We start from the raw sequence: 57,671 nt of genomic DNA on the forward strand, positions 1-57,671 counted from the left end.
CAGAGGGGTACGGCTTGCGGGCACTCATGCCCCTCAGCCTGATCATTACCCGCCCAAAGGTCCATAACAGCCTCTAGTTGCCTCATAGACTCGCGAAAGAAGATGGGGGTCTGGGGGAATTCCTTCCCCCAGCCTCCGTTCTACACCGACCATTCCTAGGAATATATTGACATGATCTTCTCTGGGTCCTACTCAACAGGGGTCGACGCCATAGTCGCGCCCTCCGCCCAGCGACCCTGAAAGGCCGGCCAGATTATCGGAGGCGAAACCCCGAACCGCTGATGGCATGGCCGTCTGCCGCGCTGAAGGTAGCCGATCGACGGCTGCTTCAGCAGGCCGGATGGGTGCAAAGACAGGGGTAGAAGCGGGCAGCGAGGCCGTCTCGCGGCAAAATCGCACCTAAGCGCGGGGAAGTGCCGGTCCATTGAGAATCGGAGTCGATGCGACTCCGATTCCGGGGCTATTTTCGGAGCCGATACCCCGAATCGCGACACCTCTCCCGGCCCGCGCAGATGCGCTTCTAAACGCCAGCGGCGGTCGAATTCGCTGCTAATTGGGGTTTTCGGAGGCGAAACCCCGAATCTTTGTCCCGCTTTCGGAGGCGAAACCCCGAACCTACCCCCTCGCGATCCCGCTGGGGTTATGCATGCTGGCGACAGAACAGAGCAGAACACCCGTTTCCAGCGATGGCACGCCAACCCACCTCGCGGCAGGAGCCCCCGGCGGACTCCGAAAAGCCCCCCTCCCCGCCCGTGCGGGGCAAGGCGGCCGCGCCCGCGCGTGCCCGCAGAGTGCGGGAAGCCTTGCCGGACCTGTTCGACAGCCCACTGCGGGGCAAGGTGCGTGGCCAGCGCAGCGTCATGGCCTATCCGTTCTTCCACCTGGGCAAGACGGCGCCCACGCGCGACGTGCTGCGCTACGACGACGGCCAGGTGCGTATCGAGGTGGCGCCTGGCCCGTCCGGGATGGCCACCATCTACGACAAGGACCTGATCCTCTACATCGCCTCCCTGATGGCCGAGAAGCTGCGGCGGGGCGAGCTGCGGGTCGATGACCCGAAGCCGGACCGGGAATTCACCTTCACCGCGCATGATTTCTTCCGTGTCGCCGGGCGGGATACCGCCGGCAAGGCCTATGACCGCCTGCTGCAGATGCTGCAGCGGCTGCAGGGTACCCAGGTGCGGACGAATATCGAGATGGCGGGCGAAGGCGCCGATGGCGTGTTCTCCTGGATCGACGCGGTGAACACCCGCTACCGCCGCAACGCGCGGAAGGAGAAGGAGCTGGTCAGCGTCTCGGTGACGCTGTGCGCCTGGCTCTATCGCGGCATCCTGAGCGATGCGCGGCTGCTGACCTTCTCCGACGGGTATTTCGACCTCGCGCCGCTGGAGCGCCGTCTCTACGAGATCGCCAAAGCCGAGGATGTCGACGAAGCCGGCTGGACGATCGGGATCGAGGACCTGCACGCCCGCGTCGGCACCAAGGGCCTGCTGCGGCACTTTGGCCAGTTCCTGAACGAGCTGGAGCAGACGCAGCGGCTTATCGAGTTCGATATCGGCCTGCATCGCCCGGCGGCTGAGCCGCAGCGGCGTGGACGGCCCGGCTATGAAGGCACGATCGTGACCTTCACCGCCCGGGCCAAGGCCCCGCAACCGCGCCGCCTGGATGCGGCTGGCGGAGACACACCAGCAACCGAGATGGAAGGACCCGCACGGGACTGACCCAGACCAGGCAAGGCCTGGAAACGCAAAACCCCGCTTTGGCGAGCGGGGCTTGCTGAACATACCGAAGTTAGGCCGGTGGCCTAGGGGATGTCCTGAACACTCATCCATCTAGGTATCCGTGAGCTGATGGTCAAGCACGAAACCTGTTTTCGGCGCTGATGCATGCTCGTGCCCGCTTCGGTTTCTCTGATCCGAAGGAATGGGCAACGTGGAACCTCTGGTATCCGTGCGGGCATCCGTGCGCGGGCTGCGCAAGCTAACCCCCAATCATCTGCTGGCCGCAAGGCTGGTGGAACAGGCCACCGGCCTGCCGCCGGGCGTCAAGCACCCCAACCAATTGCTGGCGACGCTGCGGCGGGCCGCCCCGTATCTGGGCTGCCACAGCCTGTTGCCGCTGATGGAAGCACTGTTCCGATGGACCCAGCCGCAGGATTGGGAACCGGGCGAGGACCCCATCGTCTGGCCGGGGAATGAGGAGCTGGCTAGTGCGCTGGGGTGCAGCGAGCGGCATGTCAGCCGGTTGATCGCCGCCGCCATCGAGGCGCGGCTGCTGGCGCCGAAGGATGGCAGCGACCGCCGCCGGCGCGGGGTACGGCAGAATGGCCGGATCCTCTGGGCCTGGGGTTTCAATCTGCGCCCGATGGCGGCGCGCCATGCCGAATTCCAGGAAGTGATCGAGGCCGGGGAGCTGGCACGGCGGCAATGCCGCGCGCTGCGCAGGGAAGCCTCGGCATCCTGCCAGTCGCTGGAGCAGTTCCTGGCCCTGGCACAGCAGAACGGCCTTGAGGCCGAGATGCTGGGCGCGTGGCGGAACGAGGCGCAGCACCTGCGCGCCGGCCTGAGACGGATGGAAGAGCCGACGGCGCTGGAAGCGGTCGTCGCGCAGCTTCGCAACCTCGCGGCATCGGGCCTGGCCTGGCTGGAACAGGCCCTGGAAAACGCGGATATGTCAGGCTCGGCTGACGACGATGTCAGGCCTATTTTAACTACAATTCACTCCAGGGATCCTGAAAGGACTACGGTAGTGGCATTGAGGGAAGCCAGGACAGGTGGCGCCCTCCCCTCCCCGCTTCCAGCCATGGAGCTGGTGGCACAGCCGCCCTGCACGGTCTCGGCCGAGGAATTGGTCCGGCTGGCGCCAAAGCTCGGGCGGTGCCTGACCACAGATCGGCCTGATCGGCCTGATTGGGCGGATGTAGCGGATGCGGCAGCGGTGCTGGCGCAGGACATGACCATCCCCCGAGTGCTGTACGCGGAAGCCTGCCGGCTGCTGGGACGCCGAATGGCGGCGGTTGCCGTCGCGATCATCTCCACCAAGGCCGCGGGGCATTTCCGACAGGCGGGGCCAGGAGGCTACCTGCGCGGCATGCTGCGAAAGGCGCGGGAAGGATCCCTGCATCTCGACCGGAGTATTTTCGGGCTGCGGGAGGCCCAGGCCCCGGCTGTTCGTGGACATGCGCGACGGAGCGCGTGGATGGCGAGGCGCCCCGGCACTGAACAGGCGTTTGCATGACGCCGGGCGTGCGTTCAGCGCTGTGACAGGTCTCGGAGAGGAACCGGAGGCGAGGATGTCGTGCCGCAAGCTCGCCAATCGTCACGGTGGTGGGAGGAGAGGTCAAAGGAAAGAATTCCCTTAAAATCGCCGCTTTGTTTTATGGGCTGGCGTAGTGCGTCAGGACCGACAGTTGGCGCTGTGAGAAAGACTATGGCCTGACCTTTCGGTGTTACCCCTGCCTAGGCCGAGAGGCTGGACCTCTCCACCAGCCAGGCCCACAGAGCCGCACGTCAGGAAGCTCCGGATAGTTCTTTGCTCGACCTTCCCGCCTAGGTCCGGGTCTCGACCGGCCCTGGCGCTGCACTTTCCGCACCGGTTCCTTCAGGCAAAGGCAAAGCCAGGATGACGCGGTCAAGGCAGTGCTGCAGGACACCTGATGGTCGCTCTGAGCGTCTTCATGGGGAAATTGTGCAGTTGACGGCCGTCAACTCGCTACTGAACGCCGAGGCCTGGCTTTCAAGCCCTGGACTTAGATGCGATATTGCCCCCCATATGCTCCTGAAGCCGCATTTGCGAGTGAACGACATGAATGGCCCAGCTGGCAACCGCAAGGTCGCGGATATCGACACCATCATCAGCGCCCAGGCACAGGAATTGTCCGAGCGGCTGCAAGCACACCGGCTGGAACTGTTCCCGCCCGCGGCACAAAAGCCGCTGCGCTCATTCCAGGCTTCGGAAGTGGCCAAGCTGCTGGGAGTGAAGAGCGGCTATCTGCGCAACCTGTCCCTGGAAGGCAAAGGCCCCTCCCCCAGCGTTACCAGCTCCGGCCGGCGCTTCTATGCGGCGGAACAGGTACAGGAACTTCGCGCCTACCTGGACCAGACCGGCCGACCGAGCCGCCGCTACGTCCCGCATCGCCGGGGCAAGGAGCATATCCAGGTCATCGCCGTCGTCAATTTCAAGGGCGGCAGCGGCAAGACGACGACGACGGCGCATCTGGCCCAGCACCTGGCCCTGACCGGGCACCGCGTCCTGGCGGTGGATCTTGACCCGCAGGCCAGCCTGTCCGCCCTACATGGCTTCCAGCCGGAATTCGACCTGGGGCCGAACGAGACGCTCTACGCAGCACTCCGCTATGACGACGAGGCCCGCCCGCTCTCCGAATTGATCCGGCCGACCAATTTCCCCGGGCTGCATATCGTCCCGGCGAATATCGAGCTGATGGAATTCGAGTACGATACGCCGCGCGTGTTGGCGACGCATGAAGGCGGCGCCACGGGGCGGGATTTCTTCGCCCGGCTGGATAATGCCCTAGCCACCGTGGCTGATGACTACGACATCGTCGTCATCGACTGCCCGCCGCAGCTTGGCTACCTTACCATGGCGGCACTCTGTACGGCGACGGCAGTACTGATTCCGGTGCATCCGCAGATGCTGGACGTCATGTCCATGTGCCAGTTCCTGCTGATGCTGGGCGACGTGCTGAGCCATCTGAAATCCGCGGGCGGCAATCTGCGCTACGACTGGATGCGCTACCTCGTCACCCGCTACGAGCCGAGCGACGGGCCGCAGACCCAGATGGTCGGCTTCATGCGCTCCTTGTTCGGGGAACATGTGTTGACCCATCCGATGCTGAAGAGCGTCGCCATTTCCGATGCCGGCATCACCAAGCAAACCCTGTACGAGGTGGAGCGCCGGCAGTTCACACCCGCGACCTACGACCGGGCATTGGAATGCCTGGATGCAGTGAATGGCGAGGTCGAACAACTGGTCCACCAGGCCTGGGGGAGGGGATAAATGGCCCGCAAGAACCTGCTCACCGGCTTGACGGCCCCAAAGTTGACGGCCGTCAACTCCGATACGCCAACCACCAGCGCGCCCACCCGTGCGCCCGGCCTGGCCTTCGCCAGCCGCGGCGCGGTGGGTGCGGTGACACGGAGCATCGAGGATCTGGCCGCCAAGGCCAATGCGGCGAAGGAACTGGAAGCCAAGCTGATTTCCGGCCAGGTAATCGTCGATCTGGACCCGGCAACGGTGGATGCATCCTTCGTCGCTGACCGCATGGCGCAGGATGATGGCGAGTACCAAGCGCTGCGGGACAGCATCGCCGCCAGCGGGCAGGATTCGCCCATCCTGGTACGCCCGCATCCGGAAGGGCAGGGGCGCTACCAGGTTGCCTTCGGGCACCGGCGGTTGCGGGCGGCCAAGGAACTTGGCAAGCCGGTGCGTGCGGTGGTGCGGCCACTGTCCGACCGGGAATTGGTGCTGGCGCAGGGGCAGGAGAACAGCGCCCGGGCCAACCTGTCCTTTATCGAGCGCGCGCGCTTCGCGCACCGACTAGAGCAGGGAGGCTACGACCGGGAGACGATCATGCTGGCGCTGAGCGCCGACAAGACCACGGTCTCCCGCCTCATCACCGTTATCGAGCGTATTCCGCCTGCCGTGGTGGACGCGATCGGCGCCGCGCCGGCAACCGGCCGCGACCGGTGGGTCGAGCTGGCGAACCTGTTTCGGCAGGAGCAGGCCGAGGATCTGACGACGCTGGTTGAAAGCGCGCCGTTCCAGGGCCTGGATTCTGACGCCCGTTTCCAGCAGGTGCTGGGCCGGCTCAGCCAACCGGACCCTGTTGCGGCGCCTGTGGCCGAGCCTGAGCCGCAAAGGCCAGCCCGGGCAGGGGAGGGGGCTTCGTTCCGCCACTGGGCCCATTCCAGCGGCACCCGGGTGCTGAAGGTGGCAACTGGCGAGCGGGCGACGACTTTGACCATCGATAACCGCCGCGTGCCGGGCTTCGACGCCTTCCTGTTGGAGCGGATGGAGGAACTCTACTCCGCCTTCATCAAGACGGCGGGCACGGCTGCGCCCAGGAAGAAGGGTGGACGAGGGTAGGGGCGGTTCTGCCGGCTAGACCAGGGCAGCTATAGAGCTCCGCCCCCTCTCCAGCATCCCTGCTGTCCTCATGCGCCTGTGGTTGGGTAAGGCCCTCCTCAGGCAGCGCTACTGATCCGCGGCGCCGGTGTGCCCGGCCGCTGCGGCAAGCCCGCTGCTGGCAGGCCTATGAGGGCGGACCGCTCCCCACCAGCCTTCCTGTGTGAACGATCGATCCATCCGTCACAGCCGCCTGAACGGTGTGGCCACTTGTCCCTGCCGGTCATGGCCCGCTCCACGCTCGGGCGGCGCTGCGTGTGAGTTGATAGGGGAGGGGCCGACGGCACGGTTGGGCCGGTACCGTCAGCGTTCATGGCGGAGTCCCTTATAGCCCAAAGGCTGTCTGGAACTTCGGCGACTGATGGCGCGGCTGGGATTTTTCGTGCCAGCGCAGGGGTGGCACTGGCCAAATGCGGGGACACTTGGCCAAGCCGCCGACGGAGCGGGTGCTGCAAAGCCCGTCGTAACCGACCGGTCAGAGCTTCCAGACGGTCTCTAAGCCCACCCGACCTCAACGAAGCCTAAGCCCGGGATTTTGGCTCTCCATCGTATCCGCAGGCTTGGCGTCCCTATAACCAGTGCCACGTGACCCCTTTGGCGGCTTCCCGGAATACTTACTGAAGAACACCTGGCACGGGTTCCCAAAGGCCTCAGGCCTTTGGCGGAGAGAGTTCGAGAGGGGCGGCGCCCCTCTCAAGGCAGCGCAGCAAGCCAAGAAAGCCTGCAAAACAGGACTGCCCTAACTCGTGATAACGCCTATTATCGCGAGTAAGCCTGTTAACACCGCTTGCCCAGCCTCCAGACGACCGGCACATTGGCGCGTCGAGGCAGGGGAGCAGCATGGGCGGCGAGATCGCGATCGGCAGCGCGCAGGCGGCGCAATGGGTGGCGGAGCCGACGGAGCAGGGGCTCGCCGCGTTGCTGGCGGCCGAGGAATATCTGCAGCTCTCCTTCGCGCCGGCGACGCAGCGCGCCTACAGCGCCGACTGGAAGGATTTCCTGCGCTTCTGCGCCGAGATGGGCTTCGTCGCCATGCCCGCGACGCCGAAGACCGTGGCCGCCTACCTGGTCAGCATCGCCAAGCTGCGCTCGCCCGCCACGGTGCGGCGGCGGCTGGCGGCCATCCGGCTCGCGCACCGCCTGGCGCGGGAAGCAGCACCGGCCGAGGATGCGGAGGTGCAGATCGCGCTGAAGGGCACGCGGCGCCGGCATGGCCGCCCGGTGCAACAGGCCGCGGCCATCCGCCTGACGGAATTGCGCCGGCTGCTGTCGACCTGCACGGAGGATGCGACCGGACGGCGGGACCGGGCGCTGTTGCTGCTGGGCTTCGCCGGGGCGCTGCGACGTTCGGAGTTGGTGGCGCTGGACGTGACGGACCTGACGCACACGATGGAGGGGCTGCGGCTGCGCATCCGGCGCAGCAAAACCGACACGGCGGCGGAGGGGGTGGAGCTGGGCATCCCACGCGGGCGGAACCCGCTGACCTGCCCGGTGCGGGCGGTGGAAGCCTGGCTGGCCACGTTGAAGCACCGCACCGGGCCGCTGTTCCGTGCCGTGCACCAGACCGGCGCCATCGGGCGGGAACGGCTGCACGCGGATTCGGTGCGCTTCATCCTGCAAGCCCATGCCAGGAAGGCCGGGCTGCCGGTGACCGGCCCCAAGCGCATCACCGCGCATGGCCTGCGCGCCGGCTTCATCACCGAGGCGTATGACCGCGGCCTGCGCGACCGCGACATCATGCAGCACAGCCGGCACCGGGACCTCAAGACGATGCACGGCTATGTCCGCCTGGCCCGGCTGCTGACCGACAGCCCGGCGGGCGAGGTCGGGTTGTGAGCAGCTTCCGGTTTCCGTGGGAGGACGAGGCTGCCCCGTCCGCCCCGGCGCCAAACCCCCCGGCACCCAACACCCCGGCGCCCAACACCCTGGCGCCCGTGCCGAAGCCCCGCCCGGGGCGGCCGAAGGGACTGGGCCGCGCCGGGGCGATCCTGGCCCGGCAACCACCGGTGGAGCCGGCGGCGGACACGGCGGCACGCCACACGGAATGGTTGGCCTGCCGCCTGGATGTCTCGGGGCCGGAGGACGCATTGCACGCCTTCGCTGTGGCGGCAGCCGGAGCCGGGGTGACGCCCTGGGCGCGCGATTTCGCCGCCGAGGAAGAGGATGTGTTCCACCTGCTGGCGGCACGCGCGCCCCAGGACGGGCGGCTGTCGCTGGAGGCCTGCCGCATCTTCGCCGCGCAGTTCCGGGAGCGCTTGCAGGACCACCACGATCGCGCCCTGGCCCGCCTCGACCACAGCCGCGCCTGCCCGTTCGACCTGCAGGCGCTGCTACCGGTGCCGGCGCCGATCCTCGGCCTGGGCGTGCGGCATCCGGACGCGGCACGCTGGCTGGCGGCGCATTGGGGCACAACGGAACTCCGCAAATCCATGCTGCATCCCGGCAAGGCGCGGCAGCGCCCGCTGGCCACGCTGCGCTACAGCTTCTTCGCCGCCGATACGCTGCCGCGGGCAGCGGTGCGGCGCCTGGCGAGGGCCTGGCCGCACCTGGCGCTGGACCTGGGCGGCGCCGGGTGACACCAGCGGCGGAGGTGCAGGGCGCCACGCTGGTCGTCCACCTGGAGGGCTATGACGGGCCGATCGACCTGCTGCTGGAGCTGGCGCGGGCGCAGAAGGTGGATCTGGCCCGGCTGTCGCTGCGCGACTTGATCGACCAGTACCTGGCGGCGGTGGAGGCAGGTCGCGGCGTGGCATCGCTGGCCGAACGCAGCGAGTGGCTGATCGCCGCCAGCCGGCTGGTGTTGCTGAAATCCCGGCTGCTGGTGCAGGCGGAGGACGCGCCCGCGCCGGCCGACGCGGACCGCCTGCTGGAGGAGCTGGCCCGCGCCGCGCAGCGGCAGCACGCTCGGGCGCTGGCGGCCTGGCTGGAGGCACGGCCGCAACTCGGCCACGACATCTTTGCCCGCGGCCGGCCGGACGCGCCGCGGCAGGCGGGCTACCAGGGCGATATCCTCGACCTGCTGCTGGCGTGTTTCGACCTGCTGGAACCGCCCCGCCCGCCCGCCCCGCCGCCGCGCTACACGCCGCCGAGCCTGGATGTCTGGACCCTGGCCGAGGCGTTGCAGCACTTGCAGGCGCAGTTATCCCAGCACCCGGCGGGCGGCGCGCTGCAGCACTTCGTCCCGGAGCGGGAAAGCGGCGAAGCCGGCGGCCTGCGCCGCCGTTCCGGCGTGGCCAGCACCTTCCTGGCGGGGCTGGAACTGGCCAAGCAGGGCAGGGTGGTGTTGCAGCAGCAGGAGAATTTCGGCGTCCTGCAGGTGCGGCTCAGCGCGGACGCGGGTGCGCCGGCAGCGGTGTAGGGCGGCGGGGGTGCGTCTGATAACAGATCTTTTCAGACGGAATGGGGGATGAGGTCAGCTGATGGCCGGAAGCGGACTCATGAACGAACTGAAGGTGTAAAGTGGCAGCCGCAGGCTGAAACAAGGAACTGTTGCGTCGCAGCCGGATGGGTCAAGCGGATGGAGGGTGCCACCCGCCCGACCGCTTCCCTCAGTCGGCGTATTCGTTGGCTGCCTGGATGATCGGACGCCAGCGGGCAATCTCCTCGGCCAGGAAGCGGCGGTGATAGGCCGGCGTGGCCCGCTCCTCCGTGACCGGCTCCGTCACCAGTTCAGCGAAGCGCTGCCGTAGCCGCTCGTCACGCAACGCGGCGCGAAGCGCGACCGACAGGCGCTCCTGCACCTCGAGCGGGGTATTGGCCGGCGCGTACAGGCCGTGCCAGGTGCTCATCACCAGCCCCGGCCGCCCGGCCTCTGCCGTGGTAGGCAGGTCGAGGCCGGCCACCCGCTGAGGTGCCGTAACTGCGTAGCCCCGGACGTTGCCGTCGCGGATGAACGGAGCCGTGCTCGTGGCTTGATCGCAGAACACGTCCACGCGTCCGGCCACCAGCTCGGTCAGCGCCGGCCCTCCGCCACGAAAGGCCACTGGGGTCATTGCCGTCCCTACCGTCTGCTGGAGCAGCAGGCCGCAAAGATGGTTGGCGGCGCCGATGCCAGCGTGCGCCAGGTTCAGCCGGTCCCCCTGGCGCTGGATCTCGGCAATGTAGCCGGCAAGGTCAGTGGCCGGAAAATCCCGCCGCGCCACCAGGGTCATGGCCGCGTCCGAAACTAGGCCCAGCGGTGCAAAGCTGTCGGTCACGCTGTAGGGCAGCCGGCGGTACAGGGTGGCGCTGGTGGCGTGGCCAATATGGTGCATCAGCAGGGTGTGGCCGTCGGCCCGGGCGTTGGCCACGCGCGCCGCGCCGATGGTGCCGCCGGCTCCACCCGCGTTCTCCACCACCACCGGCTGTCCGAGGTCGCGGCCCATGGGCTCGGCGATAAGGCGGGTGATGGCGTCGGAAGAACCGCCGGCGGCGAAGGGCACGATGATCGTGATGGCTCGGTTCGGAAACGGCTGCTGCGCCCGAACGGCGGGGGTGCAGAGCAAGGCCGGCACGGCGGTCAGCAAGGCGCGACGCTTCATGTGTGGCTCCTCCGTTATTGCTTTTGCTTGGACGTGTAAGCGTGAGGTGAGCTCGAAAGGCGACCCCGGATCGGGAGGCGGGGCCCCTGGTGGCCCCCGCGAGGAGCCACCATTGGCCACGCACACTCCGCGGTCGCTAGGACGCCAGTTCCCGCATCACCTGGATGAGGTCCGACTTCCCCTCGAACCCGATGCCCGGCAGCTCGGGCATGGTCACGCGGCCGTTCTCCACCCGCACGCCATCGGGGAAGCCGCCATAGGGCTGGAACAGATCGGGGTAGCTCTCATTGCCACCCAGCCCCAGCCCCGCCGCGATCATCAGCGACATCTGGTGCCCGCCATGCGGGATGCAGCGCGACGGCGACCAGCCGAACTGCTTCAGCACCTCCAGCGTGCGTAGATATTCCACCAACCCGTAGCTTAGGGCGCAGTCAAACTGCAGCCAGTCGCGGTCGGGGCGCATGCCGCCGTAGCGCAGCAGGTTGCGCGCATCCTGGTGGGAGAACAGGTTCTCGCCGGTGGCCATGGCGCCGGGATAGAATTCCGAGATCGCGGCCTGCAGCGCATAGTCCAGCGGATCGCCGATCTCCTCGTACCAGAACAGTGGATAGTCGCGCAGCATCTTGGCGTAGGCGATGCCGGTTTCGAGGTCGAAGCGTCCGTTAGCGTCCACCGCAAGCTGTGCCCGGGAGCCGATCTCCTTCAGCACGGCCTCGATGCGCCCACGGTCCTCCTCGAGCGAGGCACCGCCGATCTTCATCTTCACCACATTGTAGCCGCGGTCGAGGTAGCCGCGCATCTCGGCGCATAGCGCGGTGTTGTCCTTGCCCGGGTAGTAGTAGCCGCCGGCGGCGTAGACGAAGACGCTGGGGTTTGCCTCGCGCCCGTGGCGCTCGGCTAGCAGGCGGAACAGCGGCTTGTTCTCGATCTTGGCCACCGCGTCCCACACCGCCATGTCGAGGGTGCCGACCGCCACAGACCGCTCGCCGTGCCCACCGGGCTTCTCGTTCTGCATCATCGCTGCCCAGACCTTGGCCGGGTCGATGTTGTCGCGCGCGTCGTCCAACAGGCTCTTGGAATCGGCCTGGAGGATGCGGTCACGGAATCGCTCTCGGATCAGCCCGCCCTGGCCGTAGCGGCCATTGGAGTTGAAGCCGTAGCCTACCACCGGCTTGCCGTCTCGGATCACGTCGGTGACCACGGCCACGAGGCTCGCGGTCATCTTGCTAAAGTCGATGTAGGCGTTGCGAATGGGGGACGCGATGGGTTTAGTCACCTCGCGGACTTCGACGATGCGCATCCGGCATACCTCCTCGTTGACTGGGAGCCGGGGCTCCGGCCTTACGCCCTGAGCGGCGCTTCACTAGGACACGGGGCTCAGATACGGTCGCGTATGGATCAATCTCCAATGCCAAGAGTCGCAATCGTTATGCAGGATCGGCATCGGCCGTGGACCTGAACTGGCTGGAGGATTTCCTGGCCTTAGCCGAGCACCGGAACTTCTCCCGCGCGGCCGAGGCGCGGAACGTCACCCAGCCGGCCTTCAGCCGACGCATCCGGGCGCTCGAGGAGTGGGTCGGCACGCCGCTCGTCGCGCGCCTGCCTCAGGGCGTGGCACTGAACGCCGCCGGAGAGTTCCTGCGCGAGCAGGCGGAGGGCCTGACCCGCGACCTGCACCAGATGCGGCGCGGCGCCCTCAAGGCGGCGGGGCGCGAAGGGGCGGCGCTGGCGATCGCCGCCACCCACGCGCTGTCCTTCACCTTCTTTCCCGGCCTGATTCGCGCACTGCCGATGCAGGAAAGCCTGGGCACGCTGAACCTGATCTCGGACACGATGGCGGCCTGCGAGCGGGTACTGTTGGCCGGCGACGCCGATTTCCTGCTGTGCCATGCGCGCAGCGGCGTACCGACCCGGCTAACGCCTGATGCCTTTACACACCTGGTGGTCGGCAGCGACCAGCTCGTGCCGGTCTCGGTGCCCAACGCGTCCGGGGCCGCGCAGTGGACGCTGCCAGGAACGCCGTCCTCGCCCGTGCGCCTGCTGGCCTACAACTCGGCCTCCGGCCTCGGCCGCATCCTGGAGGCGACACAGCGGCAGTTCGCCCACCCGCCCTCGCTCGATCCTGTGTTCACCGCCCCCCTCGCAGCCGCCCTGCACACCATGTCCCGCCAGGGGCAGGGGATGGCGTGGTTGCCGCGCACCATGGTCGCGGATGATCTGGCAGCCGGGCGGCTCGTCGAGGCCGGGGGCGAGGAGTTCTCGATCGCACTCGAGATCCGGCTGGTCCGCCCCCTGCGCCGGCAATCGAAGACGGCCGAGGGCTTCTGGGCAGCAGTATCCAGGCTGGCGATGCCCTGAAGCACCACAGCGTATCGGGCAGCAACACGGCTTCCCTAGAGCGCCGATATCCGTATCCTGATAGCCGGCGCCGTGGGTTCTTAGGGTCGCGGCAGGCTGAGCAACGACAGCCTGCCTGATGTGCGAGGCGGCTAGGTCCGGCGCATCTGCTGCCGCACCACGTCGGCAACTGGGTGCAGGATGCTGGGTGGCAGGCTGCCCACTAGGCTGTAGCCGTTCCCCTCCGTGGCCCAGGTGAAGGCCTGCACCGCGCTGTCGTCGCGATGGGCCATGGGGGTGTCGCGTTCTAGCGCCATTGGCCGGGTGAGCAGCACCAGGCGGCTACCGGCGTCGTTGTCGAACATGACCAGCACGGCCGCGCCCTGCGGCGTCGGCACCAGCCGCCCGCCCATCAGCCGGTATCCCTGCGCCGAGGGGTCTGGCAAGGTCACCTCCCGCCCCAGCTGCCCAGAGGCCCAGCTGACCAGCGTGGCGCGGTCGGCGGCGCGCAGCTCCACCGGCCGCTCCCGGTCCGGGCTGAACACGGCGTAGCTCTCCGCCGCCTGCTGCGCCAGCGCGGCGATGCCTAGCGGGGCCGGCCGTACCGCAGCCACCAGCCGCTGCCGCCGCCTCGGCATAGGACAGGTCCTCGACGGCGACCAGGAGCAGCACGCTGCGCTGGTCCTCCGGCAGGTCGTCCAGCGCGCGCGGCAGGTCGCGCTGCCGGCGGCTTCATCGCTTAGGTCGCCCAACAAGGAAGTGGACAGGGTGCGGCGGCTCATCGGTCATCTATAGCACTTTGCCAGCGCTCCTTCGGCCGACATGAGTGTTATCCAGAGAAGGCGCCTGATGGAAACGGCCGCAACTCTACCTCCCTACGAGGCCGTTGTTTCTGCCTGCACTGCACCGAAGGCCAATGGCACGGTGCCACCAACGCAGTTCCGGCCTGCCCGCTTCGCATCGTACAGCGCGAGGTCTGCTTGATTGACAAGGTCTTGTAACCTGGCACGGCTTGTGATGTCGGACGCCAAACCAAGGCTCATGGTGGCACGAACCGTGTGGCCACCGGCTTCCATGCCCGCTTGCTCGAACGCGCGCCGCAAGCGCTCTGCCAGCCAATGGCCCTGCTCGAGCGCCGTGCCTGGCAGAACACAGAGGAATTCCTCACCGCCCATGCGAAAGACCCGGTCTGTCGACCGGAACACTTTGTGCGCAGTGGCTACAGCGGCCTGTATGATCTTATCGCCAGTGTCATGGCCGAAACGGTCGTTGACTTGCTTGAAATGGTCGAGGTCGAAAGCAATGACGGTCACCATGACGGGTGCTGTCGAACTACTTCCATCGAGATCCTGCGCCAGCTCGTCGAAGGCCCTTCGGTTGAAGGCACCGGTCAGAGGATCCTTGAGGGACAATGTCTGGTTGCGCATCGCAGTCCTCTCCCGCGACAGAGCGATGAGAAGCGCCGAGACGAGCAGAACCTGTGTGACAGAAGCGAGGTTATAAGCGACGACCGCCCAGACTTCCGTCGGCCGCCCACCAAGCGGCATGGGGAGATAGTTGGACAGCACGACCCGCAGGGCCGAGAAGCCCGTGAAGAAAACGAAGGTGCCCCAGAGAAGCGGCCTGGAAGGCAAGCTTTCCGCCCGGCTCCTCGTCATTTCCCAGGCGCACAGGCCGTTGAACAAGGTGAAGATCAGCGTGCGTGTGATCGCGCCTTCCACGGCCATACGCCAGGGCCCAAAGATGACGAGCGAGACCACTAGCCACGCCGCCGGTATCCCGATGGCCCAGCCCAGGACGGATGATCGCCCATTGAAGGAACGGACCACCTGCCAACCGCAGCCAAAGGCTGCAAGCAGGAAGGCGGTACCAAGATGCAAGGCAGCGCGGTTGGGCAAAACCTTGTCGTTAACGAGCAGAGCGCAGCCAATGAACCCCATGAGAAATGGCAAGCTGCAAGTCATGAACCAGCGGCGGGATTCACTGAATGCGCCCGCAAACAGCATGATGATACTAACCAAGCATAGAAGAATGGCTGTATAGCCGAGCAAGGTCGGCACATTGATGTACAAGCGCAGAATCCCCCGGCCCAGTGCTCTTCAAGCCAATATTGGGCGGGCATATACGACTGACGCCGCAACAAAAGATAGAGATTTTAGACGGATCAACTTAAGATGATGATGCGGCCCAGAAGATTATCTTGCCGTCACGGGTACTGATTGGCCGGATCACTAACTTAGGGTTGCAGATTCTCAGGAGGAAAGTATTGCGGGATGCCGACGAAGAGATAGATTTTCCTGTCAGACGTTTGTTGCGGATATGACATCATACCTACAGTAGAACGCGTGAGTGGAGCATCGCAAAGCCATACACCGGCCGACCGTTTGGACCTGCTCAGCTATTTCTGACCAAAACTGATCTACACCTTGAGTTATCGTATCCTTCGGCATCAGGGATCTTGATCCAGCCGGAAATAGAGTTGCGAAATGACGGCCCCTGCGCCCGTCTCCAGACGATTTTTCTCAGCTTCGACGTCAACCCGGTCAATGTCGGGAAGACGCATCAGGCGTGGTTGCGTCCTCCCAGAGCGAATCAAAGGAGGAAGTTTCTGACGCAATGATGACTATGCGCCCTCCTGACTGAATGGAATCACCAGGCGGAAGACGGGGCGCGACGTCGCGCTACCAGCCTGTGAACGTCAGCTTGCCAAAGTAGCGATGGTCAGCCCCGCCCCGGAACGCTTTCATTAGCACACCCTCGAACCTCCGCCCGCCTGCGGCCTCACAGGCCATCGCACCACGGTCGAGTATGGGCAAAGGGACGCTGGCGTTAGGGAGGCTGGCGAAGCACCATTTGGTCCGAAAAAGCGGATCATAGGATGGAGCGACATGGATCGGCGGATCAGCTCAGCACCAGGCACAAACTCGAGTTCAGAGTTCGCCGTGGACGACACGGCCTTCGAAGACCGTCGCTATGACCTGTGTTCCGGCGATCTCCATGGGGTTGATCCTCGTCACGTCCCGATCGAGTACGATCAGATCGGCGGAAAAGCCGGGTGAAAGTTGGCCTGTCCGATCGCCGATCCGCAGGGCCCGGGCCGGGCCGCGTGTGTAGAGGGGCAAAGCCTCCTCCACGCTGAGCGCCTGGTCGAGCCTATGCGCGCCGGGGAAGCGGCCGCTGCCGTCCCGCCGCGTCACCATGCCGCAGAGCGAGAGCCAGGGGTCCAGCTCGGCCGAAATGGTCATCCAGTCGGAGCCCACGGCGATATCGGCGCCCGAGGCGACCATGTCCCGGATCGGCCAGGCCTGGGCGTAGCGCTCATTCCCTACCACCCGCTCATGCGTCAGGCTGGCGGAGTTGGGGAACCATAGCGGCGGGTTCATGTCCGCCAGGACGTTCAGTGCCTGCAGCCGCGGGATATCCTGCTGCCGGATGAACTGGCCGTGCGCAATCTGGTGCTGCACGCCGGCGCCGTTGCGCGCCCGCACGCGTTCCACCGCATCCAGCACCGTGAGGATGGCGCGGTCACCGATGGCGTGCACCTTCACGCCGATGCCCTCGGCATCGAAATCGGCGATTGCATCGGCCAGCTGATCAATATCCAGCATCATGGCGATGGGCGGCTCGCCTGGCGGGGCGGTAACATAGGGTTCCAGCATGGCGGCGGTCCGCAGCGATGGGACGCCATCGAGGAAGATCTTGGCGAAATCGGCCACCATGTGCGGCCCGCACAGCGCCTTGCGGGTGCGGCGGAGCTCGGCCGCCTCGGCCGGGTCGTAGCCCATGCTGGTTGGGCTGAGCGCAAGGTTGAAGCCGGCCCAACAGGTCAGGCGCCCCTCGTCGTCCAGCGCCCTGAAGGTCCGCAGCATATCCAGCGTGGCGCTGGCATCGGCGAAGCCGGTCAGGCCCAGGCCGTTGAGGTAGCCCATGGCGTCCCGCGCCACCTGCCGCATCTCCGCATCCGTCAGGGCGGGGATGGCGTCCCGCACGGGCCAGCTCGCCGTTTCATGCAGCAGGCCGGTGGCTTGGCCGGCGGCGTTGCGGATGATCTCTCCATCCGGTGGGTTGGGCGTGGTGGCGTCGATGCCCGCACGGGCCAGTGCCTCGGTATTGGCGAAGCGCCCATGGGCGCTGACATGCGTGAGGGAGACCGGGCGGCCCTGGCTGACGGCATCCAGCGCCGCCAACGCGCCAGGCCGCTCCATCGCTTCCAGCGCGGCCGGGCCATAGGGGCCGGCGGTCACCCATTCCCGCCGTCCCGGAACCTTCGCCGCGGCGCCGACCTTCGCCAGCACCGCCGAGAAATCGTCGGCTGGGTCCAACGGCGTGGAGTACAGGCGCGTCGTCATGCTGGTCAGTAGGTGCATGTGGAAGTCGATCACGCCCGGCATCACCATCCGGCCACCGAGATCGACCCGCCGCGTCCCCGGGCCGCACAGCCCTTCCAGCGCCGTCGCATTGCCCAGCGCCAGGATGCGGCCGCCGCCGATGGCCATGGCCTCGGCGGTCGGGTTGGCGGGGTCCATGGTGCGGATCACGCCATGGTTCAGCAGCAGGTCCGCGTAGGTGGGCATTGGCCTCATCCCGCTCATGCCGGCTTCACGTTCCAGAACAGCGGGAAGCCCTTGGAGAGGCCGGTGATCTCCCGGCGCCACGCCGCCTGCGGGCGGAACTGGCCGAGCGGGATGTAGGGCACGTCCTTCCACGCCTGTAGCTGCAACTCACGGCAGATGCGCTGCTGGGACGCCAGGTCCGGTGCCTCGAACCACGCGGCGCGCAGGCGCTCGATCTCGGGCGACTCCAGCCAGCCGCCAGCGCCCTTGCCATCGCCGCGCAGCGTGACACTGACGGCGGGATTCGCGAGATCATTGCCGGACCAGGTACCGACGAAGCAGCTCCAACCACCCTTGTCCGTCGGCTGGTTGCTGGTACGCCGCTGCATGACGGTGCCCCAGTCGGTGGAGACATAGTCCACGTTCATGCCGATGCGGGTGAGCGTGTCCTGCACCACCATGCTCATGGCATTGATGGCTTCGATGTTGGAGGCGCCGAGCAGCACCACCTTCTCCCCCTTGTAGCCGGCGGCGGCCAGGGCCTGCCTTGCTTTCTCCAGGTCGCGCGGGCCGGTCATCACCTCGGTGCCGGCATCGGAGGCCATGGGCGTATCGGGCGTGAAGAAGCCGACATCGGCGCGCCAGAGCGCCGCGTCATCGCCGGCCACCGCCGTCATGCAGGATTTCTGGTCCAGCGCGCCCAGTAGCGCGCGCAGGATGGCGGGATTGTTGAAGGGCGCATGCTGGTGGTTGATGCGCAGCACACCGATCGTGCCCGTCGGGTCGATATTCTGCACCACGACGTTGCGGTTGCGCTGCAGGGGTGGCAGCAGGTCGAAGCTCGGCGTCTCCAGCCAATCCACCTCGCCGGCCTGCAGGGCGGCGGCGGCGGTGCCGCTATCCGGTACGCTGTGCCATTCGACGCGGTTGAAATGCACGATCTTGCGCCCGGCTAGGAAGCTGGAGGCGCCCGGCGCCGGCACGTACTTCTCGAACTTGCCGTACACGGCGCGGGAGCCGGTGACGCGCTCATCCGCCACGAAGCGGAACGGGCCGCTGCCGACCATCTCCGTCACCTGCGTGGTGGCGGGCGTCGCGGCCAGACGCGCCGGCATGATGGCGCACATTAGCGGGCTGCCCTTGGCCAGTGCCGTCGGCAGCAGCGGGAACGGCCGGCGCAGGCGGAAACGGATCTCCTTGTCGCTGGGCGCGGAGAGTTCCTCCGTCACCGCCATCAGCATCTGGCCAAAAGCGTCGATGCTGGCCCAGCGGCGGATGGAGGCGACGCAATCGGCCGCCAGCACCGGCGTGCCGTCATGGAACAACAGGCCGTCCCGCAATGTCAGCCGCCAGAGCAGGCCGTCATTGTCCACGACATGGCCGGCCACCATCTGCGGCTGCGGCATGAAATGCTCGTCCAGCCCGTAGAGCGTGTCGAACACCATGAAGCCGTGGTTGCGGGTGACATAGGCCAGCGTCCAGATCGGATCGATGATCGCCAGATCGCTGCTGGGGACGAAGCGCAGCGGCCGCGCGGCCTGGGCGTGCGCGAGCCGTGGGGCTGAGAGGGGCACGCTGAGGGCGGCGGCGCCCATGGCGCCCAGAAGATGACGACGACGCATTCCTGCAAGCCTCCTGTACCGGTCGGGAATCTGGGCCGTGAACGGCCCTCCCCACCGGTTTCCCCGGCTTGTGCGGAAGGGCCGGCGTGGTCGCGCCGCTTCAGCCGTCCTGGCGCAGCCAGGCGAGGGTCTCGTCCAGCCCCTCGGCCACGGCGTTGAGGATGATGTCGATCTCGGCTTCGTTGATGATGAGCGGCGGGGAGAACAGCAGCGCGTCGTCACGCCCGCGCAGCAGCACGCCGCGCCGCTGCACGGCGGCGGCCAGGTAGCCCGGCACCTTCCGCGCGCTGGGGAAAGAGGCGCGGGTGCCCTTGTCCTGCACCAGCTCCACTGCGGCCATCAGGCCAACGCCGCGCACCTCGCCCACCAGCGGGTGGCTTTCCAGGGCGCGCAGTCCATCCAGCAGGCGCGGCGAGACCTGGCGGACATGGCCGACGATGTCGCGCTCGCGATAGATCGCCAGGGTCTCCAGCGCCACGGCGGCGCCGACCGGATGCCCGCCATAGGTGAAGCCGTGGGAGAAATTGCCGAGCTTGTCGCTCTCCACCAGCATCGCCTCGTAGATCGCCCTGGAGACCAGCGTGGCCGAGATGGGGAAATAGGCGGAGGAGAGCTGCTTGGCGCAAGTCAGCATGTCCGGCTGGATGCCGAAGCGCTCGCAGCCCCACATCTCGCCGGTGCGGCCGAAACCGCAGATCACCTCGTCGGCGATCATCAGCACCTCGTGCCGGCGCAGTACCTGCTGGATGCGGGCGAAGTAGCCCTCCGGCGGCACGACCACGCCGCCCGTGCCCATCACCGGCTCCGCGATGAAGGCGCCGATCGTCTCCGGCCCCTCGGCCAGGATCAGCGATTCCAGTTCCTGCGCCAGGCGCTCCACGAACTCAGCCTCAGTCTCCCCGGGCTTTCCCTCCCGGTAGAAATGCGGGCAGGTGACATGCAGCACGCCCGTCAGCGGCAGGTTGAAGTCCTGGTGCATGTTCGGCAGGCCGGTGAGGCTGGCCGAGGCAATCGTGGTGCCGTGATAGCCGCGGCGGCGCGAGATGATCTTGCGCTTCTCCGGCTTGCCGATGGCGTGGTGGTAATACCAGACCAGCTTCATCGCCGTGTCGTTCGCCTCGGACCCCGAGCAGGCGAACAGGGCTTTGTCCATGCACTCCCCGGCGCTCGGGCCTGGTGCCATGGTGGTGAGCTGGCTGGCGAGGTCGATGACCGGGCCGGTCGAGCGATGCGCGAAGACCTGCATGTAGGGCAGGTGCCGCATCTGCCGCGCGGCGGCGTCGGCCAACCGGGTCTCGCTGAAACCGAGCGAGGTGCACCACATGCCGCCCATGCCCTCGATCAGCCGCTTGCCGTCCGCGTCGATGACGTAGACGCCCTCCCCCCGGTCGATCAGCAGCGGGCCTTCGCTTTCGTGCAGGCGGAGATTGGTCTGCGGATGGATGTGGTGCGCGATGTCGCGCGCGAAGGGGGAATTCAGGTCCAGCGGCATCTTCACGCTCCGACACTCGGGTTAGTTGACGTGCGCAACGATGTTGGAATGGAGCAGGTGTTGTCAAATATGAAATTCGATTCTATCTATTGATAATAAAACAACTACGAGGACCGCCGTGAAGACAGCCCGCAAGACCCTTCAGTTGCTGAGGCTCTTCAGCGCGCGGGAACCCGAGCTCGGCGTCAGCGAGGTCGCCCGGCGGCTGGAGATGGACCGGGCGGGCGCGCACCGATTGCTGCGCGCCATGGCCGAGGAGCGCTTCATCGAACAGGACCCGCAGAGCCGCCTCTACCGCCTCGGGCTCGGCGTGCTGGATGTGGCCTCGGTGCGGATCAGCCAGCACGGCCTGCTTTGCATCGCCATGCCGCATCTGGACCGGCTGCGGGACGAGGTGGGGGAGACCGTGGCGCTGCTGGTGGCCGATGGGCGGGATGCGGTGTGCCTGGCGGTGGTGGAGAGCCGCCACCCGATGCGCGTGGGCTACGACATCGGTGAGCGGATCCCACTGCACGGCTCGGCCGGCGGCCAGGCCCTGTTCGCCTACCTGGCGCAGAGCGAGCGGGACGCCCTCTACGCCGGCGGGCTGAAGCGCTTCACGCCCCGGACCCCGGTTGAGCCGGAGACGCTGGAACCGATGCTGGCCCGCATCCGGGACGAGCGTGCGTGCTGGTCCCAGGAGGGCTACATCGAAGGGGTGGTCAGCGCGGCCGCGCCCGTGATGGACCCGAAGCGGAGCCTGGCGGGCGCCATCGCCATTGCCGCGCCTTCTTCGCGCATTGGCACTGCGGCGCTACCCGGCCTGGCGCGCGCGGCACGGGGCGTCGCGGATGCCATCGAGGCGGAGTGGGCAGGCTTCGCTGCGCGGAGTACGTCGACGCGCATTGTGTAGCACTGCCAGGACGCGTTCAATCTGGCAGCCATCCAGGCAGCGCACCGGCTAGCCGGCTTGGCGCTGGATCTCGGAGATGCTCTCCTGCGTACGGTGCTGGAACGCATCAGCCACAGCACCGGCACAAGGCCGCGCCGGCAGGCTGCTGCCGCCACCCCGATCTGCTGCGTAAGATGCTGGCGACCCGGCCGGCGGCCACCACACCGCTCGGCGACCGCGACCGCGCGCTGCTACTGCTCGGCTTCGGCGCGGCGCGGCGCTGCGCCGTGCCGAGCTGGTCGGTCTGACGCTGGGCGATGTGGTGGCCGTGGTGGGGAAGGGGCTCCAGGTCGCCCTCTGGGCCAACCCGGCCGAGCCCTTCTGCTGCCCGCTGGCGGCGTGCAGGCCTGAACGAGCTTCCGGCGGGACGCTGCGTACTTTTGCGGCGGCGCCTCGGATGCGGCGCTGCCGCTGTTCGTTGGGCTGGGCAAGGCAGGCCGCTTCTGCACCGCTCAGCTGTCCGACAAAGCGGTCTGGCGCCTGGTGCGCGTGGCGCGGCCAGGATGCCGGGCAGGCGGGCCGGGAGCGTTTCTCCGGGCATTCCCTGCAGGCAGGGCTGGCGACGGCGGCTGGCGAGGCGAGGGCGGGCTTGGCGCAGATGATGCGGCAGACCCGGCGCCGCTCGGCCGAGGTCGCCATGGGCTACCTGCGGCCGGCAGAGATCTGGCGGCAGAATCCTTCTCAGAAGATCTGGGCAAAGCCGGCGGCGTCGGACAGGTAAGCGCCGCCGCTCATAAGCGGCGCCAAGTGCATCAGGCCAGATAGAAATCAGACGGGAGCGCAACATTGCCCGTGTAGATCTGGGCATCGCGGTATGTCGCGGCCTCATCCGAGGCAAGAAAGCCGAATGCGACCCGATCACGGCCAGCACAGGCGTCGAGCGCAGCGACATGCCAATCTCGCTCACTGGCGTCCGCATCGCGGTGCAGAACATCCTGGTACAGGACATCCACGTAGGCAGCGTTATTAAGCTGGGCAGTACGCTGCTGGAACTCTTGCGAGTTCACCACCGCGATGACCACGGCTTGTTCGTCGAGCCCGGTATGCATCAAGTCCAGAAAAAAGCGGAGGCCGCCGAGATCTGCTTGGCGCCCGAGAAGGCTAGGCTCAGGACTCGCTAATCCAGAAGAGGACGGTGGCTGCGAGGCAGATGGCTGAGAAGAAAGCATGTGCGCAGCGGTCGTAGCGCATGGCGACGCGGCGCCAGTCCTTGATGCGGCCAAACATGTTCTCGATGCGGTGCCGCTGGCGGTAGAGCGCTTTGTCATAGGGAATGGGCTGCTTGCGGTTCCGCTTTGAAGGAATGCAGGGCTCAATGCCGCGTTCGATCAGGTCCTGGCGGAAGCGGTTGCTGTCATAGCCTTTATCGCCCAGTAGGTCCTTGGCCCGCGGCAGGTGCCGCAGCATCGAAGCCGCACGCACCCTTGTGGTCGCTCATCCGGCCTTCGGTGAGCAGCAGCAGGACGGGGCGGCCCTGGCCGTCGCAGACGGCATGCAGCTTGGAATTCAGCTCGCCCTTCGTCCGACCGATACATCGGGGTAGAGCCCCTTTTTGAGCAGGCTGGCCGCCGTGCGGTGTGCTTTGAGATGGGTCGCATCGATCATCAGCCGATCGGGCTGGCCTCGTCGGCCTGCCAGGCCTGCGAAGATCCGGTTGAACATGCCCATCTGGCTCCAGCGGATGAAGCGGTTGTAGAGCGTCTTGTGCGGGCCGTACTCGGCAGGCGCGTCGCGCCAACGCAGGCCATTGCGGATGACGTGGATGATCCCGCTGACGACACGCTGGTCGTCCACCCGCGGCACGCCGTGCGACAGCGGGAAGAGAGGCGAGATCCGTGCGACCTGCGCCTCCGTCAACCAGAACAGGTCAGCCATGGCAGCACCTCCGGACGCCATGGAATCACAGCATCATCAGAGCGCAAGGGCAGATTTAATAGGTCCTGAGCCTAGCGGACGCGCTGGTCACCAGGCGCTAAGCCCGTCGTGCTACAGCCGGATGATCCTGATTCGCCGTGCACTGCTGACCTTGCTGTTGCTGACCGCCTTGACCAACGCGATCGTCAGGGAGTTGAACCGGCCGGAATGAATCACGCGATGGAACAGGGGGGTGGGCGAGAGCGCCGCCGCACCCCCATCTTCGGGTCTAATCCCGCTCGGGCTCTTCGACAGGATCTCCCGCGATCGTGGATATGGCGGCCTCTGTTTCCGCGATACGGCGGCGCAGGAGTGCCGCGAAGGTCGCGATGACGTCCGCCGCGGCAGCATTGGTGGGAACGAGCAGCGCGTATTCCGCACCGGGAACCTGGACGCCGGGATGGAACTGCCGTAGCCGGCCTCGCGCGATGTCCGGCTGTGTCAGCAGCGTCGGCGCGACGATAACTCCTTCCGCCGCCACGGCGGCCTCGTACGCGGTATAGAAGTGGGAGAAGCGTTGCCGAGGGAAGCCGACCTTGGTGATGCCCGCGGCGGTGAGCCAGCGGTCCAGGTCACCCGGCCTTGTGCGGCTTTCGATGAGGGGCAGCATCCTCAGATCCTGCTCCAGCGATGGGCTGCTCCGCAGCCCAGGGGCGATGAAGGCCGAGAGCCGCTCGCGGAACAGCGTCTCCCGTTTGTATCCCTCCGGCACGAAGCCGTCGCGCCGGATGGCGGCATCGTGCGGGATGGCAACCCAGTCCTCGCCCGTATGCGTGGCATGGATGCGGATCCGCAGATCCGGCGCCTCCTGCTCCAGGCGGGGCAGGCACGGGATCAACCAGTTCACCGAAAGGCTGGCGGGCGCCAGGATGCGCAGCTCTGTGGGTGGCCCGCGGACGGCGGCGATCTCGGCGATGCCGGTGTGGATCGTCTCGAAGCCCACGGTGACGGACATCGCCAGGCGGCGGCCCGCCGCCGTCATCGCCGTGCCCAGGCGTAGGTCCCCGGTGAACAGCTCCACGCCCAGCCACTGCTCCAGCGCGCGCAACTGCTTGGTCACGGCACCCAGGGTGACGTTCAACTCCGCGGCGGCCTCGGTGCGCGAGCCGAGGCGCGCCACGGCCTCGAAGGTGGCGATCATGCGCAGGGGCGGCATGCGCTCGCGCCCGGTTGCCCGCGTCATGACGGAACGGTGACGACTGTGTTGCAGTTAGCAGACATGAAGAAATTCCGTCGCCCTGAACGTGAAGTTAAGTCGCTCGCGCGTCCTCCTCCTACTCCGTAAACGCTCCGTCGAGAACTCGTCGGAGGCGCGGCATGCAACTTGTCATTGAAACCCGGACAGCGTCGGTCGACGTCAATGGCCGCACCTACCGCCTGCCCCAACGCCCCGTGGCGGTGATCTGCTTCGACGGCTGCGACCCCGCGTACCTCGAGACCGGTTTCAAGGCGGGTGACCTGCCCTTCCTCGCACGCTGCGCCGGGGAAGGTTTCGGTGGCAGCGCCCTGGCCGCCATGCCGACATTCACCAACCCCAACAACGCCTCCCTCGTCACCGGCGTGGAGCCGGGCGTGCACGGGGTGTCCGGCAACTACTACCTGGATCGCGTGACGGGGGAGACGGTCATGGTGACCGGCGATGCCGAGATGCGGGCTCCCACCATCCTGGCAGCAATGGCGGCGGCAGGCGTGCCGACCGCCGTGGTGACGGCTAAGGACAAGCTGCGCGCCGCGTTGGCCAAGGGCCTGCCGATCGGCCGCGGCATCGCCGTCTCCGCTCAGCACGCCGCCTCGGTGCGGGAAGAGACGCATGGGATCGGCGACCTCACGGCGCTGCTGGGCCAGCCGGAGCCGGACCAGTACTCGGCGGAGCTCTCGCTCTTCGTGCTGGATACCGGGATTGCCCTGGCCCGGCAGGGGCGGTCGCGGCTGATGTATCTCTCGCTCTCGGATTACGTCCAGCACCGGCACGCCCCGGATAGCGCAGAGGCGCGTGCCTTCATGCGCGCCGTTGACGAGCGCCTTGGCAAGTTGGCGGCGCTCGGCTGCCTCGTGGCCACCACGGCGGACCACGGTATGACCGACATGGCCCGCTCCGACGGCTCGCCAGAGATCGTCTTTGTCGGCGATGTGCTGGATGCCCGCTTCGGCCCCGGCGCCACCCGGGTGATCTGCCCCATCACCGATCCCTTCGTGCGGCACCACGGTGCACTCGGCGGCCTGGTGCGGGTCCACCTTCGTCCCGGCCCGGACGCACCCGACCTCGGCGCAGTCCTCGCGACGCTGCGGGACGAACCGCGGTTGATGGAGGTTCTGCCTGGCGCCGAGGCTTGTGCCAGATACGGCATGGCGCCGCACATGGAAGGCGACCTGACGGTCATCGCCCGGCGCGGCGTGGCGCTGGGCGGCCGCGCCACCGAGCATGACCTGTCTCAGCTCGCGGGCGAAAGGCTGCGCTCGCATGGTGGGCTGGCGGAGCAAGCCGTGCCCTTCCTGTTGTCGGAGCCGCTGAGGCCCGAATGGTTGCATGCGCATCCCCGACTCCGCAACTTCGACATCTTCGATGCCGCGCTGAACGGCGTGGAGACAGAGCGGTGAAGCGCGCCGTCGTCGTCGTGCTGGACGGGTTGCGGCGGGACCTGATCTCGGCCGAAGACACGCCCGCATTGCTGGATTTCAGCCACGCGGCGGCCCGCTTCGCCGCCCACCGTTCCGTGTTCCCCTCCGCCACCCGGGTCGTGTCGGCCAGCTTCGCGACCGGCTGCTTCCCGCGGCGCCATGGCCTGCAGGGCAATTCCGTCGCGCTGATGGATGAGGGGCGACTGGTGGTCCACGACGTCGGCAAGCCGGAGTTCATGGACGAATGGCGGCAGCTGCGCGGCCGCACCCTGGCGGTGCCCACCCTGGCCCAGCGCCTGGCGGCCGACCGGCGCCCGGCCAGCATAGTGTTCAGCAACGTCTCGCCCGGGGCGGCGCGGGCGCACGACCCGGATGGCCATGGCTGGGTGTTCCACCGCGCCTGCTCCTTCGCTCCGGGGCCCCGCCCGCTGGAAGGAGAGGAAGCGGTGTCCGACATCACCCTGGATACGGACGGCGACGGCAGGCTCACCACCCGCTTCATCGCCCAGGCCGTCCAGCGTGACGCCGCCTTGTCGGTGCTGTGGCTGGGTGAGCCGGACCACGCGCAGCACGAGGCGCCGCTGGGCTCACCTGCCTGCCGCGCCGCCATTGCGGGTGCCGATGCCTGCTTCCAGCGTGTGCGGGAAGCGGTGGAGCGGCAACGGGCGCGGGGCGAGGACATTCTCCTCATCGCCTGCTCCGACCACGGGCACCAGACGGTGACCGAGGTCGTCGATATCGATGCCGCGTTGGCTACGGCTAGGCTGGATGAGGGCGTGGCGGTCGCTTCCAACGGCACCAGCGCCCTGGTCTACCTGCATCCGGGCCACATGGCGCGGGCCGACGCCATCCTTGCTTTCCTCGGGGCGCAGCCCTGGGCCGGGGAGGTGATCTCCGGCGAGGATCTTGGCCGCATCGGGCAGGCGTCCGCCGATGCCCTGCTCTGCGCCGTCTCCATGCGGGGGGACGCGCTTGCCAATGAGTTCGGGGTGCCGGGACGCGCCGCCGCCGTGAAGCCCGCGCAGGGCAAACCGGACCGCCTGGGCTGCGGCCAGCATGGCGGCCTGAATCCGTTCGAGCAGATGCCGTTCCTGATGATCCAGGGTGACGGCTTCGCTGCCGGGCGGGAGAGCCTGGCACCGACCTGCGTGGTTGATCTCGCCCCCACCATCCTGCGCCACCTAGGCCTGTCCGACATGGGCTGTGACGGCCGGGCGCTGCAGAACCAGGAGTAGTATCGGATGACCTTCTCCCTTTCCCGCCGCGCGGCACTTGGTGGCCTGGCCTCCCTGCCGCTAGCCGGCATGGCCCCGGCCTTCGCCCAGCCATCCGCTCCACAGGCTCCGCGCCGGGGCGGGGTGCTGCAATACGCCACCCTCGGCCTCGATACCTCGGACCCGCACCGCCACACCGGCGCGATTGGGGTGCAGCAGGCCTTCGTCGAGGGCCTGACGAGCATCGCCGCCAATGGCAGCGTGGAGCCGTTCCTGGCCGAAGCCTTCGAAGTCTCGGCCGATGGCAAGACCTACACCTTCCGCATCCGCCCAGGTGTGCGCTTCCACAATGGCGACGTGCTGGCCGCCGCCGATGTCGTCGCGAACATGGAACGGGTGAAGACCAAGGTGAAAGGCGGCTGGCTGACCAGCGCCATGCGCCAGGCGGAGAGCATGGAGGCACCGGACGAGCGCACCGTCGTGCTGCGCCTGAAGGAGCCGTTCGCGCCGCTGCTGAACCTGGTGTCGGAGCTGTGGATCCTGTCGCCGAAATCGCCCGGTTGGGAGGAGACGATCACCCAGCCGATCGGGACCGGCCCCTTCACCTTCGGCACCTGGCAGCCCAAGGTCCGCTTCCAGGCCCCGGCCTTCGAAGGCTACTGGCAGCAGGGCAGGCCCTACCTCTCGGCGGTGGAGTTCGATCTGCGGGAGGTGGCCGACCCGGGCCTCGCGCTGCGCGCCGGGGACCTGCACGTCGCCTCCGTGACGCGCGACAAGCTGCGCCCGCTGCAGCGCGACGCCGCGATGAAGCCGGCGCCCATCCGCGACACGACCTGGTACTTCGCGTCCTTCAACAACCGCAGGCCGCGCGCGCCGCTGCAGGACCCGCGCGTGCGCCAGGCCATCGGCCACGCCATCGACAAGCGCGCGCTGATGACCTTCGCGGCCGGGCCGGATGCCATCGTCACCAACCAGATGGTGATCCCCGGCAATGTCTACTTCGACCAGGCCACGCATGACGCCGACGCCTACGCCAAGCCCGACCTGGACCGCGCGCGCGCCCTGCTGCGCGAAGCCGGGGTGAACCCGGCACAGCACCGGCTGGAAGTCGTCTCCTGGCAAAGCGCCTGGCCGCAGGCCGTGGTGCAGATGATCAAGAAGCTCGGCTTCGAGGTGAACCACGTGCCGTTGGATGATGTCGGCGCGCAGCGCCGCCTCGGCCAGTACGACTGGGACATCGCCCTGATGGAATCCGGCCCGCGCGCCGACATCTTCCTGCGCTACGTCCGCCTGACCAGCGATGGGCCCAACCCCGTGCTGTGGGGCGGCATCCAGGACGAGGCGCTGGACGGGCTGATTGACAGGGCCGTGGCCGAGCCGGACCAGACGCGCCGCGTGGCCAACTACCTCGCGGCCTGGAAGCGCATCATGGAGAAGGACTACTTCTACGTCCTCGGCCATGAGCAATCGATCATCGTCAGCCGCGCCGAGGTGCAGGGCTGGGAGCCGGGCTTCACCTGGTCCCCGCACTGGGCCAGCGGCGGCCTGGCGCAGACCTGGCTGAAAGCGTGATGGGCGGCGCCGCGATCCTGCCCGTGGATGTCGCCGGGCGGCATGGCCCATCGGGCCGCCTCCTGGTGGGGGCTGCCCTGGTGCTGCTGGCGCTGGCTCCGGGGCTGGTCCGCCTGCTCCTCGGCGGCGCCGATCCGCTGGACCAGGATCTGCTGGCGCTGAACCTGCCACCAGGTGCCGGGCATCCGCTCGGCACCGACCATCTTGGCCGCGACGTGCTGGCGCGCCTGACCGTCGGCACGTGGCTGACGCTGGGCACAGGCATCGGCGGCGTGCTGCTGGCGGCGCTGGCCGGCGGCGTGGTGGCGCTGCTGGCGCTGACGCTGGGCGGCGCCGCCCGCGCCACGGCCTACGCCGTCTTCGACCTGCTGCGGGTGCTGCCCGGCGTTCTGCTCGCGCTGCTGACCGCTGTGGCGCTGGGCAATGGCGTCGGGCCGGTGACGCTGGCACTGGGCCTGTCCTTCGCACCGCTCTTCGCCGAGGTGGTGCGCGCCACCCACGAACGCGAGATGGCGGCCGACTACGTGGCGGCGGCCCAGGTCTTCGGACTGGGCCGGCTGGCGGTGCTGTGGCGGCACGTCCTGCCCAACTTGGCCGGGCCGGCGGTGACGCTCTGCGCCATCGTGCTGCCGCGCTGCATCGTCACGGAATCCGTCCTGTCCTTCCTCGGCCTCGGCGTTTCCCCCGACCAGCCGAGCTGGGGGCGGATGATCGCCGATGCCAGCGGCTTCGCCGAGGACGCGCCGCACGCAGTCCTGGCGCCTATGCTGGCGCTCGCCCTGCTGACGCTCGGCCTGTCCCTGCTGGGCGAGGCGGCGCGGCGACGCTTCGACCCGCTGCGCCGGGAGCAGCGCCCGTGAGGGCCTTTCTTCCCCTGGGCATCAGCCTGCTGCGCGCGCTGGTGCTCGTGGCCACCATCACCTTCATCGTCTTCCTGCTGATCCGCGCGGTGCCGGGCGACGTCGTGGACGTGCTGGCCGCCCAGGGCGACCTGACACCGGCGCAACAGGCCGCCCTGCGCGTGGATCTCGGCCTTGATGGGACGGTGGCCGAGCAGTTCCTGCGCTGGCTGCGCCAGGCGGTGGCAGGCGACCTCGGGCAGTCCGTCCGCTTCGGCCGACCTGTCATCGGCATGGTGGAACAGGCCATCCCCTCCACCATCGTCTTCGCCGCCGCCGCATTCTCGTTCGGACTCTGTCTCGCCCTGGTCCTGGCGCTCGGGGCGCTGATGGCGCCGCGCTCGCCGCTACCAGCGCTGGTGGAGGCCATCAACCTGTGGTCCATCGCGGTGCCGACCTTCGTCGCGGGCATGGCGGCGATCCTGGTCTTCTCCATCTGGCTGGGCTGGCTGCCGGTGATCGGCAACATGGTCGCGCCGGTGGTGATCCTCGGGCTCGACATCGCCGGGCAACTCGCCAAGCCGCTGCTGGAGGAACTGCGCGAGGCGAGGCTCGCGCCGCATGTCCGCGCAGCCCGGGCGCGTGGCATCCACCCCGTGCTGGTCGCGGCGCGGTACGTGCTGCCCAAGACGGTTCCGGTGCTGCTGGCGCTGTCCTCCATCAGCCTGGCATCGCTGATCGGCGGCACCATGACCATGGAAGCGCTGTTCGGCCTGCCCGGGTTGGGCAGCCTGGTGCTGAACGCCGTCAGCGGGCGCGACTACCCGGTGCTGCAGGCGGTGGTCATGGTACTCGCCCTGGGCGTCGTGCTGATCAACGCGGTGGCCGACCTGGCGCGCCGCCTGACCGACCCGAGGATGCGCGCATGAGCATCGAGACCGCCTCTCCCCTGCTGCGCATTTCCGGCCTGCAGGTGGGGTTCCCCGGCGCGGCGCCGCTGGTGCGCGACCTCGGCTTCACCCTCTCGAAAGGGGAGGTGCTGGGGTTGGTCGGCGAGTCCGGCAGCGGCAAGTCGCTCACGGTATCCGCGCTGATCGGCCTGTTGCCGGATGGCATGGCGGCGCGGGGCAGCGCCATGTTTGATGGGCAGGACCTGCTGTCCCTGCCGCCGCAGGGCTGGCGCGCGCTGCGAGGGCGGCGGATCGGCATGGTCTTCCAGGACCCGCTGGCGGCGCTCAACCCCTTCATGACGATCGGTGCGCAACTGGCCGAGGCGATCAAGGCCCATCACCCGCTGCGCGGCCGGGATCTGCATGCACGCGCCGAAGAACTGCTCGGCGAGGTGGGCCTGGAGCGGACTTTCCTCGGCCTTTATCCGCATGCTCTCTCGGGGGGGCAGCAACAGCGGGCGGTGATTGCCCTGGCGCTTTCGGGCGACCCTTGCCTGCTGCTGGCGGACGAGCCGACCACGGCGCTCGATACGGTCGTGCAGGCACAGATCCTGGCCCTGCTGCGGCGCCTGGTCGCATCGCGAGGGTTGGCGGCGGTCTTTATATCCCACGACCTCGGGGTGGTCGCGCGCATCGCCGACACGGTCGGCATCATGTGCCAGGGCGAGTTGCTGGAGGCCGGACCGACCGCGCAACTGCTGTCCGAACCGTCCCATTCCTACAGTCGTAGCCTCGTTGCCGCCTGCCGCGACCTGCCGGGCTGGGAGGAGGCACCCATCGCCGATGTTCCGGCCCTTCGCCTGCGCAACCTGATCGTCAGCTACGGCTCGGGAGGCCTGTTCCGCCAACCGCGCCAGGTGGTGCACGGGATCGACCTGGATGTCCCGGCAGGCGGGGTGCTGAGCGTCGTCGGCGCATCCGGCGGCGGCAAGAGCAGCATCGCCCGCGCGCTGGTGGGGCTGGCCGGGGCGAAGGCCGATGTCTGCGAGATCGGCGGCGTATCCATGCCATTGGGGCCGCGGGGGCGGCGCAGCGACGTGGCACAACGCGTCCAGATCGTCTTCCAGAACCCCACGGCGTCGCTCAACCCGCGCATGACGGTGGCCCAGGTGTTGGCAGAAGCCCTCAGGCGCCTGGGGCTGCCGCGCGGGGAGGAGCAACGCCGCATGGTCGCCGCGCTGGACGAAGTTGGGCTCGGCGGCGAATATCTGCGCCGGTTTCCCCATCAACTCTCCGGCGGGCAGAAGCAGCGTGTCGCCATCGCCCGGGCCTTGCTGACCGAGCCGACGCTGTTGATCTGCGATGAGATCCTCTCGGCCTTGGACGCCACGGTGCAGGCGCAGATCCTGCGGCTCCTGTGCCGGCTGCGGCTCGAACGCGGCCTCGCACTGCTCTTCATCGGGCACGATCTCGGCGTCGTGCGGACCCTGGGTGGTTCGGTCGCGGTGATCGAGGCGGGACGTATCGTCGAAAAGGGCAGGGCTGCCGAGGTGCTGGCCCAGCCACGGCACAGCTTCACGCAGCGCCTGGTGGCAGCCGAAGTCTCCGTCTCGCCGCAGTGGAGCCAGACCCAAGTCGCGGCGGAGTACCCTGGTCTTCAGCGTGCGGTCGTCGCTGGCTGACGCCAAAGGATCACAGCGTATCGGACGTTTCCCAGAGCGGCCATGCTCCCGGTACGAATGCTGCTAGAGGCTGTTATGGACCTGCGGGTGGGTAACGATCAGGCTGCAGGGGATGTGTGCCCGCAAGCCTTACCCCTCCGACGTTTCTGATGACGAATGGGCGCTGGTCGCGCCCTACCTGACGCTGCTGCCGGAGGCGGCCGGGCAGCGCGAGCATAGCTTGCGCGAGGCGTTCAACGGCCTGCGCTATGTCATCAAGACCGGCGCGCCCTGGCGCTGGATGCCGAACGACCTGCCGCCTTAGGCCGCTGTCTATCAACAGGCGCAGCGCTGGCTGGCAGCGGGCTGCTTTGAGGCACTGGCCGAGGATCTCAGGGCGGTGCCGCGGCGGGCAGCCGGAAGAACAGCGCAGCCCAGCGCTGCCATCCTGGACAGCCGTACGCTGCGCTCATCGCCGGAAAGCGGTGAGCGAGCCGGATATGACGGCGCCAAGCGCAAGAAGGGCTCGAAGCTGCATCTGGCGGTCGACACGCTGGGCCACCTGCTGGCGCTGCACGTCACACCTGCCAGCGCAGATGACCGCGTCGAGGTTGGGCGCCTGGCGCAGGCGGTGCAGGCTTCCACCGGGCAGAGTGTCGATCTGGCCTATGTCGACCAGGGCTATACCGGCGCACGGGCGGCCGAGGCCGCCAGGGCGCATGGCATCGCGTTGGAAGTGGTGAAGCTGCCAGAGGCCAAGCGCGGCTCCGTGCTGCTGCCGCGGCGCTGGGTGGTCGAGCGATCCTTTGCCTCGGCCACCCGTTTCCGGCGGCTGGTGAAGGACTACGAGCGCTATGCCAGCACCCTTGCCGATCTCCACCTCATCGCCTTCGCCTGCCTCATGCTCAAGCAGGCCGCTCTACTCACCCCAGGTCCATAACGGCCTCTAGGCTCAGGACCTATTAAATCCGGTTTCTGCGAATTGATGATGCTGTGATTCCATGGCGGCGGAGGTGCTGCCATGGCGGATTTGTTTTGGCTGAATGAAGGGCAGATCCAGCGGATCTCGCCCTTTTTCCGCTCTCCCACGGGCGGAAGACCAGCGTGTCGTCAGCGTCTCCTCCACGTCATCCGCAAGGGCCTGCGCTGGCGTGACACGCCCGCCGAGTACGGTCCGCACAAAACCCTCTACAACCGCTTCATCCGCTGGAGCCGCATGGGGGTCTTCAACCGCATCTTCGCCGGGCTGGCCGGACGCAAAGGCCAGCCGGACCTGCTGATGATCGATGCCACCCACCTCAAGGCGCATCGTACAGCCGCCAGCCTGCTCAAAAAGGGGCTGTACCCGCCGTATCGGGCGCACCAAGGGCGGCCTGAACTCCAAGCTGCACGCCGCCTGCGACGGCCAGGGCCGCCCGCTCGTCTTGCTGCTCTCGAAAGGTCAGATGAGCGACCACAAGGACGCCATCCTGATGTGGCCCAGCCTGCCACCCGCCAAAGCCCTGCTGGGCGACAAGGGCTATGACAGCAACCAGCTCCGCCACACCCTCATCGACCGCGGCATCGAACCCAACATTCCTTCAAAGCGGAACCGCAAGCAGTCCATTCCATATGACAAGGCGCTTTGCCGCCAGCGGCACCGCATCGACAACATGTTCGGACGGCCGAAAGACTGTCGGCGCATCGCCATGCGTTACGACCGCTGCGCCCACACCGTCTTCTCCGCCATCTGCCTCGCCTGCTCCGTACTCTTCTGGATCAATGAGTCTCGAGCCTAAGAGAACCGCAGGATCAGTGTCGTAGCGCCTCGGCCAAGTAGTCGACGAAGACGCGCACCCGTGCCGGCATGTTGGCGCCGCCGACGAAAACGGCGTGGATCGGCTCAGCATCGCCCGGATTGAACGCCTCCAGCAGCGGCACCAGCCGGCCGGAGGCAATGTCCTCCACCACGCCGAAATTGCCGATGCGGGTGACGCCGACGCCCGCCAGTGCCAGTTGCCCCAGTGTCTCGCCGTTGTTGGCCTCGATGTCACCGGTCACGGTCAGCGCATAGTCTCGTCCGTCACGGCGGAACGGCCAGGTCGGCTCGGCGCGGCGGAAGTTGAAGTTCAAACAGTTGTGTCGGTGCAGGTCCTCCGGCACGCCCGGCGTACCGCGCCGGGCCAGATAGTCGGGCGAGGCAACGATGCTGCGACCGGTCTCACCCAGACGGCGGGCCGTCAACGGGCTGTCGGCCAGCGGACCGAAGCGGACGGCGACGTCGGCCTCGCCGCCCATCACGTCCACCACCGTGTCGGTCAGGCCTATATCCACCAGGATATGAGGGAAGCGCCGTACGAAGTCGGCCAGCAGCGGCACGATACACAGCCGGCCATGCGTGAAGGCCGCGCTGACCCGCAGCCGCCCGCGCGGAGCGCCGCGGTCGGCAATGATCCGCTCGGACTCGTCGAGGTCGGCCAGGATGCGCCGTGCCGCCGCGAGATAGCTGTGACCCTCCGCCGTCAACATGATGGCGCGCGTAGTGCGCAGCATCAACCGCACGCCGAGCCGCGCCTCGATGCGGTCGATCCTGCGGCTGACGGCCGAGGGTGTGAGCCCCAGCGCGCGCCCGGCTGCGGACAGGCTGCCGCCCTGCGCCACGGCCGCGAACACTTCCAGTTCCCGTGCGCGGTCGGTCCCGGTGTCGTCCACCTTTGCGTCCATGTCAAAGATCCTTGGCCTCCGTACTCACTACCGCTGCGTCTCCGGCCCGTCCATCTGTGCGTCTAAGGACGACCAACGGATCTCGGATCACTATCATGGAATATCGTCAACTCGGACGCTCGGGCCTGCGGGTCCCCGTCCTCAGCTTTGGCACCGGCACCTTCGGCGGCACCGGGCCCCTGTTTGGCGCCTGGGGGCGAAGCGACGCGCGCGAAGCACGGCGGCTGCTCGACATCTGCCTGGACGCCGGCGTCAACCTGTTCGATACGGCGGACGTGTACTCCGAAGGCGCCTCGGAGCAGGTGCTGGGCGAGGCCATCAAGGGCCGACGCGACGCCGTGCTGATCTCCACCAAGACCGGCCTGCCGACGGGCGAGGGCGCCAACGACTGGGGCGCCTCGCGCGCCCGGTTGGTACGCGTGGTGGACGGCATGCTGAAGCGCCTCGGCACCGACCATATCGACCTGCTTCAGCTGCACGCCTTCGATGCCTCGACCCCGGTCGAGGAGCTGCTGGAGACGCTGGACCGGCTGATCGGCGCAGGCAAGCTGCGTTACGCAGGCGTTTCCAACTACCCCGGCTGGCAGCTGATGAAGCTGCTGGCCGCCGCTGACCGCGACGGCCGGCCGCGCCCCGTGGCGCACCAGGTGTACTACTCGCTGATCGGCCGCGCCTACGAAGCCGACCTGATGCCGCTGGGCGCCGATCAGGGCGTGGCCGCGCTGGTATGGAGCCCGCTTGGCTGGGGCCGCCTGACCGGTCAGATCCGCCGCGGCGCGCCAATCCCGCCTACCAGCCGCCTGCACGCGACTGCCGCCTTCGCGCCGCCGGTGGAGGACGAGCACCTGTTTCGGGTGGTGGACGCGCTGGAGGCCGTGGCGGCCGAGACCGGCCGGACGGTGCCGCAGGTGGCCATCAACTGGCTGCTGCGGCGCCCGACCGTCGCCTCGGTGATCATTGGCGCGCGGGACGAGGCGCAGCTGCGGCAGAACCTCGGCGCCGTCGGCTGGAGCCTGACGTCCGCGCAAGTGGCCGCGTTAGACGCCGCCAGCGACGTGCTGCCTCCTTATCCGCACACGCCCTACCGCCAGCAGGAAGGCTTCGCGCGGCTGAATCCCCCGCTGGTTTAGGGCGCCTTCGAGAGGGCGGTGTCACCTCGACCACCCGGCAGGGGATGCCGGTCCCTTGTAACTGCGCCTCGAAGGAATGGGTGTCCGGAAGCCCCAGGCCTTTCACGCTCTCAGGCAACACCCTGAACGGATCGACAATCATGAATCTGAACTTCCCGTTGCTCGCCCTGGCGATCGGGGCCTTCGGCATCGGCGTCACCGAGTTCGCGCCGATGGGCCTGCTGCCGGTGATCGCCGGCGACCTCGACGTCTCCATCCCGACCGCTGGGCTGCTGATCAGCGCCTATGCCGTCGGCGTCATGCTCGGTGCGCCGCTGATGACGCTGGCCTTCGCGCGCGTGCCGCGCCGCAGGCTGCTGGTCGGGCTGATGGCCATCTTCACGCTGGGCAATCTGCTCGCCGCCATGTCCACCGGCTACGGCATGCTGCTGGCGGCGCGGCTGCTGACCTCGCTCAACCACGGCGCCTTCTTCGGCGTGGGCTCGGTGGTCGCGGCCGGGCTGGTGCCGGCGAACCGGAGGGCCGGCGCGGTCGCCACCATGTTCATGGGCCTGACGGTCGCCACCGTGCTGGGCGTGCCGCTGGCCACCTGGGCTGGCGACCAGGTGGGCTGGCGCGCCACCTTCTGGGGCATCGCGGGGCTCGGCGTGGTCGCCATGGCGGCGTTGCGGCTGACCCTGCCGGCCGTTGCTGCCGACGCGGGCGGCGACATGCTGGCCGAGCTGCGCATGCTGGGGCGCGGCCCCGTACTGGCGGCGTTGACGCTGACGGTACTGGGTGCCAGTGCGATGTTCACGGTGTTCACCTACATCGCGCCGATCCTGCAGGAGCAGACCGGCGCGTCGATCGGCTTCGTCACGGCGATGCTCGTGACCTATGGCGTGGGACTGACGGTGGGCAACTGGCTGGGCGGGCGCTTCGCCGACCGCTCGGTGGACCGCACGCTCATCGTCATGCTGGCGGCGCTGGTGGTGGTGCTGCTGCTTTTTGCCCTGGCGATGCCCTTCACGGTGCCCAGCGCGGTTCTGATCTTCCTTTGGGGCGTGGCAAGCTTTGCCATCGTGCCGCCGTTGCAGATGCGCGTGATGACGGCGGCCGCGGGCGCGCCCAACCTCGCCTCCGCGGTCAACATCGGCGCCTTCAACCTGGGTAACGCCATCGGCGCCGCGCTGGGTGGCGCGGTGATCGGCGGCGGGCTGGGCTATCCCGCCGTGGCCGTGGCCGTGGCGGGTGCGGCCGCCGCGGCTTGCGGGCTGGCCTTCATCCTGCTGCTGAAGCGGCACCGCACCGGCGTGACCACGGCACCCTCCTGATGGCAGGTCGCGGCAAGGCCCGTCACCTGCCGCGACCGGCACGCGCTGGCCGGGCCGCCGGCAGACCTTCCTAGCCAGGCTGGTAGGGAGCGTTGTACGACCCGCTGGCCCTCATCAATGGTGTGACGGAGAAATCTCGATGGAGGATTGTTGTTTAGAGCGGCTAACAGAACGGCACCAGCCAGCGATCCAGGTCAGCGCCGCCACCATGAACGGTCGCCATCCTCGCCTCCCGCCGCATTGCTCGACAGGAGGGAACCTTCCAGCCTCAAAGTGACCGAGTAGTGCTACGTCTCAAGGCCCCTGCGAAGGGGTCGCCAACGGCGGCCAGCGACGTGACTCGGACCTCGCGTAAATGGGCTGATATGCGCAGTATCGTTTCATCACGAGATATGCACGAGAGGCTGTTATGGACCTGCGGCCCGTCGAGCGGCTTGCTTGAGCATGATGCAGGCAAAGGCGACGAGGTGGAGATCGGCAAGAGTGATGGCGTAGCGGTCGTAGTCCTTCACCAGCCGCCGAAAGCGGTGGCCTAGGCAAACGATCGCTCGACGACCCAGCGTCGCGGCAGTAACACGAAGCCGCGCTCCGGCAACTTCACGACCTCCAGTTCGATGCTGTGCGCCCTGGCAGCCTTGGCAGCCAGCGCGACGGTGTAATCCTGGTCGACATGGGCCAGTTCGACGCGCTGCCAGGTAGAGGCCTGCACCGCGCCCTGGCCAGCCGAGCGTGTCGATCGCCAGGTGTAGCTTGGAACCCCTCTTGCGCTTGGCGCCGTCATACCCCACCCGCTCGCCACTCTCAGGAGATGAGTACAGCGTCCGGCTGTCCAGAATGACAGCGCTGGGCTGCGCCTTTCGCCCCGCGGCCAGTCGCAGCACCGTCCGCCGATCCTCGGCCAGTGCTACGAGGCAGCCTGCCGCCAGCCAGCGCTGCGCCTGCTGATAGACGGCGGCCCAGGGTGGCAGATCGTTCGGCATCCAGCGCCAGGGCGCGCCAGTCTTGATCATGCAGCGCAAGCCGTTGAACACCGCGTAAGCTGTGTTCTCGCTGCTCAGCATGCTCTGGCACTAGCGTCAGATAGGGCGCGACCAGCGCCCATTCGTCATCGGAAACGTCAAAGGGGTAGGGCTTGCGGGAACGCGTGCCCCGCAGCCTGATCGTTACCCACCCGCAGCTCCATAACAGCCTCTAGTATGTCCTGAAGTCTTCAGTGCCACGGAGTGACTTGTCACGGACTTCGGCCGCGGCGGCAGACACATCGGCGATATAGGCTTGGGCATTGGTGGCGTGAATGGTGTTGAGCGCCAGGTGAATGGCTTTGGGCCTCACATTGCGCCCCACAAACCAGCCGCGTGTGCCCAAGCGCTCGGCCAGCGCATCGAGGTCCAGCGCCGGATCGGTGGAGCGGTAGAGCAGCATGCAAAGGTCTGAAGGTCGTACCACCTCCAACCCGGGAATGGACTCGATGCCCGCCACCAGGCGGGTCTTCGCGTCCATGATCAGGCGCGCATGCTCCCGGTAGCCCTCGCGGCCGAGGTGATTGACCATGGCCCAGGCGGCGGCGATCGAGCCGCCAGGCCGCGTGCCGGAAAAGGTCTCGGTGGCATAGGTGCCGCGCGGCCAGGCATCGAACTCGAAGGTGTGGTGGCGCTTCAGCGCGGCATCGCGTAACAGCACCAGCGACGCGCCCTTCGCCGCGTAGCCGTATTTGTGCAGGTCGGCTGATAGGCTGGTCACGCCGGGCACGCGGAAGTCGAAGTCGGGCAAAGCCTCACCCAGCTCTCGCCAGAAGGGCGCCAGGAAGCCGCCGACACAGGCATCGACGTGGAACCACATTCCGCGCTGCTGCGCGACGGCGCCGATCGCGGCGATGGGGTCGAAGACGCCATGCGAATAGCCGGGCGCGGAAGCCGCGAGCATCACCGTGTTCTCGTCGATCGCCGCCGCGATGGCCGCCGGATCGGCGCGGAAATCGGTGCCCATTGGCGTGCGGACGACATCCAGGCCGAGGAAGGACGCCGCCTTGTTGAAGGTGGCGTGCAGCGTCTCGCAGGCGACGATGTTGGGGCGGCCGCGTACCGGCTTCGCATTGCGGGCGGCCAGCACCGCCAGGAAGATGCTTTCGGTGCCGCCGCTGGTGAAGGTGCCGCCGGCGCCCGGCGGGGCCTCGAACAATGACAATCCCATCTCGACCAGCTCGGTTTCCAGCCGTGCCAGCGAGGGAAAGGCGCGCTTGCCCAGCGCGTTCTCGCTGAAATACAGCGCATACGCATCCTGCGCCACGCGCAGCAGCGCGTCGTCGCGGTAATAGGTATAGACGGCCAGTTTGCCATTGCGCCAGTCGATGTCGGACTGCTTGGCCTCGGTCAGCGTGGCTTCCAGCGCTGGCCAGGCCGTGCCAGAGTCCGGGAAGGGGCGGCGTGTCGCCGCGGCGATGGTGTCTGGCATGTCGTGAACTCCTGTCAGGGTTTGGACGCCGCGCCCTCATCCAACCGAAGGGCGAGCCATGTCAGCGCGGGGCCGATATCGGCTTCGATCTCCGCCCGGGCGGCCGCGGCGTCGCGCCGGGCGATGGCGTCGATGATCCGGCGGCGCCCCTGCCCATGTTCCGGGCGATGGGCGTAGTCGGGAAACAGCAAGGCGACGTAAGGGCCCGTGCGCAGCCAGAGCGAGGCGATCATCGCCTCCAACGCCGGCATGCCCGCCCCCGCGTAGAGCGTCGCGTGGAAGTCGCGGATGCCGCGTACATCGGCGGCAACATCGCCGCGTTCGCGCGCGGCGCGGATGCCCAGGGCCAGGGCGCGCAGCTCGGCCACCAGTTCCGGCGTCGCGGCCTCGGCGGCCCGGGCGGCGGCCAGGCCTTCCAGCGCCATGCGCATGTCGCGCAATTCCCGCAGCTGCGCGCCGTTGAGCAGTGGCACGCGCACGGATCGGCGGTCGCGCGATTCCAGCGCGCCCTCGGCCGAAAGCCGGTTGAGCGCCTCGCGCACCGGCATTGGCGAGACGCCCAGATCAGCGGCGACGGTGCGCAGGGTCAGCTTCTGTCCCGGCGCGAAGCGCCCCGAGGACAGCGCGAGACGCAACGCCTGATAGGCCTGGGCATGCAGGGCGGTATCCTCGCTCATGGCGCGGCGCTGCCATCGGAGGGGGCGCTGCGGCCAAAGCGGCGCAGGCGCAGCGACGGCAGCGGCAGATCCGGCTCCTCCGGCCAGAGGCGGGAGCGGGAATAGGGGAAGAAGCCCGGCCGATAGGCGGACAGGCCGGGGGTCGCGACCACCATCGGCGTCGCCACCCCGGCGAAGCTCAGTTTGAAATGATTGCCCGATTTGGCGACGACCAGATCGAACCGCGACAGGTCAATGCCCTGCGCGGTGAAGGCGGCTGGGTCCTGCGTCATGCCGGCGGCGGTAGTGGCCAGGATCAGGTTGCCATGGGCTTCCTCCAGCACCGCGCAGGGGCCCAGCGTGCTGCGCTGGCCGGCCTGATACGGCCCCTTCTGCACGAAGCCGCCGACCGGATCGGTGTGCCGGACTGTCAGGGTCAGCGGTAGCGGCATGAAGCCGGGCGTCATGGTACCGCCGACGGGCCGCGTGATGATGGCGCCGGGGCCCGCCGCGATGGCGGCGGCGGCGGTGTCGGGATCGGTGACGGGGAAGACGCCGCGCAACGGCAGGCCGCTGGCCAGGAGCCGCTCCAGCAGATGCAGCCCGTCGCCGGGCGCGCCCGCTAGCACTCGGTCGCCCTGGTCGGCCAGCACGAAGGGCCGCTGGGCGGCCTGGGCATGCACCATGTCCAGCGCGGCATCGGCCTCCGGGAAGGTATGGCTGAACCGCGCGCGCCAGGCCCATAGGGGACGCGCGACGGCCAGGGCCGCCTCGTCGGCCGCGCCGTGGTCGTCCGCCGCGATGGCGATGACCGTCTGCCCCATATCGGGCACGTCGCGGAAGGGATGGACGTTGAAGATCGAGATGTCGCGCAGCCGGGGATCGGCGGCCAAAGCGGCGCGCGCGATGGCGTGCAGGTCGGCCAGCGGGCGGTCCACCGTCTCGGCGCCGCCGCGCAGCAGCATGGGCAGCTTGATCATGGTGGTGGCGGGGCGTAGCCCGCCTGCCAGAATTTCCAGCGCCAGGTCGGCCGCGCGTTCCCCTGCCTCGACGACATCCGAATGCGGGTTTTCTTTGCAGGCGGTGACGATGTCGCAGGCTGCCATCAGGGCATCGGTGACATGGCCGTGCAGGTCCAGCCCGACGGCGATCACCGCGCGCGGCCCCAACAGCGCGCGCAGGCGGGTCATCAGATCGGCCTCGGGGCTGTCATGGCCCTCAGCGGTCATGGCGCCGTGCAGTTCGAAGACAGCGCCGTCCAGGGGGCCGGCGGCCTGCGCGGCGGCCAGGACGGCGTCGCGGAAGGCTTCGTAGACGGCGCCTTCCACCCGCCCGCCGGGACGGGCGCGGGCGGCCAGGGTCGGCACCACCTCCACCCCCGCGCGGGCCAAGCGCCGCAGGATGCCGCCCAGCGTGCTGCCGGCCTGGGCATTGGCGGTGAGCATCGCTGCCCCTTCCTCGACCGCGAAATCGCTGCGGCGGGTCAGGACGGGGTTGAAGTCGTGGCTCTCCTGCCAGAGCTGGCAGACCAGGATGCGCGTCATTGGTATATGTGATCACAAACTTGACTTCCCGGCAAGAGGAGTCTCACAGTGAGGCCTGAATTGGGAATCAGGGGAAGAACGTGATCACGTTTAAGCGCCTCGCCACCGCCGGGATCGTCCTCTCGCTTGCCCCGGCCGCTTTGGCCCAAGATCTGCGCATGGGCGTCGCGCTGATGACGACCTCGATGGACCCGCATTGGCATAATCTCGGCTCCAACAACGGCCTGCTGCAGCAGGTCTATGAGCCTCTGATCCTCGAGGATCACACCGGCGCGCTGCAGCCGCGCCTGGCCACCGCCTGGCGGGCGGTGGACGACACCACCTGGGAAATCACCCTGCGGGAGGGGGTGCGCTTCCAGGACGGCACGCCCTTCACGCCCGAGGATGTCGCCTTCACCCTGGCGCGGGTGCCGCAGGTGCAGGGCTCGCCGGGACCCTTCACCGCCCAGACGCGGCCGATCACCGGGGTGGAGGTCACCGGGCCGCTGACGCTGCGCCTGCGTACCGCGGCTCCTCATCCGCTACTGCCGCGGGATCTGTCCTACGTGATGATGCTTTCGCGGCACCTGCATGCCGGCAAGACGCCGGAGGATTTCAACGCCGGCACCGCCGCCATCGGCACCGGGCCCTATCGCTTCAGCAGCTATGCGCCCGGGGAGGCGCTGACCCTGGCCCGCTTCGATGGCTATTGGGGCGGCCCGCAGCCCTGGACCCGCGTCACCATCCGCCAATTGCGGCAGGACAGCGCGCGGGTGGCCGCCGTGCTGTCGGGCGATGTCGATGTGATCGACCGCGTGCCGCTGCAGGACCTGGAGCGGCTGCGGCGCGACCGGCGTTTGGCGATCGCCTCCGCCCCAGCGGCGGAGACCTACTATCTGTTCCTCGATGCGGTGCGGGAGGCGACGCCCTTCGTCACCGCCAGGGATGGCGGCGCGCTACCCGTCAACCCGCTGCGCGATCCGAAAGTGCGCCAGGCCCTGTCGATGGCGATCAATCGCGACGGCATCGTCGAGCGCGTCATGGATGGTTCCGGCACGCCGGCCGGTCAGCTGGTAGCGCCGGGGGTCGATGGCGCCGCGCCCGATCTGCGCCCGCTGCCCTATGATCCGGCCACTGCCCGGCGCCTGCTGGCCGAGGCCGGCTATCCGGAGGGTTTCGCCATTACCCTGCATGGGTCGGCCGGCTTCGTGGTCAATGACGACCGGGTGCTGCAATCGGTGGCGCAGATGCTGTCGCGCATCGGCGTCCTGGCGAGGGTCGAGACCTTCCCCGCCAATGTGCTGCTGCCCCGCGCCGGGAACCGCGAGTTCTCGGCCTTCTTCTCCTCATGGATCGCCTCGACGGCGGTCAATCCACTGCGCGCGCTGGTGGCGACGCGCGACGCCGCACGGGGGATGGGGCCGGCCAACCGGCAGCATTACAGTAACCCGGCGGTGGATACCGCCCTGGGCACCGCGCTGGTGACGCTTGACGATACCGCCCGGAACGCACAGCTCGGCCAGGCCATGCGGCTGGCGATCGCGGATGCCGCGATCATCCCGGTGATCCACCCGGCCAATAACTGGGCCACGGTCGCGGCGCGTGTGACCTATACGGCTAACCCGCTGGGGCGGAATCAGGCGATGCTCGCCCGCCCGGCGGAAGGCAAGGCACCCACCTCGCCTTCACCAGGGCCCTGATCCCGACCAAGCAGGCGGGCGGTCCTGGATCCTCATTCGCCAGACGGCGGGCGAATAGAAAGTTGCGCGAGCTGACCTCTGGTACGACGTTCCCAGGATGCTCGGATGGCCTCCACCTCTCAACGCGCAACTGGGGCCGTTGAGGTCGCGGGCTCAGGCCTACGACGGGCACAACGGTTCATCGGCCTCGTCCGGGCGTTCGGTCGCCGCCTCCGCTTCATATCCCAGGAAGACGAAGACGACGATCGCGGTCACGATCGTGACGGCGCAGAGCATCAGCAGCAGCATGGCGAAGGCGTCGTCATAGGCTCGCACCAGAACCGTGCCGCCGATCCGCGGCAAGGCCTCGGCGGCGCTGGCGAGATTGCCGGTCACCAACCGCTGCGCGGCCTGGCTCGTATTTGCCGGAGCCCCGGTGCCTGCCAGATGCCCGGCCGTCAAAGCCGACAGCACGGCGCTGACCACGGCGAGCGCGACGCCCTCTCCCGCGACGCGGGTGGTGCTGAAGATTCCCGTCGCCATGCCAGCACGCTCCCTGGGCACGACGCTGACGGCGAGCCCGTCCATCAACCCCCAGGGCAAGGCGATGCCGATGCCGATCAGCGCCATCGGCGCAATCAAGCGCAGGACGTCGCCGCCGATGGGCATACGGCTGAGCCAGAACAGGCCGAGCGCGGAGACCAGCAGACCGACCCCGCAAATCGTCGCCGGGGCGAACCAGCGTGTCAGCAACCCGGCCGCGATGGGCAGGATCAGCAGCGGTGCCGAGAGCGCGATCATGAGGCGGCCTGCTACGATCTCGCTCAGTCCCTCGATGCCGATGAAGCGCACCGGCAGCAGGATCAGCAGCACCACGAAGGCATAGGCCGGCGCCGCCGCCAGCAATTGCACGCCAACGAAGCGCGGATATCGGAACAAGGTCAGGTCCAGCATCGGCCGGGGGACGCGCCGTTCGATGGCACCGAAAGCCACGAACATTACCATTGCACCGGTCAGCAGGCTGGCGACTCCCGGATCTGTCCAGCCGCGTTCGGGCGCCAGCAGCACGCCATAGGTGAAGAGTGCCAGCGCCGCCGTGAAGCTGAGCGCGCCTCGGCCATCGAGCCCGGCGGCATTGGGATCGCGGGATTCCTTCAGGAAGCGCGTGCCCAGCAGGAAGGAAAGCACGGCCAGCGCGACCACGAGCCCGAAGATACTGCGCCAGCCGAAAGCGTCGATCATCAGCCCGGACGCGACCGGGCCGAAGGCCAGGCCCACGCCGAAGCTCGTGCCCACGATGCTGAAGGCGCGGATGCGGGCCGGCCCGTCGAACTCCTGAGCGAGTGCCGCCATGCCACCGGAGAAGGCGGCGGCTGCGGCGACGCCCTGCGCGGCGCGCCCGAGATCGAACCAGAGAATGTCGGGCGCGGCGGAGAGTGCCATGGAAAGGATCGCGAAGGCGCCGACACCAATGAGGAAGACGCGCTTACGGCCATAGGCATCGGCCAGCGCGCCCGCCGCCATCAGGCTCGACCCGAAGGTCAACATGAAGGCGTTGGTGACCCAGTTCAGCGCGATAGGACTGCCGCCGAGCGCCCGGCCGATCGCAGGCAGCGCCACTGCCGGTCCGGTGAAAGTCAGCGGCATCGCCGCCGCGGCGAGGCAGACGGTGAGAAGGATGAGCGCCGGCCGGGCCATGGCCGCCCGCAGATCGGTCTTTGTCATGTGTGATGCCCTGTTCGATGCTTGGCGGCCGCGCGGCGCTGCGAGAGGTCGCCTTCTTGTGCAGACAGGATAGACTTGAAGGAATGGTCGTCGAGGATGGGTTCCTTCCGATCTTAACGGAATAGAACGCTCGAATGCCGCATGCCGGAAGGGCACATTATGGATTCGTTGACTGGCTTGATGGCCTTTGTTCGCACCGCCGATCTCGGCAGCTTCGTCGCGGCGGGACGGGTGCTGGGCTTATCGGCTTCGGCCGTCGGCAAGGCGGTCACCAAACTGGAACAGCAGCTGGAGATCCGCCTGTTCCAGCGTTCGACCCGCAGCCTGCGTCTCACCGAGGAGGGCCGGGCCTTCCACGAACGTTGCCGACGCATCCTCGACGATCTCGACGATGCCCGCGCCATGCTCTCCCGCACAATGGAGGCCCCCCGTGGCAGGCTGCGCGTCAGCACGCCGATCGTGAGCTACCACCTTCTGCTGCCGGTTCTGCCGGAGTTCATGGCTCTTTATCCCGACATCGAGGTCGACCTCGACTTCAGCGATCGCATCGTCGATCTGATCGACGAGGGCGTCGACGTCGCCATCCGCAGCGGCAATCTACCGGACTCGCGCCTGATGACGCGTCGGTTGCGCCCGTTCCAGATGCGGCTGTGCGCGGCACCCTCCTATCTGTCGCGTCACGGCACGCCGGCCTGCCCGCGCGATCTCGACGGGCATTCAGGCATCCGCTTCCGCTACCCCAACAGCGGCAAGATCCAGGCTTGGCCGCTGACCTTGGCGGCGGAGGAAGCCGAGCTGCACATGCGCACGGTGATGACCTGCAACAACATGGAGGCGCTGCGTGGCGCCACCGTCGCGGGGCTCGGCATCGGCTGCATGCCGGACTTCCTGGCGCGCGGGCCGCTGGCGCGGGGAGAGCTGTGCACCCTGCTCGACGAGTGGACCGGCCAGCCCGGCCATTTCAGCCTGATCTGGCCCTCTAATCGCAACCTCTCGCCGAAAGTCCGCGTCTTCGTCGACTTCATCGGCGAAAGGCTGTTTGCTACGCAGTGCGAACGCCTGACCGGGGCCGAAAGTCCGTGAACCGGCTTACGTCGTTCAGCGTCTGCTGACAGCCTCCGCCTTGACCTACGCCGATCGCCGGCATGATCCCGAGGACTTGCAGACCCCCACTCCCAAGATGCCAGCATTCGCTCCTCGGAAGTGAAGCCATAGTCCGCGCCGAGCATGGGCTCGACGCGATTGCGCTGCCGATAGAGGACGTCTTCGCAGGGGCGTGATGCCGCTGTGAAGGCAAGTTTGACCCGACACTTCGCGGGCAATCGTCACATCGGCACGCGCGATACTTCTGGAGGACGCTCTCTCACCTGCCAGTCGGACAAAGCTTGAAGCGTGGATGGTCAACTGCAAACCGGGCTTGCTGCGGCTCCGTGTGGCCCCGACCGGCTGCATGGGTTGCTGGCCATAGGCCAGGGACAAATGTGGACGGTCAAATCAATGACTAAGTGATTATAAGACGCCTGCCTGGGCGTGGCTTTCGTCGATCACCGATGAAAGCCACGCGCTGAAGTTACCGTCCGCGCTTACACGACCGATTCGGCGCAGTTCGGGGTCGTGGACGGGAGCTGGTGCCGGCGCGGCCCGAGCTTCTGGGCGAGCGCCTCGCGGAGCTCCGCGAGGGCTACACCTGCGCCGGAAGATCGCCGGCATTGCCAGCGCCCGTCAGCTGGCCGGACATCCGCTGGATTCCCGCCACATGTCCAGCCACAGGCCTGCTGCCAGGCAAGGTGCGGCTGTTCATCGCGGCGCGCTGCGTTGCCGGAGAGCGGCAAGGGCTAAGCCGGCATCGTGGCTACGGGGTTCAGCAGCTGAATGCATCGGCCGGAGTCTTCAGGCCGAGATTGCCGCGCAGGGTGGTGCCCTCATACTCCTCGCGGAACAGACCGCGGCGGCGCAGTTCCGGTACCACCAGGCGGATGAAGCGCTCCAGCCCGGTCGGCACGACGGGGGCGGCGATCATGAAGCCGTCGCAGGCCTTCGTGGTGAACCATTCCTCCATGGTGTCGGCGATGGATTTCGTGTCACCCTTGAACATATTGCCGCCCATCTGCGGCAGGATGCGCTTGTAGGTCTCGCGCACCGTCAGTTTCTCCTCGTAGGCTACGCGCAGGATGCCCTTGCCGATGCCGGTATGGCCGACATGGTCGTCCTCGAAGATTGGCATGGGCTCATCCAGCGGATAGTCGCGCATGCGGTGGCCCAGCATCTTCGACAGATAATCGACGCCGACGGCAGGGGAGACCAGATCCTCCAGCTGCTGGAACAGCGCATCGGCTTCCGCCGCGGTCTCGCCGACGAAGATTGTGACTCCGGCCAGGATGCGCATATCCGCCTCGGCCCGGCCAAATTTTGGAAGCCTGCCTTTGATGTCGGCATAGAGCCGCTGCGCATTGGCCAGATTGCCTTCGATGGCGAAGACGCAATCGGCGTGTTGGGCGGAAAGGTCCTTGCCCGCCTCCGACTGACCGGCGGAGAAGATCACTGGATGGCCCTGCGGTGGGCGAGGCGCGTTCAGCGGACCCTGCACCTGAAAATGCTCGCCCTTGTGGTGCAGCCGGCGGACCTTTTCCGGCAGCAGGAATGTGCCGCTCTCCTTGTCCTGCGGGAAGGCGTCATCCGCCCAGCTGTCCCAGAGCCCCTTGACCACGCTGGCGAACTCGGAGGCGCGGGGATAACGCGTGTCGCGCGCCATGTGTTCCGTATGGCTGAAGTTCAGCGCATCCTCGGGGTTGGAGGTGGTGACCAGGTTCCACCCGGCACGCCCGCCGCTGAGATGATCCAGCGAGGCGAAGCGCCGCGCCACATGGAAGGGCTCGTCATAGGTGGTGGTGGCGGTGGCCACCAGGCCGATATGGCTGGTGGCCATGGACAGCGCCGCCAGCAGCGTCACCGGCTCGAACACGCCGGGGCGGTCGGAGGGACTGGTGGCGCGGAACAGATCCGGCTTGTCCAGCTGCCGCACGCCATTGCCATCGGCCAGGAAGAGCAGGTCGAACTTCCCCGCCTCGGCGATCTGCGCCAGGCGGATGGCGTTCTGCAGATTGGCGGCGGGGCGGTCCCAGGCCTCGGGATGGCGCCATTCGCCGACATGGCTGCCCGCCGCATTGGCATTGGCTGCCAGAACCATCTTTCTCATCGCAATCATCCCCGCCTGACGTTCCAAAAGACCGGAAAGCCCTGCACGATCCCGGTCAGATCCTTGCGATGCGCGATCGGCGCGAAGAACTGGCCGAGCGGCACATAGGGCACATCCTGGAAGGCACGCGCCTGCACCTCCCGCGCCACGCGCTGCTGCGCGGCCAGGTCCGGCGCATCCAGCCAGGACTGCCGCAGGGATTCCAGCTCTGGCAGGGTTGGCCAACCGGTCCAGGCATCATTGCCGGTGCCCTGCAGCGACTGGTGCACGGCGGGGTTGATGACGGACAGCCCGCTCCAGATGCCGAAATAGACGCTCCATCCGCCCTGCTCCGGTGGCTCCTTCTTCACCACCCGGGCGCTGACTGTGCCCCAGTCAGCCACCTGGTAGTCGACATTGAAACCCATGCGTGCCAACTGGTCGGCGGCCACGTCGCTGGCGGCCTTGACCGCGGCGCGGTCGGCCGGGCCCAGCACCACGATGCGCTCGCCCTTGTAGCCGGCGGCGCTCAGCGCGCGCTTCGCCTGCTCCATGTCCGGCGTGTCGGTGATGCCGGAGAGACCGACATCCGAGGCATAGGGCGTGCCCGGCGGGAAGAAGCCGACACCGGTGCGGTAAAGCGCCGGATCCGTGCCCGCCATGGCATTCATGAATTCCATCTGGCTGGTGGCGCGCAGCACGATGCGGCGGATTTCCGGATTGTCGAAGGGCGGGTTCAGAAAGTTGAACCGCATGATCGGCATGCCGCCGGAAGTGTCGTTGATGGAGACGGCGATGTTGCGATGCCGGGTTAGCATCGGCAGGTAGTCTGGGGTGGGAGTTTCCCACCAGTCCACCTCGCCATTCTGCAGCGCGCCGGCGGCAGTCGCGGCATCGGTGATGATCACCCATTCCACCCGGTCGAAATGCGCCACCTTGGGGCCCGCGGTCCAGCCCAGCTCGCCGTCGGGGCGCGGGCGATAGGCCTCGTGCTTCGCGAAGACGACACGGGCGCCGATGACGCTCTCGTTCTGCATCAGCTTGTAGGGTCCGCTGCCCATCACCTCCGTCACCTGCTGGTGTGGCGAGAGCTTCGCCAGCCGCTCCGGCATGATGGCGACCATATTGGCGGTCGATTTCGCGAGAGCGAAGGGCAGCAGCGGGAAGGGTCGCTTCATGCGGAAGCGGATGGTGCGGTCATCGGCGGCCGAGACCTCGTCGGTTGCCGCCATCAGCAGCTTGCCGAAACTGTCCCGCGCACCCCAGCGCTGGATGCTGGCCACGCAATCCCGTGCCAGCACCGGCGTGCCGTCATGGAAGATCAGGCCGGGCCGCAGCGTGATGCTCCAGCGCTTCTGGTCGGCATCGACTTGCCAGCTTTCGGCCATCTGCGGCTGTGGGAGCAGGTTCTTGTCCAGGCCGAACAGCGTGTCATAGACCAGGTAGGCGTAGTTCCGCGTTACCTGCGTGGAGGAATAGACCGGGTCGAAGCCGGTGATATCCGTCTGCGGGATGAATCGCAGCACACGCTGCGATTGCGCCGCCACCAGGGCCGGCGTCCCAAGGGTGGCCCCGCCAGCCAGGGCGCCTGCCAGGGCCAGGGCCCGTCTTCGTCCTATCATCTCTTGTCCAGTCCCCGCTCGCGATGCGCCGTGCCCGGGGTTTTCCCCTGTTGCGAAGCGACACTAGAGAAGGGGGGGCAGCGGTCAAGGAATTTTCGAAATTATTCGCGCTGGAGCACCGCCATGATGGCGGCGGCGCCATGCCGGATATGCCGCCGCAGGATCAGCACCGCCATTTCTGCGTCCCGTGCCAGGATGGCCTCCGTCAGGCGGGCATGATCTTGCTTCAGCACTGCCTCCTCCAGCGGCGGCGGCCGTAGCAGGTTGCGGTAGCGGCTCCAGTGGTCCCACAGCAGCTGATGGAACATGTCCTGCAAGAAATGGCGGCTGCCCGATAGGGTCTGATAGTGAAAGTCCTGATGCGCCTGGCGCCAGACCAGGTTCAGCACGGAGCCATCCCGCGCGGCATACATGGGCAAGGCCTGCAGCCGATCATGCGCCTCCGCCACCTGCCGCAGCCAAGCCGCATCCCCGGCGCGGATGGAATCCTCCAACATCAGCGTTTCGAGCCGTTCGCGCGTGCTCAGCACCTGTTCGAAATGCGCCAGGTTGAGGGCGGCGACGCGGAAGCCGCGCTGGTCGTGCGCCTCCACCAGCAAAGTGGCGGAAAGCCGGTACAGCGCTTCCCGCAGTGGGGTCATGCCGATGCCGTATTGCGACCGCAGCCGGTCCAGCGCCAGCTTTGAGCCGGGCGGCAGCACGCCGGCGATCACATCCTCCCGCAGCCGGCCATAGATGCGAGAGGCGAGAGTCGCGGCTGCTTCGCGCGCATCGGACATAGCTCGCTCCATAATTTCGAAATTATAGGCAAGATAGCCGCTCAGGGCACCCGCCGTCACTCACCCATCATATAGGCCTGGATGAACAGGATATGCGCCCGCATGGTCTGGCGGGCGCCCTCCCGGTCGCGGGCCCGCAGCGCCGCCACCATCGCGTGGTGCTGCGTCTGCAGGGTGGCGCGATGACCCGGCGTATTGCCGCGCGCCTTTAGCTGACCCCAATCGGTGCGCTCCCGCACCCGCGCCAGCGAGCGGCTCATGCCGACCACCGCTGCGTTGTGCGTGGCCTGGGCGAAGGCGTCGTGAAGCGCCGCGTCCCAGTGCTCGAATTCCGCCAGCGTCCCAGCCGCATCGGTGCCGTGCAGGCAATCCTCCATCCGCACCAGATCGGCGGGAGTGGCACGCAGCACGGCCAAGGCAAGCATTTCCGGCTCCAGCAGCAGCCGGCTTTCCAGCACGGCGGCGGGGCTGAGCGCTTCCTCTTCCGGTGTCGAGGCAGGGGACGCGGCCTTGCGGAAGGTACCGCGCCCGACATGGCGCTCCAGCAGCCCGGCGCGTTCTAACCCGTCCAGCGCCCGACGCAGCGTGTTTCGCGCCACGCCATAGGTCTCGCTCAGGGCGCGCTCGGTCGGCAGCCTCTCGCCCGGCTGCCAGCGGCCTGCCTGCAGCGCCGCGGCCAGGGCTTGCTGAAGCCGGGCGGCGGTGCGGTCTGCGGGCTTGACTGGATCAACCATACCATGAACCATAGCTCATTATTGGATCACTTTGAAGCCAAATTGGTATAGTTGGAGAGACAGAGATGCGCTTGGCCATGATCCGGATCGATGGGGTGCCGCAGCCGGCACAGGTGGATGCCGAAGGCCGCCACTACTGGCCCCTGGCCGAGCTGGCGCCGGACCTGCCCGCCGACATGGCGGGGGTGATCGCGGCGCTGACCGGCGGCGCGCGCATCCCGGAGCCGGGTAGCCCAGGCCGGCCGTTGGCCGACGATCTGCTGACGGCGCCGCTGCCCAATCCGCCGCGCAACATCTTCTGTGTCGGCAAGAACTACCATGCGCATGCGCGGGAGTTTGCCCGCAGCGGCTATGACTCCTCCTCGACCAGCGCGGCGGACGCCATCCCCAAGGCGCCGATCATCTTCAGCAAGCCCTTCACCGCGATCTCCGGCCCTTGGGACAACATCCCGCTCTGGCCGGGTTTGGACCAGGGCGTGGATTACGAGGCGGAGCTGGCGGTGGTTATCGGCCGCGGCGGCCGCAACATTGCGCGCGACCAGGCGCTGCAGCATGTCTTCGGCTATACCGTGGTGAATGATGTGACGGCCCGCGACCTGCAGGGCACGCACAAGCAGTGGCTGCTGGGCAAGGGCATCGACGGCTTCTGCCCCATGGGGCCCTGGATCGTCACCGCCGATGAGATCGGCGACCGCCCGCTGCGCATCACCTGCACGGTCAATGACGAGGCGCGGCAGGATGCCTCCACCGCCGATCTGATTTTCGACGTGCCGGAGCTGATCCAGACCATTTCCCGAAGCATGGCGCTGCTACCGGGCGACGTCATCGCAACCGGCACGCCGGAAGGCGTCGGCATTGGCTTCAAACCGCCGCGCTTCCTGCGCGATGGCGATGTGGTGGACTGTGCGATCGAGGGCATCGGCCGCATCCGTAACCGGCTGTGCCGCATGCCGGGCTGAACCAACAAGTCCGGGCGGGCCAACCGCCCCGTTAGAGGGAAAAGGATCATGCTGTCTCGTCGGAAGCTGCTTGCGGCCTCGGGGGCCTCGGGCCTTATGCCTTTCGCGGCGCGGGCGCAGGAGACCTGGCCTAGCCGCGTCATCCAGATGGTGGTGGCCTTTCCGCCCGGCGGCCAAGCCGATGTCGCGGCCCGGCCCACCGCGGCCGCGCTGGAGCGGGTCTTCGGCCGCGCCGTGCCGGTGGTCAACCGCCCTGGCGCCGGCGGCATCCTCGGCAGCGCAAGCGTCGCCCGGGCGGCGCCGGATGGCTATACGGCGCTGATGGCACTCTCCTCCCTCAGCGTGCTGCCGGAAAGCGAGCGGCTGATGGGCCGCGTGCCGGCCTATGAGGTGGCGCAGCTGGCGCCGGTCGCGCGCATCACCGCCGATCCCACCGTGCTGCTCGTGTCGGCCGATGCGCCCTGGAAGACGCTGGAGGAGTTCGTCAGCGCCGCCCGCGCGCAGCCTGGCAGAATCACCTATGGCTCGGCCGGCAACTATTCCACGCTGCATGTGGCCATGGCCATGCTGACCGGCGCGGCGGCGATCGACCTGCTGCATGTGCCTTTTCAGGGCGGCGGGCCAGCGCTGACGGCACTGCTCTCGGATACCATCCAGGCGCTGGCTTCCGGTCCCGGCCCAGCCTTGCCGCATGTTCGGGAAGGGCGGCTGCGCGCCCTGGCCTGCTGGGGCCGTCAGCGTATCCCCGGCTTCGAGGCGGTGCCGACCTTCATCGAGCTGGGCTACAGGGAGGTCGAATTCTATATCTGGTCCGGGGTCTTCCTACCCGCCGCTACTCCGGCCCCGGTCCAGGAGCAATGGCGTCAGGCCCTGCGCTTGGTCTGCGCCGAGGATGCAGCCCTGCAGCGCGCCCTGCAGGCTGCTGGCAGCCCGCTGGCCTATCAGGATGGCGAGGCCTTCCGGCAGTTCATGACCGAGGATACCGCGCGGCTGACCCGGGCGGTGCAGCGCATCGGGCGACTGGACTGACGGCTGGACTTCGGGCTCCGCGGTGCCAGCATACATGACCTGACTCGTCGTGATCCATGCGGCGACTATCAGAATCGTCTTCACCTGCCTGAACAATCCATGCGGCCGCATGCTCTGTGACGTGAGCGGACATGGAGTCTTCGGTCGGCAGCGTGGCGACTTCTACGACACCGCGACGGCGCCGTGCTGGGATCAGGCCGCGCAAGACGGCATGGTCCTCGACATCCCATCTTGGCGGCACGGCGATACACCTATGAAGCGTATGCGAGGTCTTCGTAGTAGCCGAGGTGGCGTTGCTTCCTGTCCGCCATGATGAGTGCCTGGTGGCAGCCGGTCTTGCGGCAGGAGCCGACACCACGCACACCCGTCTTGTTGTCATGACGAAGACGGCGGTTGCGGCTATTCTCGGCCGGGCTCGCGGCGCGCAGATTGGCGCATCGGTTGTTCCGCTTGTCGCAGTCGTCGTGATCGATGAACTCGGCGGGCCACTCGCCTGTCATATACAGATATACGGGGTGGTGAGCCGCGTGACTCACGCCGTGCAGGCAGATGTAGAGATAGCGGTTGCTGAGATGGCCGGGTGTTTCGCCCGTCGTCCGGTGCGTGAATACCCCATCGGGATTGTAGTGCAGGATCGACCGGCGTTAAGCGCGTCTGTTTTGCGCTAAGAAATGCGAGGTACGGTGTGATGCTCGGATGGCCCTCGGCAGGGGACAGGTGAGCATCTCGACACCGGCGAGCGGTTCATTAGCGAACTCGAACGCGGCAAGCCGACCTGTCCAATTCAGCAAAGCCCTGGCAGTGGCCGCTTGGCTCGAAATCTGCTTCGAAGCGGCTAAGGACGGTCTGTGACAGAACTCGCCGTCTACTACGAGGGCAAGCTGGTCGGCGTCGCCACAAACGGTGGTACAGGCCCTAGTTTTGCCTACAGCGCTGTCTGGCTGGCCTCCGAGACGGTCAGCCAAGCATCCGGCGAACTTCATGGAGGTCGGCCACAACGAGATGGCAGAGAAGCCGGATTTCATCGGTGGCTGGGAGCATGTCAGGAACCATGACGGTACGCATGCCCGCGGCGGCGGCCGAGCGTACGCCATGATGGGAGTCCTCGAGCGCCAGGCACTCTTCCGGGGCGACGCCGAGCAGCTCCGCCGCTCGTAGGAACGGGTCTGGCGCTGGCTTGCCCCGTGCATAATCACCGGCTGCGATCACAACATGGAAGCGATGGACCAAGCCGTGCAGCGCCAAGTTATGCTCCACCTCCTCCCGGCTTGAGGAGGTGCAGATCGCGCGTGGCACGTTGAGTGCATCGAGCCGGTCCAGAAGTTCCACCACTCCGGTCTTGAGGGCCAGGAAGTGCCTCATGCCCTGGTAGTGGCGGGTCCATGCCGTCCTGAACGCCTCGACGTCCCCATCCGGGCCGATATGCTCCTGGAGCGCGGCGCGGTTTATCGGCCATGGGCGGCCAACCAGCTTGAGGAAGTCTTCAGTCGTAAAGCTGTGCCCGAGCTCCTTGGCCGCAGCCATGATGGCGTTGTGGTAGAGCAGCTCGCTGTCAAACAGCAGCCCATCCATGTCGAAGATAACGGCGGCGGGATGTGCTGACATGGCGGCCTTCAGAGTGTGGACGCCGATCTATGAAGTCTGGCCTGGCATCCAGCAAATGACGTTGCGGTTTCAACGCAAAGCTGTCTGTCACCGGGTTGGCCCAGGTGGTTGCCGCACCCGCCTGCTGTCGTGACCATTCGCGGCGCGGCCATACCCGCGCCCGGCCTTGCCGATCAGCGCCTGATACACCTATCGACCCGTGGCGCGGCCCAGTGTCGTGGGGCTGGCAGGGGCCCAGGAGGGATCGTGCGAACGCTGCCAGATATCGGCCAGCCGCCGCCCCGCCCGCAACACATGCTCCCGCATCAACGCCTCTGCCCTGGCGCCCTGGCGGCTCAACACGCAGTGCAGGATCTCCTCATGCTCGTCCTGCCCCCGCCGGGCCAGCGCCGCGTCATGCCAGCGGAACCGCATGGGCACGGGCAGCAGCAGAGTACGGGCGCGCTCCATCGCCATCACCAGATGCGGGTTGGCGCAGGCGGCGAACAGCGCCCGGTGGAAGGCCTCGTTCACCCCGGCCCATTCCGCCGGCATGGCGGCCTCTGGAATTCGCCGGCCAAACAGCGCCACACCCTCCGCCACGGCTGCCTGCAGGGGCGTGGCCTGCGCGTCGGAAAGTCCGGCCTCCGCCACCAGGCGCGTGCACAGCCCCTCCAGCGAGGCCCTCACTTCGTAGATATCGAGGAAATCCTGCGCCACGAAGGGGCGGACGACATAGCCGCTATTGGGCCGGTAGCTGAGCAACCCCTCGGCCGCCAGGATGCCCAGCGCCGCCCGCACCGGAGTGCGGGAAACGCCGAAGCCATTGGCCAACTCCACCTCGTGCAACCGGGCGCCGGGCTCGTAAGTGCCGGACACCACAGCCTCCCGCAGGCGGCTGACGATGTCCTGCGCTCGGGTCACCATGTGCATTCTCCCCCGGGGACCTCTGCGGGGCCGCCCACAGCAGGGGAGGTAGAGGATCAGGGAGCTCAAGCCAACGGCGCGCGTGGCAGGTTGGGGTCAGCGCCGTGAGAGGAGCGCCGCCCTTTCGGACTCTCCCGCCAAAGCCCCCGGGGCCTTTGGAAGCCCATTCAGCGCAGGCAGGCCGCATCGTGCGGGGGAACCCGAAGCGGCAGCGCTTCCCGGGCCCGGACCGTCAAGCCGCCCCTTGCCGTGCACCCGCCAACAACCCGGCCTCGACCTCGTCGGTGCTCAGCACGTCGCCGAAGAACGAATAGAAGCTGATCAGCGAGGCGTTATGCTCCGCATCCGTCAGCGCGGCATTGGCATCACTGACCATGACGGTGTGGAAGTTCAGCATCATCGCGTCCCGCGCTGAGGATTCGCAGCACACATTGGTCAGGGTGCCGGCGATCAGCACGGTGTCGTAACCCCGCTGTCGCAGGATGGCTTCCAGATCGGAAGCCCCACGGATAAACGCACTGTAGCGGTACTTGGGAACGATGCTGTCCTCGGCACGGATATCGAGGTCCGGCCAGAACTCATGCCCCACCGCGCCCGGGGAGACGGAGCGGATGCGCGCCGCCCGCCGCGCCGGGCTCGCCTGCGCTTCCAGCACCGACCATTCCTGCCGCGAGCGTTCATCGGACGCATTCTGCACCCAGAACACCCCGCCACCCGCCTGGCGCACATGGGCGGCCAGCCGGTTGATGGTCGGCACGATCTCCACGGCCATCGGCACGCAGGCATGGCCGACATCGGCGCGCATATAGCCATTCTGCATGTCGATGACGACCAGCGCGGTACGCCGGGGCTCCAGCACGGCATAAGGGTGCGGCGTGCCGCAGCGGGCGATGACGCGCTGCACGACATGGTCGGGGATATCGATCCTGTGCATCAGGCGAACTCCATCAAGGGTTGCGCCCCCGCCACCCGCAGGCAGCGGGCGACGCGGCCGGGGGAAGGGCTGACCGGCGGCGGTACCGCCAACTGGCAATCCCCCGCCGCTTGCGGGCAGCGCGGCGCGAAGCTGCAGCCGGGCGGCAGGTTGCGCATGTCGGGCGGCGCGCCGGGAATGGTCTCCAACTCCCGATCCCGCGGCTGGTCATGCACGGTGGAGGCCAACAGCCCGCTGGTATAGGGGTGCAGCGGCGCCTTCAGCACATCCCGCACCGAACCCGTCTCGACCACCCGCCCCGCATACATGATGGCGACGCGGTCGGCGATCTCCGCCGCCACGCCCAGGTCATGCGTGACGAAGATCACCGACATGCCCAGCTCCTGCTGCAGCTTCCGCAACAGGATCAGGACCTGGATCTGCACCGTGGCATCCAGCGC

General features: G+C 67.7%; 45 protein-coding genes and 4 pseudogenes (1 of these 49 running past the window's edge). 23 read left to right on the plus strand and 26 right to left on the minus strand.

Annotated features, from left to right (window positions below):
* Positions 1-803: 803 nt before the first annotated feature.
* From IBL26_RS11120 to IBL26_RS26085, 7 genes are all read left to right on the plus strand, one after another.
* Entirely contained in the window at positions 804-1,721 is a 918-nt protein-coding gene (locus IBL26_RS11120; RefSeq protein WP_187784559.1) for a replication initiator protein A, read from the plus strand.
* Positions 1,722-1,923: 202 nt separating this feature from the next.
* Positions 1,924-3,237, plus strand: a complete 1,314-nt coding sequence (gene repC / locus IBL26_RS11125; protein ID WP_241749268.1) for a plasmid replication protein RepC — start codon at positions 1,924-1,926, stop codon at positions 3,235-3,237.
* Positions 3,238-3,804: 567 nt separating this feature from the next.
* Positions 3,805-5,016, plus strand: a complete 1,212-nt coding sequence (repA, locus tag IBL26_RS11130) for a plasmid partitioning protein RepA (RefSeq protein WP_187784561.1) — start codon at positions 3,805-3,807, stop codon at positions 5,014-5,016.
* Positions 5,017-6,105: a plasmid partitioning protein RepB gene (gene repB, locus IBL26_RS11135; RefSeq protein ID WP_187784562.1), complete on the plus strand. Its 1,089-nt coding sequence runs from the start codon at positions 5,017-5,019 to the stop codon at positions 6,103-6,105. It abuts the gene before it with no gap.
* Between the two features lie 879 nt (positions 6,106-6,984).
* Positions 6,985-7,980: a tyrosine-type recombinase/integrase gene (locus IBL26_RS11140; protein ID WP_187784563.1), complete on the plus strand. Its 996-nt coding sequence runs from the start codon at positions 6,985-6,987 to the stop codon at positions 7,978-7,980.
* The gene (locus IBL26_RS26080; RefSeq protein ID WP_187784564.1) at positions 7,977-8,720 is read left to right on the plus strand and encodes a hypothetical protein; all 744 of its coding nucleotides are present in this window, start codon (positions 7,977-7,979) and stop codon (positions 8,718-8,720) included. Before IBL26_RS11140 ends, IBL26_RS26080 begins: the two co-directional genes overlap by 4 nt.
* Positions 8,717-9,502 carry a segregation and condensation protein A gene (locus IBL26_RS26085; RefSeq protein WP_187784565.1) on the plus strand — a complete coding sequence of 262 codons (786 nt, stop codon included), beginning with the start codon at positions 8,717-8,719 and terminating at the stop codon, positions 9,500-9,502. The genes IBL26_RS26080 and IBL26_RS26085 overlap by 4 nt, the downstream gene beginning before the upstream one ends.
* A gap of 190 nt (positions 9,503-9,692) precedes the next feature.
* On the opposite strand, the gene IBL26_RS11155 is transcribed toward IBL26_RS26085, so the two are convergent.
* Together IBL26_RS11155 and IBL26_RS11160 are read right to left on the minus strand one after the other, a co-directional pair.
* A complete protein-coding gene (locus IBL26_RS11155) occupies positions 9,693-10,664 on the minus strand; it encodes a tripartite tricarboxylate transporter substrate-binding protein (protein ID WP_187784566.1) in 972 nt (323 codons plus the stop codon).
* 136 nt (positions 10,665-10,800) lie between these two features.
* Positions 10,801-11,964 (minus strand): mandelate racemase/muconate lactonizing enzyme family protein, encoded by a 1,164-nt coding sequence (locus IBL26_RS11160; RefSeq protein ID WP_187784567.1) that lies wholly within the window; start codon positions 11,962-11,964, stop codon positions 10,801-10,803.
* A gap of 149 nt (positions 11,965-12,113) precedes the next feature.
* Between IBL26_RS11160 and IBL26_RS11165 the strand changes: the two genes are divergently transcribed.
* Positions 12,114-13,022, plus strand: a complete 909-nt coding sequence (locus tag IBL26_RS11165) for a LysR family transcriptional regulator (protein ID WP_187784568.1) — start codon at positions 12,114-12,116, stop codon at positions 13,020-13,022.
* A 131-nt stretch (positions 13,023-13,153) separates the two neighbouring features.
* Here the strand turns inward: IBL26_RS11165 and IBL26_RS25700 are convergent, their stop codons facing one another.
* From IBL26_RS25700 to IBL26_RS11195, 6 genes and pseudogenes are all read right to left on the minus strand, one after another.
* Positions 13,154-13,639: an anti-sigma factor family protein gene (locus tag IBL26_RS25700; protein WP_187784569.1), complete on the minus strand. Its 486-nt coding sequence runs from the start codon at positions 13,637-13,639 to the stop codon at positions 13,154-13,156.
* Between the two features lie 28 nt (positions 13,640-13,667).
* Positions 13,668-13,715, minus strand: a pseudogene (locus IBL26_RS26090) (hypothetical protein); the annotation flags it as partial.
* Between the two features lie 161 nt (positions 13,716-13,876).
* The gene (locus tag IBL26_RS11180; protein WP_187784570.1) at positions 13,877-15,073 is read right to left on the minus strand and encodes a GGDEF domain-containing protein; all 1,197 of its coding nucleotides are present in this window, start codon (positions 15,071-15,073) and stop codon (positions 13,877-13,879) included.
* An 858-nt stretch (positions 15,074-15,931) separates the two neighbouring features.
* A complete protein-coding gene (locus IBL26_RS11185; RefSeq protein WP_187784571.1) occupies positions 15,932-17,575 on the minus strand; it encodes an amidohydrolase in 1,644 nt (547 codons plus the stop codon).
* A 14-nt stretch (positions 17,576-17,589) separates the two neighbouring features.
* Positions 17,590-19,176, minus strand: coding sequence for an ABC transporter substrate-binding protein (locus tag IBL26_RS11190; protein ID WP_187784572.1), 1,587 nt, complete (start codon positions 19,174-19,176; stop codon positions 17,590-17,592).
* A 100-nt stretch (positions 19,177-19,276) separates the two neighbouring features.
* A complete protein-coding gene (locus IBL26_RS11195) occupies positions 19,277-20,668 on the minus strand; it encodes an aspartate aminotransferase family protein (protein WP_187784573.1) in 1,392 nt (463 codons plus the stop codon).
* 118 nt (positions 20,669-20,786) lie between these two features.
* On the opposite strand from IBL26_RS11195, the gene IBL26_RS26095 reads away from it, so the two are divergent.
* On the plus strand, positions 20,787-21,560 hold the full coding sequence (locus IBL26_RS26095) for an IclR family transcriptional regulator (protein WP_187784574.1): 774 nt from the start codon (positions 20,787-20,789) through the stop codon (positions 21,558-21,560).
* Between the two features lie 791 nt (positions 21,561-22,351).
* On the opposite strand, the gene IBL26_RS11205 is transcribed toward IBL26_RS26095, so the two are convergent.
* The 3 genes and pseudogenes from IBL26_RS11205 to IBL26_RS11215 form a co-directional block, all read right to left on the minus strand.
* A complete protein-coding gene (locus IBL26_RS11205; RefSeq protein WP_408901921.1) occupies positions 22,352-22,768 on the minus strand; it encodes a DUF4214 domain-containing protein in 417 nt (138 codons plus the stop codon).
* Positions 22,707-23,474 (minus strand): annotated as a pseudogene (locus tag IBL26_RS11210) (IS5 family transposase). The gene IBL26_RS11205 and the pseudogene IBL26_RS11210 overlap by 62 nt, the downstream one beginning before the upstream one ends.
* Positions 23,475-23,742: 268 nt before the next feature.
* On the minus strand, positions 23,743-24,669 hold the full coding sequence (locus tag IBL26_RS11215; protein WP_187784576.1) for a LysR substrate-binding domain-containing protein: 927 nt from the start codon (positions 24,667-24,669) through the stop codon (positions 23,743-23,745).
* A gap of 161 nt (positions 24,670-24,830) precedes the next feature.
* On the opposite strand from IBL26_RS11215, the gene phnA reads away from it, so the two are divergent.
* From phnA to IBL26_RS11255, 8 genes and pseudogenes are all read left to right on the plus strand, one after another.
* Positions 24,831-26,111, plus strand: coding sequence for a phosphonoacetate hydrolase (gene phnA, locus IBL26_RS11220; RefSeq protein ID WP_187784577.1), 1,281 nt, complete (start codon positions 24,831-24,833; stop codon positions 26,109-26,111).
* Positions 26,108-27,367, plus strand: a complete 1,260-nt coding sequence (locus IBL26_RS11225; protein WP_187784578.1) for an alkaline phosphatase family protein — start codon at positions 26,108-26,110, stop codon at positions 27,365-27,367. Before phnA ends, IBL26_RS11225 begins: the two co-directional genes overlap by 4 nt.
* Before the next feature lie 6 nt (positions 27,368-27,373).
* The gene (locus IBL26_RS11230; protein ID WP_187784579.1) at positions 27,374-28,918 is read left to right on the plus strand and encodes an ABC transporter substrate-binding protein; all 1,545 of its coding nucleotides are present in this window, start codon (positions 27,374-27,376) and stop codon (positions 28,916-28,918) included.
* A complete protein-coding gene (locus tag IBL26_RS11235; protein WP_187784580.1) occupies positions 28,918-29,778 on the plus strand; it encodes an ABC transporter permease in 861 nt (286 codons plus the stop codon). The genes IBL26_RS11230 and IBL26_RS11235 overlap by 1 nt, the downstream gene beginning before the upstream one ends.
* A complete protein-coding gene (locus IBL26_RS11240; protein ID WP_187784581.1) occupies positions 29,775-30,686 on the plus strand; it encodes an ABC transporter permease in 912 nt (303 codons plus the stop codon). Before IBL26_RS11235 ends, IBL26_RS11240 begins: the two co-directional genes overlap by 4 nt.
* On the plus strand, positions 30,683-32,329 hold the full coding sequence (locus IBL26_RS11245) for an ATP-binding cassette domain-containing protein (protein WP_187784582.1): 1,647 nt from the start codon (positions 30,683-30,685) through the stop codon (positions 32,327-32,329). Before IBL26_RS11240 ends, IBL26_RS11245 begins: the two co-directional genes overlap by 4 nt.
* A gap of 112 nt (positions 32,330-32,441) precedes the next feature.
* Positions 32,442-33,248, plus strand: a pseudogene (locus IBL26_RS11250) (IS5 family transposase).
* Between the two features lie 81 nt (positions 33,249-33,329).
* A protein-coding gene (locus tag IBL26_RS11255; protein ID WP_206684195.1) for an IS5 family transposase occupies positions 33,330-34,086 on the plus strand; the annotation gives its coding sequence in 2 pieces (ribosomal slippage) (positions 33,330-33,658 and positions 33,657-34,086; 759 coding nt in all).
* A 13-nt stretch (positions 34,087-34,099) separates the two neighbouring features.
* Here the strand turns inward: IBL26_RS11255 and IBL26_RS11260 are convergent.
* Positions 34,100-35,011 (minus strand): LysR family transcriptional regulator, encoded by a 912-nt coding sequence (locus IBL26_RS11260; protein WP_187784583.1) that lies wholly within the window; start codon positions 35,009-35,011, stop codon positions 34,100-34,102.
* Positions 35,012-35,106: 95 nt separating this feature from the next.
* Here IBL26_RS11260 and IBL26_RS11265 point away from each other — a divergent pair, with 95 nt between their 5' ends.
* Positions 35,107-36,141 (plus strand): aldo/keto reductase, encoded by a 1,035-nt coding sequence (locus tag IBL26_RS11265; protein ID WP_187784584.1) that lies wholly within the window; start codon positions 35,107-35,109, stop codon positions 36,139-36,141.
* 140 nt (positions 36,142-36,281) lie between these two features.
* Positions 36,282-37,454, plus strand: coding sequence for an MFS transporter (locus tag IBL26_RS11270; protein ID WP_187784585.1), 1,173 nt, complete (start codon positions 36,282-36,284; stop codon positions 37,452-37,454).
* 407 nt (positions 37,455-37,861) lie between these two features.
* Here IBL26_RS11270 and IBL26_RS11275 read toward each other — a convergent pair.
* From IBL26_RS11275 to IBL26_RS11290, 4 genes and pseudogenes are all read right to left on the minus strand, one after another.
* Positions 37,862-38,609: pseudogene (locus IBL26_RS11275) on the minus strand (transposase).
* Between the two features lie 36 nt (positions 38,610-38,645).
* The gene (locus IBL26_RS11280) at positions 38,646-39,905 is read right to left on the minus strand and encodes a pyridoxal phosphate-dependent decarboxylase family protein (protein ID WP_187784586.1); all 1,260 of its coding nucleotides are present in this window, start codon (positions 39,903-39,905) and stop codon (positions 38,646-38,648) included.
* 14 nt (positions 39,906-39,919) lie between these two features.
* Positions 39,920-40,582 (minus strand): GntR family transcriptional regulator, encoded by a 663-nt coding sequence (locus tag IBL26_RS11285; protein WP_187784587.1) that lies wholly within the window; start codon positions 40,580-40,582, stop codon positions 39,920-39,922.
* Positions 40,579-42,105 (minus strand): M81 family metallopeptidase, encoded by a 1,527-nt coding sequence (locus tag IBL26_RS11290; protein ID WP_187784588.1) that lies wholly within the window; start codon positions 42,103-42,105, stop codon positions 40,579-40,581. Before IBL26_RS11290 ends, IBL26_RS11285 begins: the two co-directional genes overlap by 4 nt.
* A gap of 80 nt (positions 42,106-42,185) precedes the next feature.
* On the opposite strand from IBL26_RS11290, the gene IBL26_RS11295 reads away from it, so the two are divergent.
* Positions 42,186-43,784 carry an ABC transporter substrate-binding protein gene (locus tag IBL26_RS11295; protein ID WP_187784589.1) on the plus strand — a complete coding sequence of 533 codons (1,599 nt, stop codon included), beginning with the start codon at positions 42,186-42,188 and terminating at the stop codon, positions 43,782-43,784.
* Between the two features lie 159 nt (positions 43,785-43,943).
* Here IBL26_RS11295 and IBL26_RS11300 read toward each other — a convergent pair whose 3' ends face one another.
* Complete coding sequence (locus tag IBL26_RS11300; protein ID WP_206684196.1) at positions 43,944-45,461, minus strand: MFS transporter; 1,518 nt, start codon at positions 45,459-45,461, stop codon at positions 43,944-43,946.
* 186 nt (positions 45,462-45,647) lie between these two features.
* Here IBL26_RS11300 and IBL26_RS11305 point away from each other — a divergent pair, with 186 nt between their 5' ends.
* Positions 45,648-46,571: a LysR family transcriptional regulator gene (locus IBL26_RS11305; protein WP_187784590.1), complete on the plus strand. Its 924-nt coding sequence runs from the start codon at positions 45,648-45,650 to the stop codon at positions 46,569-46,571.
* Positions 46,572-47,349: 778 nt separating this feature from the next.
* On the opposite strand, the gene IBL26_RS11310 is transcribed toward IBL26_RS11305, so the two are convergent.
* The 4 genes from IBL26_RS11310 to IBL26_RS11325 all read right to left on the minus strand — a co-directional run bounded on the left by IBL26_RS11310 (position 47,350) and on the right by IBL26_RS11325 (position 51,798).
* On the minus strand, positions 47,350-48,684 hold the full coding sequence (locus tag IBL26_RS11310) for an LLM class flavin-dependent oxidoreductase (protein ID WP_241749270.1): 1,335 nt from the start codon (positions 48,682-48,684) through the stop codon (positions 47,350-47,352).
* A gap of 5 nt (positions 48,685-48,689) precedes the next feature.
* The gene (locus IBL26_RS11315) at positions 48,690-50,285 is read right to left on the minus strand and encodes an ABC transporter substrate-binding protein (protein ID WP_187784592.1); all 1,596 of its coding nucleotides are present in this window, start codon (positions 50,283-50,285) and stop codon (positions 48,690-48,692) included.
* A gap of 101 nt (positions 50,286-50,386) precedes the next feature.
* On the minus strand, positions 50,387-51,064 hold the full coding sequence (locus IBL26_RS11320) for a GntR family transcriptional regulator (protein ID WP_187784593.1): 678 nt from the start codon (positions 51,062-51,064) through the stop codon (positions 50,387-50,389).
* Positions 51,065-51,120: 56 nt separating this feature from the next.
* Entirely contained in the window at positions 51,121-51,798 is a 678-nt protein-coding gene (locus IBL26_RS11325) for a FadR/GntR family transcriptional regulator (RefSeq protein ID WP_241749271.1), read from the minus strand.
* 65 nt (positions 51,799-51,863) lie between these two features.
* Here IBL26_RS11325 and IBL26_RS11330 point away from each other — a divergent pair, with 65 nt between their 5' ends.
* Together IBL26_RS11330 and IBL26_RS11335 are read left to right on the plus strand one after the other, a co-directional pair.
* Positions 51,864-52,757: a fumarylacetoacetate hydrolase family protein gene (locus IBL26_RS11330; protein ID WP_187784595.1), complete on the plus strand. Its 894-nt coding sequence runs from the start codon at positions 51,864-51,866 to the stop codon at positions 52,755-52,757.
* Between the two features lie 48 nt (positions 52,758-52,805).
* Positions 52,806-53,786 carry a Bug family tripartite tricarboxylate transporter substrate binding protein gene (locus tag IBL26_RS11335; RefSeq protein ID WP_187784596.1) on the plus strand — a complete coding sequence of 327 codons (981 nt, stop codon included), beginning with the start codon at positions 52,806-52,808 and terminating at the stop codon, positions 53,784-53,786.
* A gap of 251 nt (positions 53,787-54,037) precedes the next feature.
* Here the strand turns inward: IBL26_RS11335 and IBL26_RS11340 are convergent, their stop codons facing one another.
* From IBL26_RS11340 to IBL26_RS11360, 5 genes are all read right to left on the minus strand, one after another.
* Positions 54,038-54,322 (minus strand): HNH endonuclease, encoded by a 285-nt coding sequence (locus IBL26_RS11340; RefSeq protein WP_367615413.1) that lies wholly within the window; start codon positions 54,320-54,322, stop codon positions 54,038-54,040.
* Positions 54,323-54,743: 421 nt separating this feature from the next.
* On the minus strand, positions 54,744-55,391 hold the full coding sequence (locus IBL26_RS11345; protein WP_187784598.1) for an HAD family hydrolase: 648 nt from the start codon (positions 55,389-55,391) through the stop codon (positions 54,744-54,746).
* 189 nt (positions 55,392-55,580) lie between these two features.
* Positions 55,581-56,297 (minus strand): GntR family transcriptional regulator, encoded by a 717-nt coding sequence (locus IBL26_RS11350; protein ID WP_187784599.1) that lies wholly within the window; start codon positions 56,295-56,297, stop codon positions 55,581-55,583.
* Between the two features lie 232 nt (positions 56,298-56,529).
* The gene (locus IBL26_RS11355) at positions 56,530-57,231 is read right to left on the minus strand and encodes an isochorismatase family protein (RefSeq protein ID WP_194443574.1); all 702 of its coding nucleotides are present in this window, start codon (positions 57,229-57,231) and stop codon (positions 56,530-56,532) included.
* Positions 57,231-57,671, minus strand: partial view of an ABC transporter ATP-binding protein gene (locus tag IBL26_RS11360; RefSeq protein ID WP_206684197.1) — the end only. 558 nt of this gene lie beyond the right edge of the window; only the last 441 of its 999 coding nucleotides appear in the window; the start codon falls outside the window, past its right edge — the gene reads right to left on this strand; the stop codon is at positions 57,231-57,233. Before IBL26_RS11360 ends, IBL26_RS11355 begins: the two co-directional genes overlap by 1 nt.

This window comes from Teichococcus aerophilus, from assembly GCF_014490485.1.
GTDB lineage: Bacteria > Pseudomonadota > Alphaproteobacteria > Acetobacterales > Acetobacteraceae > Pseudoroseomonas > Pseudoroseomonas aerophila.

Bases quoted from the DNA above. Each gene is read 5' to 3' on its own strand.
- repC (WP_241749268.1), top strand. From the start codon at position 1,924: ATGGGCAACGTGGAACCTCTGGTATCCGTGCGGGCATCCGTGCGCGGG.
- repA (WP_187784561.1), top strand. From the start codon at position 3,805: ATGAATGGCCCAGCTGGCAACCGCAAGGTCGCGGATATCGACACCATC.
- repB (WP_187784562.1), top strand. From the start codon at position 5,017: ATGGCCCGCAAGAACCTGCTCACCGGCTTGACGGCCCCAAAGTTGACG.
- IBL26_RS11140 (WP_187784563.1), top strand. From the start codon at position 6,985: ATGGGCGGCGAGATCGCGATCGGCAGCGCGCAGGCGGCGCAATGGGTG.
- IBL26_RS11155 (WP_187784566.1), bottom strand. From the start codon at position 10,664: ATGAAGCGTCGCGCCTTGCTGACCGCCGTGCCGGCCTTGCTCTGCACC.
- IBL26_RS11160 (WP_187784567.1), bottom strand. From the start codon at position 11,964: ATGCGCATCGTCGAAGTCCGCGAGGTGACTAAACCCATCGCGTCCCCC.
- IBL26_RS25700 (WP_187784569.1), bottom strand. From the start codon at position 13,639: ATGCCGAGGCGGCGGCAGCGGCTGGTGGCTGCGGTACGGCCGGCCCCG.
- IBL26_RS11185 (WP_187784571.1), bottom strand. From the start codon at position 17,575: ATGCCCACCTACGCGGACCTGCTGCTGAACCATGGCGTGATCCGCACC.
- IBL26_RS11190 (WP_187784572.1), bottom strand. From the start codon at position 19,176: ATGCGTCGTCGTCATCTTCTGGGCGCCATGGGCGCCGCCGCCCTCAGC.
- IBL26_RS11195 (WP_187784573.1), bottom strand. From the start codon at position 20,668: ATGCCGCTGGACCTGAATTCCCCCTTCGCGCGCGACATCGCGCACCAC.
- IBL26_RS11205 (WP_408901921.1), bottom strand. From the start codon at position 22,768: ATGCTTTCTTCTCAGCCATCTGCCTCGCAGCCACCGTCCTCTTCTGGA.
- IBL26_RS11215 (WP_187784576.1), bottom strand. From the start codon at position 24,669: ATGCCGCCCCTGCGCATGATCGCCACCTTCGAGGCCGTGGCGCGCCTC.
- phnA (WP_187784577.1), top strand. From the start codon at position 24,831: ATGCAACTTGTCATTGAAACCCGGACAGCGTCGGTCGACGTCAATGGC.
- IBL26_RS11230 (WP_187784579.1), top strand. From the start codon at position 27,374: ATGACCTTCTCCCTTTCCCGCCGCGCGGCACTTGGTGGCCTGGCCTCC.
- IBL26_RS11235 (WP_187784580.1), top strand. From the start codon at position 28,918: ATGGGCGGCGCCGCGATCCTGCCCGTGGATGTCGCCGGGCGGCATGGC.
- IBL26_RS11245 (WP_187784582.1), top strand. From the start codon at position 30,683: ATGAGCATCGAGACCGCCTCTCCCCTGCTGCGCATTTCCGGCCTGCAG.
- IBL26_RS11260 (WP_187784583.1), bottom strand. From the start codon at position 35,011: ATGGACGCAAAGGTGGACGACACCGGGACCGACCGCGCACGGGAACTG.
- IBL26_RS11265 (WP_187784584.1), top strand. From the start codon at position 35,107: ATGGAATATCGTCAACTCGGACGCTCGGGCCTGCGGGTCCCCGTCCTC.
- IBL26_RS11270 (WP_187784585.1), top strand. From the start codon at position 36,282: ATGAATCTGAACTTCCCGTTGCTCGCCCTGGCGATCGGGGCCTTCGGC.
- IBL26_RS11280 (WP_187784586.1), bottom strand. From the start codon at position 39,905: ATGCCAGACACCATCGCCGCGGCGACACGCCGCCCCTTCCCGGACTCT.
- IBL26_RS11285 (WP_187784587.1), bottom strand. From the start codon at position 40,582: ATGAGCGAGGATACCGCCCTGCATGCCCAGGCCTATCAGGCGTTGCGT.
- IBL26_RS11290 (WP_187784588.1), bottom strand. From the start codon at position 42,105: ATGACGCGCATCCTGGTCTGCCAGCTCTGGCAGGAGAGCCACGACTTC.
- IBL26_RS11300 (WP_206684196.1), bottom strand. From the start codon at position 45,461: ATGGCCCGGCCGGCGCTCATCCTTCTCACCGTCTGCCTCGCCGCGGCG.
- IBL26_RS11305 (WP_187784590.1), top strand. From the start codon at position 45,648: ATGGATTCGTTGACTGGCTTGATGGCCTTTGTTCGCACCGCCGATCTC.
- IBL26_RS11310 (WP_241749270.1), bottom strand. From the start codon at position 48,684: ATGAGAAAGATGGTTCTGGCAGCCAATGCCAATGCGGCGGGCAGCCAT.
- IBL26_RS11315 (WP_187784592.1), bottom strand. From the start codon at position 50,285: ATGATAGGACGAAGACGGGCCCTGGCCCTGGCAGGCGCCCTGGCTGGC.
- IBL26_RS11320 (WP_187784593.1), bottom strand. From the start codon at position 51,064: ATGTCCGATGCGCGCGAAGCAGCCGCGACTCTCGCCTCTCGCATCTAT.
- IBL26_RS11325 (WP_241749271.1), bottom strand. From the start codon at position 51,798: ATGGTTGATCCAGTCAAGCCCGCAGACCGCACCGCCGCCCGGCTTCAG.
- IBL26_RS11330 (WP_187784595.1), top strand. From the start codon at position 51,864: ATGCGCTTGGCCATGATCCGGATCGATGGGGTGCCGCAGCCGGCACAG.
- IBL26_RS11335 (WP_187784596.1), top strand. From the start codon at position 52,806: ATGCTGTCTCGTCGGAAGCTGCTTGCGGCCTCGGGGGCCTCGGGCCTT.
- IBL26_RS11345 (WP_187784598.1), bottom strand. From the start codon at position 55,391: ATGTCAGCACATCCCGCCGCCGTTATCTTCGACATGGATGGGCTGCTG.
- IBL26_RS11350 (WP_187784599.1), bottom strand. From the start codon at position 56,297: ATGGTGACCCGAGCGCAGGACATCGTCAGCCGCCTGCGGGAGGCTGTG.
- IBL26_RS11355 (WP_194443574.1), bottom strand. From the start codon at position 57,231: ATGCACAGGATCGATATCCCCGACCATGTCGTGCAGCGCGTCATCGCC.